Here is a 57671-nt window from a genome sequence, read left to right as displayed (position 1 = left end):
TTAGGAGGAAGATCCTTCTCAGCAGCAATTACTTTTGATTCAAAACTCTCATAGGTTGCAGATGTGAAGATATATTGCGGACCGTTGGTAGTTGCATTGAAACTGCTTTTATTGCGGACATCATCATATTTCTTCTGATCTAAACGATCCTTTTTAATATAAACATCGACATTATAAAGGTCCCCGTTTTTGTACGCGACCAGCTTTTCAACATCACCCGGTTTGAGCATCTCATTCTCAAACTTCTGGTAATTGATTATTTTGGCATTATTACCACTGAACATATACTGAACCACAAAAAGGCCCAGAATGATGACAGCGTAAAGCCACATGATATTGAACTTAGGTGCTTTGGGTACAATTTTTTTTCCGGGAATTTTTTTTATGGGAGATTTTTTATCTGTCTTACTATCTTTCATTTTTAGTATTTGTATATAACTATAACCGTAATTAAAATACTGAATATCAGGCGCTTTTAAATGATTTCATTTCTGCATCACCCCAAAGATCCTCTATTCCGTAAAATTCTCTTTTGTCTGTTTTAAATATATGAACTACTACATCGATATAATCAAGGATTATCCAGTCAGACTGTTGTAAACCTTCCTTTCTCCATGGTTCGAGTTTCAATCCTTTAAATACCTCGTCCTCAACACTTTGGGCAATTGCCTTTACCTGGGTTGTTGATTCAGCATGACAAACAACAAAATAATCGGCAACTGAACTATGGATATTTCTCAGATCCAGACGGACTATTTCATTTCCCTTTTTCTCCTGTATTCCAAAAACAACGAGTTCTGAGATAGAAGTGGATTCTTGTGCAGTTTTATTTTTTACCATTAAAAAAAATTAGTTTTGTTGAATCATCATAACGCAGTGTAATTGCAAAATAATACTTTTTCAGGACTATTTATCGGTCGAAATCTAATTACTTTAAAAGAGGTAGACTCAACAAATACCTTTCTTAAGAATGCTTTGTCAAAATCTACGCCATTATTTGATGGCACTGTTATAATGGCAGACAGTCAGCTTGCGGGACGAGGCCAGTCGGGTAATTCATGGCTAAGTGAAGCAGGGAAAAATCTGACTTTCAGCATTCTTCTTAATCCTAATTTCCTGGCAATTGACAGGCAATTTGACTTAAATATGGCCATCAGCCTTGCTATGAACGATTTTTTAAATAAGTACTCTGCAGGAGGGGCATTCATAAAATGGCCGAATGACTGTTATATTGGTAATAAAAAAATTGGTGGAATATTGATTGAAAATATTGTTCATGGCAATACCATCAAACATGCCATAATTGGAATCGGACTCAATGTAAATCAGGAGAATTTTCCTGCTGGTTTGAAGAATGTAACCTCTTTGAAGCAAGCTTTACATCAGGATTACAACTTAGTGCATTTATTGGGCGAAATTTGCAGCATAGTAGAAGCCAGGTATTTACAGTTAAAAGCAGGAAATGCAGATAAGCTTAGGGATGAGTACCTTAGCCAATTATATTTAAAGGATGAGTGGGCTCTTTTTAGATTTGACAAGCAAATTCAGAGCGGAAAAATTCGTGGCATTACTGCTATCGGACAACTTATTCTTGAAACAACAGAGGGATTGCGATATTATAATAACAAGGAAATAGAATTTATAAATTAAGAGGATATGAAAAAACTATTGGGGTTAATTTTTCTGTTTTTTGCTTTTGCATCTCATGCACAGTTCCCTGATCCTAATGCGAAGATTTATGATCCGGTAAAATGGAGCTTCTCTTCCGAAAAATTAAATGATAATGAATACAATCTGATTATTACTGCCAAAATTGAGAAGGGCTGGCATGTATACTCCCAGTTTATCGGAGAAGGTGGTCCGATTCCAACATCTTTCAAATTCCAGCCATCTCCCGATTATAAGCTGGTAGGTAAGGTTACTGAAAGTCCGAAAGCAGAAACTGCTTTTGATAAAACCTTTGATATGCAAATTGCATGGCATAAAGATCAGGTTGTTTTTAAGCAAAAGGTTTTATTGAATGTGCCAGAAACCAAGATCTCGGGCATGCTTGAATTTATGGTTTGTGATGATCAACGTTGTCTGCCATCTGAGGAGGTTGAATTCACAATCGCAATCCAGGCCGGTTCTGAACAAGCCGATTTGACAGCACCGGCAGCAAAATCAGATAGCACTGCTTCAATAATTTCTTCTGACACCCCATCGACAACTCTGCCACCCGTAAGTGTGCCAACAATACAAGCTCCAGCCGACTCAGTAAATAGTTCGTTATGGGCAATTTTTATAGCCGGCTTTATCGGTGGGCTTGCTGCATTTTTTATGCCATGCATCTATCCGATGATTCCGCTGACTGTATCTTTTTTTACTAAAAAATCAGGCTCAAGGGCTAAAGGAATTCAAAGTGCAATAATTTACGGCCTATCCATTATTGTTATTTATGTAGCGCTTGGTTTGCTCATTACATTGATTTTTGGGGCTTCTGCCTTGAATGAAGCAGCAAGCAGTGCCACTTTTAACTTATTATTCTTTGTTGTTCTCGTCATTTTTGGAATCTCTTTTCTGGGGGCTTTTGAAATTACCCTTCCTTCTTCCCTGGTGAATAAGATGGATGAAAAATCGAACCAAAATGGATTTGTTGGTCTTTTCTTTATGGCTTTTACACTGGCACTGGTTTCTTTTTCATGCACGGGGCCAATCATTGGAACTTTACTGGTTGATGCAGTTTCCAAGGGCTCTTATCTGGGACCGGCGATTGGTATGCTTGGATTTTCATCGGCTTTAGCAATACCATTTACACTTTTTGCAATATTTCCATCCTGGCTTAAAGAAATGCCAAAATCTGGCGGCTGGCTCAATACAGTTAAGGTTTCACTGGGTTTTCTTGAGATAGCACTTGCATTTAAGTTTCTGTCCAATGTAGATCTGGCCTATCACTGGGGTATTTTAAACCGGGATGTTTTTCTGATCATCTGGATCGTTGTTTTTGGATTATGGGCATTGTATCTTCTAGGCAAGATCCGCTTGTCGCATGATAATGAGATTAATTTCCTTTCACTGCCAAGATTGTTTTTCTCTATGCTGATTCTTGGATTTACACTGTACATGGTTCCGGGATTATGGGGGGCACCTCTCAAGGCGATCAGTGCCTGGCTTCCACCACAGGTGACCCAGGAATTTGATCTGTACTCAAACAGGACCAGCAGTCAGGCAGTAGCAGCCGGAACATCGGAAAAAAAATATTCCGGGCTGTTTCATGCCCCTCATGGTCTGGATGCATTTTATGATTATGAAGAGGGACTTGCCTATGCAAAAACTGTGAATAAACCTATCCTGATAGATTTTACCGGATGGAGTTGTACTAACTGTCGTAAAATGGAGGCCAGTGTATGGCCGGACAAGGAAGTACTCCGCCGGCTCAGAGAGGACTATGTTTTAATATCTTTATATGTTGATGATAAAACAGAACTTTCGGAAGCTGAAAAGTATGTTTCGGGCTTCAGTGGTAAAAAAGTAAATACGATCGGACAAAAGTGGAGCGATTTTCAGGCATCCAGGTTTGGAACTAATTCTCAGCCATATTATGTTATTGCAGATCATGAAGGCAAGGTACTGGTTCCGCCACAGGCGTATAATCTGGACATCAGTAATTACGTTAATTTCCTGGACAAGGGTAAAATCGCTTTCGGGCAAAAATGATTGAAATGAATAAAGCGAACATAAAAAATATTGGAGTTTTTACATCCGGAGGTGATTCGCCCGGGATGAATGCCGCAATTCGTGCTGTAGTGCGTACCGGTTTATATTATAACCTTAAAGTAACTGGAATTTACCGGGGTTATGACGGCATGATCAGCGGTGACTTTCATCTGATGGAGCGTAAATCGGTTGCGAATATTATACAGCGTGGCGGGACAATACTGAAAACTGCCAGAAGTGAAGAATTTCGGACTGCAGAAGGCAGAAAGAAAGCTTATGAGCAATTAAAGAAGCATAACGTTGATGCTATTGTAGCGATTGGAGGTGATGGTACCTTTACCGGTGCCAATATATTTTATGATGAATATAAAGTACCAGTAATCGGGCTTCCCGGAACCATCGATAATGACCTGATCGGAACAGATTTTACCATCGGTTATGATACTGCAATAAATACGGTTATTGATGCAGTTGATAAGATCCGTGATACTGCGGAGTCGCACGATCGTTTGTTTATTGTGGAGGTTATGGGCCGTGACTCCGGTTTGATCGCTCTGAGAAGTGGAATTGGAACAGGTGCAGAAGCTATTCTGATTCCCGAGACAAAAACAGATATCAAAGCATTACTTTGTCGTCTTGAAACAAGCCGGAAAGATAAGTCCTCCAAGATCATTATTGTGGCAGAGGGCGATGATGCCGGAGGTGCATTTGAAATCGCTAAATCAGTAAAAGAAAAGTTTCCTGGTATAGATACCAGAGTCTCTATTCTTGGACATATTCAGCGGGGTGGTCCGCCATCCTGTATGGACCGGGTATTAGCAAGCAGGCTGGGTGTGGCGGCTGTTGAATCTTTGATGGAAGGCAGGAACAGGGAAATGATCGGAATTGTAAATGGTAAAATACATTTTACACCATTTGGCAATGCTATAAAGCATAACCCGGAAGTGAATCCTGAACTTTTAAAAATCGTTGAAATCCTCTCACTTTAAAAATAAGCTGGTTTGATATGAAAAATTCAGGTTTTATCTTCGGTGCATTGATCGTTTTGCTGGCAGGCTGTGGCGAACCGGTAAAAAAGAACAATAGCAATAAGAATTTAGCAGCAGACATTTCCCTAAAACTTGAAAAAATAGCAGAAGGATTACACTCTCCTGTTGCCGCGGCTTTTAGTCCGGAAGGTTTAATGCTGGTATGCGAGCAAACCGGACAGATCAGGGTGCTTGAGAATAATAAACTGATTGATAAACCCTTCTTGAATCTGGAGAGCAAGCTTGTCAAAATAAGTGGCGCCTATGATGAACGGGGTTTACTCGGAATAGCCCTTCATCCTGATTATGCGAGCAATAAAAAATTCTATGTGTATTACAGTGCACCTTCTACTGAAAAAGGGCTTGATCATCAGTCTGTAATTGCTGAATACAAAGTTTCAACAAATCCAATGCTTGCCGATGCGGCTAGCGAAAGAATCTTATTGACAATTCAGCAGCCCGAAAGCAATCACAATGGCGGTGATTTGAAGTTTGGTCCTGATGGTTATTTATACATTGCTGTTGGGGATGGTGGTGGTGCCGGCGACCGGCATGGTGAAAAAGGCAATGGCCAAAATCTGAATACTCTTTTGGGTAAAATTCTAAGAATTGATGTGAATACCGATCAAAGGTATGGCATTCCAAGTGACAATCCTTTTGTAGGCAAGGAGGCAAAACCGGAGATCTGGGCCTATGGTTTACGTAATCCATGGCGGTTTTCTTTCGACAAAAATTCAGGGCAGCTTTTTGTTGCAGATGTAGGTCAGAACAAGTTCGAGGAGGTAAATATTATCGAAAAAGGTGGAAACTATGGCTGGAAGATCATGGAAGCGAGCCATTGTTTTGATCCTGAAGAGAACTGTAAGACTGAAGGATTGATCTTACCGATAGCAGAGTATGAACATGAAGAAGGGATTAGTATAACCGGTGGATTTGTGTATCATGGTAAAGAACTGGCCGGACTCACCGATAAGTACATTTTTGCCGACTGGACAGGTCCGGTGTTTTATCTTGAAAAGAAAGGCGAATCCTGGATACGTGGAACGGTCAGTCTTGCAGCGAAACCATCAGGAGATTTGAAAATACTTAGTTTTGCCCAGGATAATAATGCAGAACTTTATGTTCTAACAAACCAGGAGGTTGGTCCGAAGGATACTAAAGGAGCCGTTTATAAACTGATAAATCCCTGATGGAAAATATAAGGAATCATTTTATTGAAGCAAGGGAAGTTCTGGAAAGCTTTATTTCAGACCCCCGGAATTTTCAAAATATTGAAGGGGCTGGAAAAATTATTGCAGATGCCATTAAAAGTGGTGGCAAAGTAATTTCATGCGGAAATGGGGGATCGATGAGTGATGCGATGCATTTTGCGGAGGAGCTTTCAGGAAGGTATCGCAACGACCGGCCTGCTTATGCTGCTATTGCTATTTCTGATCCAGGGCATTTGTCATGTGTGGCCAATGACTATGGTTATGCTTTTGTTTTTTCGAGGATGGTAGAATCCATTGGTGCTGAAGGAGATGTGCTATTCGCTATTAGCACCAGCGGAAATTCTGAAAATATTTTGAACGCGATCGAAGCTGCACGAAAGAAAGGGATGAAGGTTATTGGTTTGTCAGGTAAGGATGGTGGTAAAATGTCGGGTTTGTGTGATGTCGAAATCCGTGCTCCCCGTTCAGAATACGCCGACAGGGCACAGGAAATCCATATTAAGGTGATACATTCACTGATTGATTATGTAGAAGTAACCCTGTCAGCTTTTTAAAAGCTGACAGGGTTAAAATTTAAATTTTATCCTCTACTACTACGGCGGTTCCTGAAGAACTAACCATCAGCATACTTCCATTACTTCCCAGGGTTTCATAGTCAAGGTCAACACCCAAAACTGCGTTGGCGCCTAAACGGGCTGCCTGTTCCTGCATTTCGCGTAAGGCGATGTCCTTTGCCTCACGCAGTCCTTCTTCATATGATCCGGATCTTCCGCCTACGATATCCCTGATTCCGGCAAAGAAATCTTTGACAATGTTTGCACCGATAATGGCTTCGCCAGTTACTATACCAATGTATTTTACAACACGTTTTCCTTCGAGTTCATTTGTGGTTACTACTATCATGATTTTTTTTCTTTTAAGATGAATTTATGGGTCAAATGTTACAAAAATACCGTTTTTGAAAAACTATTCTTCAATTAACCGGCGAGCTAACACTTGATTATTGGTAATTAAAATGATTGAATAAAAAAGACTGAGTATTGGTAAAGTCGTTTCCCCGAATAGCCTGGTGCTCTAGCTCCGTATCCTGTTTTGGTCAAAACAAATTAGATGAGGAAAATGCTCTATAAATAGGGCTGAAGCCCGAAAACGTACAAACTCATTAACTCCAGCTAAAGCTGGAGCCTATTGAGCGACCGCACTAGTGTCATAATTGAATAAAAATTCCAAGTCCTGGTATAGCCGTATCGCTGAATAGCCCGGTGCTTTAGCGCCGAAATGCCGATGCAAAGCACCTCTACCATTTTCTAATCCGAATTTTTAATATTTCAAATCATTAAAATTGCCCTACAACAATTTCTCAGCTACTTCTTTCCAGTTATTAACCCTTTCATAATCGGTTAACAATAGATTATGCGGTGAGGAAAACAATAATTTTCTGCCATTAAAATCTTTAAAATTCTTGATGCGGTCGTCGATGAGGATGTCAACATTAACGATTTTGTATCCGCAGAAAATAATATTTTGCCATCCGATAAAGGGAAAATGCTCTGCCAGCCATTCATATTTATCCTGCAGGGAATTAGGGAATTCCATCGCAGCCGAAACAATGAAAACGTCATATTTTTCCTGAAGCTGTTTCATTACCTCAACACTATCGGGTAACACGGCAAGATCACGAAAAAAGCCCCTTTCATTAATGTATTCGTACAATTTCATTTTGGCATGTTCGGGAACATGATGATAAACTTCGTTTCCTGGGAGTATTTGAAGATCGAGAGGTACACCGTAATCACGGTTGTAAAGACTTATAAATTTGGATAGCGGATCGGCTATAACTTCGTCCATATCCACTGCAATTCGGGGTTTTCTTTCAGACATGCTTCAAAAATAGGGATTTCCATTTTTTAAATGTTATTTTTTTAATATCTTTGCAACCCCGCAGAATAGACTCCGGGAATATGTTGAATACATAAATATTGAAAAATGGCAACTAAAATCAGATTGCAAAGATTCGGTAAAAAGGGAAAACCTTTTTATCACGTAGTGGTAGCAGACGCCCGTGCTCCAAGAGATGGTAAATTCATCGAAAGATTAGGTTCCTACAATCCAAACACAAATCCTGCTACTATCGACATCAATTTCGATAAGGCATTGGATTGGGTAAACAAAGGAGCTCAGCCTACAGATACTTGTCGTGCTATCCTTTCTTACAAAGGAGTAATGTACAAGAAACACCTTGAAGGTGGTGTTAAAAAAGGCGCATTAACTGCAGAGCAGGCAGAAACAAAATTTGCTGAGTGGTTACAAAGCAAAGAAGGTAAGATCGAGGGTAAGAAAGAAAGCCTGACAAAATCGAAAGATGAAGTTAAAAAAGCAGCATTAGCAGCTGAGGCTAAGAAGAAGGAAGATATTGCCGCTGCAATTGCTGCAAAAAATACACCTGCTCCTGAAGTAGTTGAAGAAGAAGTTTCTGAAGAAACTGCAGAAGTTGAAGCATCAGCAGAAGAAGTTGCTGAGGCTCCGGTTGCAGAAGTAGTTGAAGAGGCACCAGTTGCTGAAGAGGCACCTGCTGCAGAAGAAGTTGCTGAAACTCCTGCTCCTGAAGCAGCAGAAGAAGCTCCAGAATCTGAAGAAAAAGCATAAGCTTTTTAGGCTTTAATTTTAATTTAACGTCATTGCAAATGTTTAAACGGCATAAACTCATTTATGAGCAAACCGGAAACATATTCGCAATGACGTTTTTGTTTTCACAGGAATGAAGATCGAAGACTGTTTTTATATCGGCTATATCACTAAAACCAAAGGTTTGAAGGGTGAAATGCAGATCTATTTTGAGTATGATGATCCAACAGAACTGCCGCTTGACTCTGTTTTTGCTGAGATTAACGGTAAACTGGTTCCCTTTTTCATCTCTTCCTTCAAGCTACAGAATAACCAGACCGGAAATTTTTATTTCGATGATATCGATACAATCGAAAAGGCAGAGGCCCTTGTTCGTAAAAAACTGTATCTGCCCAATAAATTAAAACCTGTAAGAGATGAAGATGAATTTCTGATTACTGATCTTAAGGGATTTATTGTGCATGATGAAACCGCCGGAGAATTGGGTGAGATCATCGAAATTCATGAGTATCCGCAGCAATTTGTGGCCGTTGTTCCCTATAAATTTAAAGAGATCATGTTCCCGCTGAATGATGATCTGATTGTGGAGATCGATGAGGAAAATGGCATTCTAAAAGTAGACCTTCCAGAAGGCTTGATTGATCTGTATCTGGGAGAATAAAAGGATACTTGGGGCATGTTAGCTCTAAATAATTACATCATGAAGGATTTTAATGAATGCTGAGCATAAGTTCCCCAGTTTTTCATAACCTTCATCAGAGTGTCCAGCAAACCTTTATTGTTTGTGGCCTTTCCTTTTTTGGGTGCTGTCAAAGTTCCCGGAGGCAGGGACTTATCTGTTACCAGTTTAGCAAACCAGCTCATATTCTCATGAGGCAGGGCAACTCCCAGGATCATTCCAGGTAAGCCTGTAAAAGATTCAGGACCTCCTGATACAGGAATTTCATCGGTATAAAATGCAACCACATAGATTGAATCCATAATAATTGCGTTCGCTCTTCGGCATGAATAGCCGGCAATGTCACGTGTTTCTGAGGTAATCTTCCAGTTGATCTTGCGGGTACTGTCTCTGACCAGAAAGGTCTCTTCAAAAACTGTCTTCTGAACTATACTGGTGTTTGTTGAAAGATCTGTATAAATAATATTATTCTGGGTTGTTGCAGGGATATCGCTGAACCAGCCGCGGTCTGATTCATCGGCAGGAGCCGGGCTGAATAAGGTTTTATCTTTGCTGAATGTTAACGTACTTTTTAACACCCTGAACTGGGGTTTTGACTTTTTGTATAGATCAAATGCAGGGATATAATAGGCTTCATTATCCTTATTAATATACTTTTTGATCTGGGCGTGCATATTTACACTTTTTTCAAATTCAATAATTCCTTCTGTTGCAAAGCGGGCATGCTGGGCAAAAGTGGGCTTAATTGATAAAATGAGTAACCCTAATGTCGAAAGTAGTGTAATTCTTTTCATAAGCTTACTTTTTTGGCTGGCCTCCACCCATATGATTCAGGTCGTATGAAAGAGAAAGCATAAAATATCTTTTAATCGCTGTAAAGCTATTCTGGCTAATCATATTACTTGTTGCCATTCTGTTAAATCCGGTATTTTGATTCAAAAGATCATTGCCCGTAAGCGATAGTTTCAGGCTCTCTTCTTTCATGAAGCTTTTGGTAAGGGTGGTATTCCAGATCAGGCGATTAAAGTCTTCAGCAAAAGCCTGAGTCTTTTCCTGGTACTTATAATTTGCGCTCGACTGAATCTTTACCTTATTAGGCAGATAAAGTGAGAATTCGAGCCAGGAATTTGCCCCCCAGCCATTATTATTGATCTGCTTTTGTAAGGAGGACTCATTGGTTATATATTCCGGGCCAATTGCCCAGTAAAGCTCAATTTTCTTCTGTTTATATCTTGAAACAGATATCCGGCTGCTGTAGCTGTTTGATCGTGTTTCATTCAGCACATTATTAATCATGTTGAAATAGGTATTGGCATTGGTACTCAAATTAAGTCCAATTCTAAGTTCTGTCCCGGGGATTTTCTGACCATAATCACCATATAAAGAGAAATTAGCTGGATTTTTATCTGTCAGGTTAATCGATTGGAAGGTGCTCTTTCCGGCAGCATCAGTAACGGTATTGTTGACAATGGCATTATGTGTGGTAGAGTAATTTCCTCTGAAATAGATTGATTTATCACTGAGGACTTTGTAAGAATAATAGGATAGGTTCAAACTGCTTCGGAAAGAGGGCTTCAGATCAGGATTGCCTAAAATGATATTTAATGGATCATTATTGACTTTGATTGGTTGAATCTGGTTTAAATTTGGCTGGGTTGTGTTTCCATCGTATCTGATCTCAAAAGATTTCTGTTTTGAAAAATTATGTCTGAAAGATGCCTGAGGCAGCCAGTTAAGAAAATCTCTTTTATAAATATTACCGGTATATCTGTCGGTTTGTTTAAAATCAACCGCATTTAAACGTGTTCCGAAATTAATTACATTTTTATCTTTCCTGTAGTTGAAAATTGCACCCCCCTGATTAGAGGTCTGATCGAGTTCGAAATCATTACTGAATTCATTATCCAAAATATCATATTTCCCGGTTACTGATTTATTAAAGGATTCCCGTTCTGCGATACTGTTACCCAGGTTTAAACCATAATTGAGAATGACTGAAAAGGTCTTGGAGAGAGGCTCAGTATAAGCCAGGTTCGAATTAAAGCCTGAATTTCTGGTCCGGTTGGTCTTATACTGGTCGATTATCCGGGTGCTGTCAAGTATTCCAAGGGTATTATAAAAACTGTTCTCAGAATTCAGAAAGCCGGATGCATCATCTTCATCAAATTTTTGTCCAAGAGTCAGGGAAATGGTCCGTCCCTTCTTTTTAAGTTTTTTGGTCCATAAAGCACTTGCATTAAAAATCTTTTGATCACCATTATTGCTAAGACTTCGTTTGCTACCATTAAGTGAAACACCATTATCTCTTAAACTCGAAGAAAAGTAATTGCTATTGCTTTCACTGTTTTTCAATGTGCCGTCTACTATAATTTTCAGATCTGAGGTGGTATCCAGCTTAACCAGGAAAGTTCCATCGAGTTTTTGCCTGAACATAAAATTATCAATGGTCTGATCAGTATTGGTGTTGATAATGCCGGTAGGTAAGTTGTTCTGATTTAATGAGTTTTTATCTCCGGTTACACCTATTGAGCCTGCTTTATAGTTCATGTTTATAGAATATTTATCCTCTTTCCATTTGGCATCATAATGCATGCCTCCGCTTCTGGTAAGAGGGATTCCTTCTCCATTATATCGGCCATTAAATGATTCAAGTCCCGAGTCATCCCCGCTGGTAAACATAATTCCGCCATCAGTTACCTGAACATTCGATGAAGCGCTGTATTTGGAATTATCCTCCCAGCCTAAACCAGTTTTAGCTGTATTCGAGATGGTGCCAAAGGCAGAAAACTTCTTTTTGCCTTTAAAGTAGTTGAACATCCCCTGCCCCTGGTAAAAATCATCATTTCCTGCTCCGGCATCAACTTTGCCGAAATAGCCTTGCTTTTTATCTTCTTTTAATTTGATATTGATTGTTTTAGTCCGTTCTCCGTCATCAATACCGGTAAAGGCAGCCTGATCACTTTTCTTGTCATAGAGCTGCACTTTATCCACCATATCACCCCGTATATTCTTGGTAACCAGAGTTGGGTCATCTCCAAAGAATTCTTCACCGTCTACCAGAACTTTGTTTACCGCCTGTCCATGAGCGGTTATTTTCCCGTCTTTATCCACCTGTATGCCGGGCAGTTGTTTGAGCAGATCTTCAACTTTTGAATTAGCCTCTATATTAAAGGCAGCGGCATTAAATTCTGTTGTATCCCCTTTTATGGTCATTTGTGCTGCTGTGCCTTTTACGATTACCTCTTCCAGGAGCCTTGCTTTGAGTATCATTTTTAATTTTCCGAAATCTTTTAAAGGCTTGTCTGAACTCAGCGAAAATGTTTCCACATAATCGGCAAAATCAGGATAGGTCAGCAGTAAGATGAAGTTTCCTTCCCTCAGATTATTCAATGAAAAAGCTCCGCTTGCATCAGCTCTGGTAAATCTAACCAGGGTCGAATCTTTAGAATTCAGCACTGTGATGCTTGCATTTTGCAGGCCAGTACCTGATGCAGTATCCAGAGCGCTACCTTTTATTGAATAATTATTTTGAGCGAAAAGAGGCTTCCAACTTAGGAGGAGTATGAGTGAGACAAGAACTACTAGCTTCATATTGCAGCTGAATTATTTTTAAAAGTTTACAATTAAGGACTCATGAAGCTCTTCAGGAGTACTCATTTGCTTATCATCCCCTTGTATTCGTTTCGCAATTTAACTGCTTGATAAGCAAATAACTATACCCGAAAATGGATATTTATTATTATAAATGTTCATTGTAAAATGTTAAATCTTGTTAATATTATACAAACAGGATTTTTCGATAGATGAACAGGGTTTTGAGCAATGTAAATTTTTTCTTATTCGTTTCTCAGAACAAGTTCCTTCTGATGTATTTTTTAAAAGATGCGAATAAAGTTATTTTTGTTTATTAAATTTATTAAGTGAGTTACTTTTGGATTCATTGTGACAGGTTTTGTATTGTCGTTTGTTATCGTAAATAGTTAACAAACAGTTATTTGACATGAATAATAATATTGAGGCACTATATAAAACCGCCAATAAACCTGTAAGGAATATTATTGGATTAATGTCGGGGACTTCTTTTGACGGCTTGGATATTGCTTTGTGTGAATTCCGCGGAAGTGGCCTGGAAACCAGCGTAAAGGTCCGGAAATTTACTACTAAAGAATATAAATCCGACTTTAAAGAGGATCTTAAAGCTGTATTCGCTAAGAAAATAGCAAACCTCGAACAGATCACTTTACTGAATGATTTTATTGGCAGTTACTATGCTGAACTGGTTCTGGAATGTTTGAAGGAATGGGGTATTTCCACTTCAGAGATCGATCTGGTCGCCAGCCACGGACAAACCATTTATCATGCTCCCAAGCATCAGCATGGCATCGCCAGATATTCAAATGCTACCCTTCAGATCGGGGATGGTGATCACCTTGCTGTGAAAACCGGAATAATTACAATAAGTGATTTCAGACAGAAACATGTTGCGGTCGGTGCCGAAGGCGCTCCATTGGCAGTTTATGGTGATTATCTTCTGTTCTCCAGCCGTGATGAAAACCGGATCATGTTAAACATTGGTGGCATCGCAAATTTTACTTTTCTTCCCTCAGGATATTCAACCAGTTTTTTTTCATCAGATGTTGGTCCGGGGAACACCCTGATGGACCAGTTTATCCAGTTGAAATATCCAGGCAAATATTATGATAAAAATGCAGAAATAGCTTTAGCAGGTAAGGTTAATGAGCAGTTGCTGGAAGCGCTGCTTGATCATCCATTTTATAAAGCGGGATACCCTAAAACTACGGGGCCGGAGCTTTTTAGTTTAGCTTATCTGAACAATGCCCTTAAGAAATGCGGCATAGAAAACAGTTCCAATGAGGACACAATGGCTACGCTGGCGGCCTTCTCAGCCAGAGGGATTATTCTGGCAATTTCTGAATGTGTTACAGGAAATGGCCCCTTTGAGATCTATTTAAGCGGAGGCGGGATGTATAATCCTCTTCTCCTTAAGTATGTGGAAGAACATTTTGGTCGAAAGCTGAAACTTACCTCAGATTTGGGTATTGATCCCGACGCAAAAGAAGCAGTACTGTTCGCCGTCCTGGCTAATGAAGCTGTGGCCGGAGGAAAAACCTCTTATGGTGATCATCCCGGAGTGCCATCCATCTCGATGGGGAAGATTAGTTTTCCTGAATAACGAAAGAGAATTTTTAATAACCAATTAAATTAACAACCAATATGAAAAAAGTGTTACAAACGTTTGTGAACTGCCGGTATCTTTTTGCTGTGCTGGCTATGATGTGTTACGGCCAGCTGGCCATGGCACAAAATCCGAGGTTTACCCTCAGGGGTGTCATCACTGATGCCCGAAATAAGGAGCCTCTTCCGGGAGCAGTAGTCAAATTAACGGGAACTAACCAGGGAACCTCTACCGATATTAACGGAGCCTATACCCTGATCCTGAATGTGAACGAAGGTAGTTACCCTATACTTATCAGTTATACGGGTTATAAGCCGATTACAAGAACAGTCCTTTTAAATCAGAGCAGCATCACATTAAATGTTGAGCTTTCTGAAGATGCGCTTAACCTGGATGAAGTAGTTGTTACAGGTACTTCGGTTGCAACAAGCAAAAAGCAGTTAGGGAATGCCATTTCTACTGTTTCTGCAAAGGAGCTTGAAGGTGGAGCAGCTACTTCGATTGATCAGGCTTTAGCCGGAAAAGTATCGGGTGCTCAGATCTCTCAAAATTCAGGTAATCCTGCGGGCGGTATCAGTGTACGCCTCCGCGGTAACAGTACGATATCCGGATCGAGTGATCCGCTGTATATTGTGGATGGTGTTATTGTGAATAATAGTTCATCAGAGCTTCTTGACCTTGGAGGGTACACTCAAAATCGGCTTGTAGATATTAATCCTGCAGATATCGATCGTATCGAGATCATCAAGGGAGCTGCAGGAGCTGCAATTTACGGATCACGGGCAAGTAATGGAGTTGTACAGATCTTTACCAAAAAAGGTAAATCAGGAAAGCCGGTGATCAATTTTACTACCCAGTTTCGTGTTAATGAGTTGAGGAAAAAACTTGAAACGAATGAATATCCATTCCGTTTTACAAACACAACCGCATCAGATTTAAGTCAGGTGCCTGTAACCCGTTATGATCTTCAGGATCTTGTTTTCAAGACAGCCTATGGTTCTGAGAGCAATATTTCCGTTTCGGGTGGTACCGATAAAACGCAATACTATGTTAGCGGCGGGTTTTTAGGTAATCAGGGGATCATCAAGAATACTGATTTCAAAAGGGCTACGACCCGCTTAAGACTGGATCAGCGGTTTAATGATAAGATCAAGTTGAGTATGGGTGCCGGTTATTCCTTCAGCGGAAGCGCCGAAATTCCGAACGGAGGTATCAGCTCAGCTTACGGTGCTTTAACAGGATTTATTTTCGCAAATAACTTCGTAAACCCATATCCTGACGCGGCAAGTGGTGTTTATCCTTCTCTTGCTCCAACCGGCTTGTTAAGAACCAATCCGCTGGAAGCAGTTAACCGTTTTGATTTCAATCAGCAAACAAGTCGTTTTATTGGTGATATTCAGTTAAATATTGAACCAATCAGCAACCTGTCGATCAATTATACTTTAGGTTTTGATAATTCTACCCAGCTTGCAACAGCTTATATTCCAATAGGTAACACTACACCTACGAACAATTCTGGTTTTGCCAGAAAGGGTGACAGGCTAAACCTGCTGCTTAATAATGATTTGAACGTGGCTTATCGTGCTAAGCTTGGATCTCAGATTGAATCAACCACATCCGTTGGGGCAACTGCTCAGACAGAACGTGTTAACTCAAACATAATCACCGGTACCCAGCTTAGCCCTGTCAGCCAGGCGGCGTCAAGCGGTGCATCAATCACTACGAGTGATATAAAATCCACAATCAATATTTTAGGATTTTATGCTCAGCAAACTTTTGGGTTCAGAAATAAGATCTATGTTACAGGAGCGATCAGGAATGACGTTTCTTCATCATTCGGTGAAGCTAACAGGTGGCAGCTTTATCCTAAAGTAAGCGGCACCTATATTTTATCTGAAGAAGGCTTCTGGAAAAATTCTTCCCTGGCTTCTGCGATCCCAAGCTTAAAATTAAGGGCTTCCTATGGACAGTCCGGTAACTTAACAGCAATTGGAGCTTACGATCGTTTCAGTAATTACGGATCAGTTTCCCTAGGCGGTCTTCCCGGTGTTGTTGCCCCGACGCAATATGGAAACCCGGATATTAAGCCGGAACGTCAGACTGAAAAAGAGATCGGTTTAGATGCAAGTTTCCTTAAAAACCGCTTAGGACTTGAAATTTCCTTCTATGATAAAGCAGTAAAAGACTTGCTTCTGCCTGTAACTTTAAGGCCATCTTCAGGTTATTCCACCCAGTTTCAGAACATCGGAAACATGACAAATAAAGGATTTGAGATTTTACTGAGGGGAGTTCCAGTTCAAAGCAGTAATTTCAAATGGAACTCAACGCTCATATTCTCCAAAGTCAAGAACAGAGTTACTGATATTCCGGGTGGTGTAGTAACCTTTCCAGGTGGATTTGGACAGGTTGCCGCAGTAAACGGGTATGCACTGGGTGCATTTTATGCTACTGCTTTTGCCCGTGATGCTTCAGGAAATCTAATTCTTACAGCTGCAGGTTTCCCGCAGACAGAAAAAGTAGGCCGTACTGCTGCCGGACAGCCTACAGGATCAAATAAACCGCAGGTTATCGGAGATCCAAATCCGGAATGGACCGGATCATTTACCAATGAGTTCTCAATTGGCAATAACTTTTCATTAAGGATGCAATGGGATGCTTCCTATGGTAATGATGTGTTCAACTTCACAAGGCGTGTAGGTGACAGGGATATTTATGGGGGCCTTAAAGGGTATGAAAAAGAATTAAGAGGGGAAGTTCCAAAAGGAACATCTGCAGCTGTGTTTAGTATTATGGAAAACTGGATTGAGGACGGATCTTATCTCAAACTCCGTGAGCTGGCAGCTACCTATAATCTGAAATTGAAATTTCTTAATAACAATCCTTTACGTGTAACTGTCTCAGGCAGAAACCTGGCATCAATTGATAAATATAAAGGCTGGGATCCCGAAACCAACGCAGCTGGGCAGAGTACTGCAGTGCGTGGCTTCGACTTTGTTGAGGTGCCAATCCCCAGAACTATTGCTTTGGGTTTAAACTACACTTTTTAATTATTCAAAATTATCATTATGAAACCTGCATCCGCTTACCGTTTAACGCCTGCTAAAGGCAGGCAAACTGAAAACAAAGCTTATGCAAGCTTCATTTCCATTAAAAAAACAAACAACAGAGAAATGAAAACAAATATCATATATAAATGTCTCCTGCCTGTCTTTCTGCTGCTCGTTTCATCCTGTGAACTGGATCAGACAAACCCCAACTCAGCGACTGATGAACAGGTACTGAATACCAGAGAAGGAATCATTGCTTTAAGTATTGGATTAAGGCAAAATTATTCCACAAATGGATTAAGCAGCGTTATGCTTGCGCCCACAGTCACAGCCCGTGAAATGAAAGGCATTGCTACTTTCACAAATACACTGGAGCTGGAAGCAGGCGGTACTACGTTACCAACGGCAAATGGTATCATATTAGGTTACTGGTCTGCCATGCAGCGCCAGATGAGTATGTGTGAAAGTATTATCAGTAAGGCTCCCAATGTTGGCGGAATTGAACCTGGTTTGCTTAGCGGCATCATGGCTCAGGCTTACCTGTTCAAAGCAATGGCTTTAACTTCTCTTGCTACAACTTTTGAGCAGGCTAACCTGAATAGCAGTACAACAGAACCTGTTCAGTTTGTTCCGAGAGCTCAGGTATTTGCGGAGGCTTTAAGACTTCTTGACCTGGGTGTAGCAAGCATTACTACTACTGCGCCATCTGCATCATTCACAAGTTTAGTCAGCGGAACAGATTTCGACCTGAAGAATACACTTTACGCTTACCAGGCCCGGATAAATCTGATGGCCGGGAATAATGCCAAAGCGCTTGCCAGTGCTAATCTTGTGGATCTTAGCAAGAAGTCAAGCTATACCTACACGACTTTGAGCCCTAATCCATTGTACACAATTTATAATGTGACCAAATCTTATCGCCCAAGAGAAAACTTCGGACTTCCGGCTGGTTTATTTGAAGCTGCCGACAAACGTTTGGCCTTTTATTTTACAACACCAAGAGATGTTATTAATACAGATCCGGTAGTAACCCTGACAGGTTTTGCTACAGCACAAACCACTTCGATCCCTGTTTATCTTACTGATGAGATCAAATTGATCAAGGCAGAGGCGATTTTAAGAACGGATGGTTCACTTGCTACGGCATTAGCCTTGATTAACGAGGTAAGGACACAGGTTTCGGGTGACCCATTTGGTGTAAATGCAGGTCTTCCTGCTTACTCCGGAGCAGTTACAAAGGATGCCCTTCTGCTGGAAGTTTACAAACAACGCTGTGCGGAGCTTTATCTGAGCGGTTTGAAATGGGATGATACCAGACGCTTCGTACGTCCGGTGCCGCCTGCTGATAATTCAGAGCGGAACAGAATTTTTTATCCTTACCCTGATCAGGAAAGGATCAATAACAAGAATACACCGGCCGATCCGGCAATATAATTTGGAAAAAGAGGGGGGCATTTGTTCCCCTTTTTTAATTTTAAATAATGATAAAAATAATAAGCCTGCTTTTCATATTTATTCAGAGCGCTGCTTTTTCGCAGGATATGAAGGTACCGGACCGCTTTACTGATATCAGGGAGGCGGAACAGCATGCAGTTGTTCTGCGGAATAGCTCAGGAATAATTCCGTTGAAGCGCCTGGAAGGCCTTAAAATTGCAAGCCTGCATTTTGGCAATCAACATGCGGCAGTTTTTGACAGCATTGCCAATAAATACTGGACTGTTGAGGGTTTTGAAGCAGATACCATCCGCGAAGGTGAAGGTTTTAACCGCTTACATGACCGGCTAAAACTTCATAATCTCATCATTTTTGACCTTTCGGCAGAAACTAACTTTAGTAAGGAGCTTCTGGCATTTATTTCTGATGTGGAGAGCCAGACAAAAAGTATCATCATTTTAAGCGGAAGTGGGAAGAACCTGGATTTTCTGGCTAAGTTCAGATCAGCCATTATCTGGAACAAGCATGAAAGTGCTACCGTGGCTTCACTATCAGCCCAGCTGCTGTTCGGAGGCGCGTCTGCAACAAAGAAGCTGGATGAGGGCTATGGTCATCATTTTAAGAAGGGCTTTGGCTACACCACACAAAAAATCCGCCTGGGATATTCAGTACCCGAAGCAGTGTCATTGAACAGCAATTTTGTAAGCGGGATTGATTCGATTGTATATGCCGGTATCTCGGCCCATTCAGCCCCTGCAGTAGTCATACTGGTAGCGAAAGACGGGAAAGTGATCTTTAATAAAGCCTATGGCTCGCATACTTACAAGGGTGCTGCCTCAACCAAAGCAGATGATATCTTTGATATGGCTTCGGTTACCAAGGTGAGTGCCACAACACCTGCTATTATGCGTCTGTACGATAAAAAGATGATCAGCCTGGAAGATCCGATCAGCAGATATGTTGCTTTAACACGTACGATTCCGGATAAGAGCGATATCAAAATTAAGGAAGCCCTTCTTCATGAAGCAGGATACACTCCCTATATTAAGTTCTTCGAGTTATTAAAGCCGGGTGAAATGAGCAGGGATTCATCATCTTCCCATCCCACCAAAGTAGCCGATAATTATTTCCTGAGAGCCAATTATTTCAATGAAGTGATGTGGCCGGTTACCTTAAGATCATCTGGGGGAACCCGGGGTAAATTTGTTTACAGCGATGTGAGCATGTATATGCTGAAAGAGGTTGCTGAACAGCTTACTCATACCAGACTCAACGATTATGTATCGAATGAGTTCTACTCTCCACTGGGTATGCGATCAACAGGTTACCTTCCGAGAAACCGTTTCGACAGGTCGAGGATAGTGCCTACCACAGAAAATGATAACTGGTTCAGGGATATGCTGGTACAGGGTTATGTCAATGATCCCGGCGCGGCTATGGCAGGTGGAGTGGAGGGCCATGCCGGATTGTTTTCAAACGCCAATGACCTGGCCATTTACTTCCAGATGCTGCTGAATAAAGGCATGTATGGGGGGCAGAAATACTTTGAAGCCGGTACAGTCGATCTTTTTACCTCCCGGCAGTCAAAGGTCAGCGAGCGGGGATATGGTTTTGCGCGGGTAACAGAAAAGGAGCTGAATGCCAATAAAGGCTATCCTTCTGATAAGGCATTCGGACACAGTGGTTATACGGGAACCTATGTCTGGGCCGATCCGGTTTATAATCTGGTGTATATCTGTCTGACAAACCGGGTTTATCCTGATGACGGGAAGACTTTCGGGGTTTCGAAAGTGAATATCAGGGCGCAGGTGCTGGACAGGGTGTATCAGGAGATTCTGAAGAGCAGAGGGAATGCAACTAAGTAAAATATCTGCCTGGATTTCATGCTCTTGTTGGTGAGGATACCAGCAAAGTGAGTTAATGAGGTGTTTAACAGCTATATTAACCTGAGTTCGATATAGAATCTTGCGGGACTAATTAGATTGAATGGTTTTCTTTTGCTTTAGAAAGCAAGGTCTGTGATTCTTCGGTTGTGCAAGTCCCGTGTCTCCACTTGCTAGCGCACGCGTGTGATTCATTATTTAATTCCTGGAACGCGCGGCACGCACGCACCAGCAGACGGTCCTGATGCTGGGCTGTCGGTTCCGATGAAAAACGGTCCCGGGTAAAATAAACCTTGCCGGAGGAGGTATCTTCCGGCTATTCGTAATTGGATCTGGAACGTGATTTCTTGCAGGAAATACTCCGAAGGAAAGGACTGAACCAGCCTGTAACACACAGGTATTGATTTCTAAAATCAAATCATTGTAATTCCAGAGCATTATCTGACCAATGATAACTGTATTTTTTATCCCTCCTTATATCGAACCTGATATCTGAACGTGGCTTTGAGAAACAACCGCGTGAAGATCTGAACAAAAAATACCGCGAACACCAGCGCATGATCAGGCAACTAAAAGTCGAAGGGCCTTGCTTTTTAAGCAGTGCTGAAAGAAGTAAATGGGGTTCTTTTGAACAGAATCTGTGTTCATTGAATGAAGAATTGAACAGCGTAAAAAAGAACTCGTAATTTACTATCTCTGCCTTCGCCATTATTTGTCTGAACAAGCCAGAAATCACATCAGGGCAAACGGGATGAGCGCACAAGTTTTGCATTAATGTAATCTTGCAAAGCAGTTTTATACATCTGGCCCAGAGGAACTGAAATATTATCATGAAGCAGGATGTTAATCCCATTGACTGTTTTAATCTTTTCTGAATTCACTATAAAGGATTTATGGACCCGAAAAAACTTTTCGGGAGGGAGCGCTGCCTCCAGCTCCTTCATGGTTAAGTAAGTAACCAGTTTTTCTTTTTCAGTATATATGATCACGTAATTTTTGATGGATTCAACGTAAACAATATCCGTAAAATTAAGACGCGTGACCTTGCCTTTGATGTTCGCCTTTATGAAGATATGGTCGTTTGCCGGATTCTGGATATGCGCTCTTAGGTGCCCGCTTACTTTTTTTACTGAGTTTAAGAAGCGCTCGAAGGAAATAGGTTTTAACAGATAATCGACTGCATTTTTTTCAAATGCAGCCAATGCATGATTCGGAAAAGCTGTAGTAAAAATTACAGCAGTACGATCGCTGATCAATCCGGCGAGATCCAGTCCCGAGAGCTGGGGCATATCCACATCCAGAAATGTAATATCCGGATGAACAGAGGTATTGATCAGGTCAAGAGCCTCCAGTGGGTTAGTTGAAGAGCCTAATAATTCTAGTCCTGGAGCCTTATCTATATGCGATATCAAAGTTTCAATGGCGTGGGGCTCATCGTCAACAACATAGCAAGTAAACATAGTTTATTCATTTAGGGTTAATGTAAGTTTTAAAGCGTAGCTATTTTCTTTATCCTGTATATTAAAGGAGTAAATGCCGGGGTAATAGTTATCCAGTCGCTCCCTGAGGTTCCGGATACCGGTTCCATGACCATGTCCGCGTTGGTTAGTCCGCTTTTTGTTTTTCAGCTCTAGCTCCAGGCTGCCATCATGAATACTAATGCTGATAAGGGCAGGATTGTCAGGATCCTGCAAATCACCATATTGGAATACATTTTCGACTAGTGTAATCAGAGCGAGAGGAATAATTCTTAGGTTTTCAGGACTACCTTTTACAATAAAATCGACACAGAGTTTATTATTAAAGCGGGCCTGATTTAAGCGAAGATAATTGTGAATATGTTCAATTTCTTTTTCCAAAGGTACTTTATCGTCCTCATCAATACTTGTAAGTGCATAGCGCATCATATCAGAAAGGTTCATCACTGTTTCAGCTAGTTTTTCGGAGACCTTTACTGAGGTATTGTATATAAAATTTAGGGTATTGAATAGAAGATGGGGGTTAACCTGTGCCTGCAGGTAGGCATTGCGGGATTGGAGCAGATTCTTCTGCAAGTTTACTTTTTCGTTTTGTTCAATAAGTCTCTGGTTTTCAAGTTCACTGATTCTGCGATTTCGTTTATTGGTTTGCATTGCAAACCAATAGGCAGTGCTAAAACCCAAAATATAGAAGGTCCGCATCGCATTACTGAAAATAGATTTCTTAAATTCATCAACAGATTTTGGCATGAACTCATCACCCAGAACAAGGTAATTGACAGGGTATTTAATCATGACGAAGAGCGCTATCTCAGCCATTACAAGAAGGATAGTTATAAAAGCAGCTCTTTTAAATTTACGTGTAGAGTAATTAAAGAGAATATGGGCATTAAAATAAAATAGGATGATGTTTAAGGTATAATTCAGGGCATAGTTATTGAGATTGGCAACCCCTGTCATTAAGTATATATAGGTTATCTCATAGGTAATAAAAATTGACCATCCCAAAATGTGTTTTGAAGTATTATTCCAAAACCTCTTAGAATTCAGAACTAAATTTTCGTCCATTTAACTGCAATATACTAGTTCATCTACAGTAAATCTAGCCTGGTGTAATAAATTTTAACTTTCGAAAAGGTCTTTCTAACTTCTAAGACACTAAATAGTAAGTCATGAAAAAAAGAAAAAAATCGACAAAACTGATCAAATCGAAAAAGGTCTTTATATTCAAGAAGAATGAATCGACTAGTCCATGAAGCAGTGGAACTGTAGATACAACAACCATTACTACGACAACCGGCTTTTGAGATTTAGCATGGCAGGGTTCAGCCAGGCTCTGCCATGTTGAGGTTTAATTTCTTGTAACTGAGCTATATCTTTTTTTATTTATATATCAAACATTTCAATTTGAAAATGTTTTTAAATATTCGAAGCTTCCATTTCCTTCCATGCAGTAGTCTAACTGTGGCTTAGGCCAAATTTACGTTTGAATTTTTTGTTAATATTATTAATTAGAATTATTCTAAATAATGCTTTGATATTCATTTTCTGTTTTTATATTTGTCCCAATCTAGAACAAGTCTAAATAAAAACAAAAAATGAAATCTATAAAAATACCTGCCTTATCACTCCTGTTGGTACTTATAAATTTATTTAACCCTGGGATGAGTCTTGCACAAAGTAATCAATCAACTTTAAGAGGAAGGATTGTAACAGTCGATGGATCAGCAGCCGGATACGTAAATGTGGGATTAAAGGATATGAATAAGAGTACCATTACAGCCGAAGATGGTTCCTTCCTGATCCGGAACATTCAGCCTGGTAAGTATATCATCAAAGTCTCTTTTGTAGGCTTAAAGACCCAGGAGAAAGCAATAAGCCTTAGTGCCGGAGAAAATGCAGAGATCAATTTTACTCTGAGCGAGAACGCAGAGCGCTTAGCGGAAGTGGTTATCACTGCAGGCAGAAGCAATATGCAGGTACCGTCAATCGGTAAAGCTGGAATTAACCCGATGGATCTTCCCCAAAGCAGCAGTATAGTAAGCAGCCAGGTGATCAATGATCAGCAGGCTTCCAGGCTGAGCGATGTGATGAAGAATGTAAGTGGAGTAGCCATGGGTTCAAGCAGGGGTTCCACTTCTGAAAATTTCTTTGCCCGTGGCTATAGCCTGGGAAGTAATAATTATTTTAAAAATGGTTCAAGATATAATTCCGGGTCAATACCCGAGGTTAGTACCCTCGAGCAGGTTGAAGTCTTGAAAGGTAGTGCTGCAATGCTTTATGGGAATGTTAGTGGGGGAGCCATTGTGAACCTGGTTACCAAACGCCCTAAGTTTGAGTATGGTGGTGAGGTATCTATGCGTAGAGGAAGTTATAATTCATATAAACCGATCGGTGATATCTATGGTCCGATCTCCAAAAATCTGGCATTCAGAATGATTGGAACCTTTGAGAATAATGAAAGTTTCAGAAACAATGTAAAATCGGATAAATATTATTTCAACCCCTCATTATTATTTAAGGCAGGCAAGAAAACCGATATCCTTCTTCAGGGAGATTATTTGAAGTATAACCTTACTCCGGACTTTGGGGTTGGTTCATTAAATGGGCAGATCCCGACCAGTATTTCCAGATCAAGTTATTTTAATACCCCATGGGCTTTTAATAAGGCAGATCAGACCAATGTTTCGGCCACAATCGACCATAAACTTAATGATAACTGGAAGCTGAATGTGATTGGATCTTATCAATTATTTAACAGAGACTATTATTCAACAGAACGTATTCAGGCTGATGCGGTGGGCGACTGGAGTCGCGTATTAAACCGTTTGCAAACTGCTGAAGATTATTATTCTGCCCAGGCAAATCTAAGCGGTAAACTCAAAACAGGCAAAATCAGTCATCAGGTGCTTGTTGGGACTGATGTAGATAGTTACTTAAATACTAGTCACACATTTAATCTTAAGACAGCTTATGATAAGATCAATCTTCTGGATCCCAATAAATACAATGCCAGGACGGATATGCCTTTTGCTAAAGACTCACTGAGAACAGAAGCTCCAACATATCGTCTGGGTTATTATGCTCAGGACCTGATCAGTTTGTCGGAAAAGGTTAAGGTGATGGCAGGACTGAGATGGTCTTATCAAAAAACTCAGGTCTCTGATATTTTTAATTTGATTAGCGGAGCACAGACTAAGGGTACAGCTGCTGCTAAAGCGGATCATGCTTTTTCTCCAAAGTTTGGAATCGTTTATCAGCCTCTGAAGCAAATGGCAGTTTTCGCGAGCTATTCGAATAACTTCACGGTCAATTCGGGGATTGATGTCTTTGATCAGGCATTGAGCCCTTCAATTGTCGATCAGTTTGAACTCGGTTTGAAAAATGATTTCTTAAATGGCAGGTTATCTGCAAATTTTTCACTCTACAAGATCATCAATAATAATCTTGCACAGCAGGCACAGTACCTGCGTGATGGAATAACCGTTAATACCAATACCAATATCAAGGAGTTAACGGGGCAGACCACGAGTGATGGTGCGGAACTTGATATAAGTGGTACAATAGTTCCAGGATTGTATTTCATAAGTGGTTACAGCTTTAATTTCATGAGATATACTAAAACATCAGGATTAAAGGGCAGCTATATTGAAGGAGAGCGATTGGTAAGTAATCCGGCACATACTGCCAATGGTAGTTTGTTCTACACCTTAAGCTCTGGCAAACTTAAGGGTGTTAAATTGGGTGCATCAGCCTATTATATCGGTGAACGGAATGCGGGCTGGAATAATACCTATGGACAGACTCAGGTAGGCACCCGGCTTATTCCGATGTCAGGTTTTACAACCGTTGACCTTTCACTGGGTTATTCAATTAAGAAATTATCGCTTCTTGCTAAATTATCAAATGTCGGCAATGAGTTGAACTATTATGTGCATGAGAATTACAGTGTGAATCCGATCCCGCCACGCCAGTTCTTAACTACGCTTTCTTATAAATTTTAACTCCTTTCGGGGATAGGATATACCCAAAAAATCAATGAAACGACAAAAAACTGAAGCCAATTGGCCTAAACTGCGCAAATTTCTGAATGATATCCACCTTTGGATCGGATTACCGAGCGGTATCATTGTATTGCTGATATGTCTGAGTGGTACCATCTATGTATTTAATACAGAGATCAGAGAATTATCCAGTCCCGAACTTTATAAGGTCAGCCATGCTGCAGATGCCCAAAGGCTTTCACCAGAAGAACTGATCGTGGCTATAGGCCGTGAAACCGGTGGTAAGGTAATTAGTATTAAGATTCCAGCCGATCCTGAAAGAAGTTATGTGCTGACTGTCAGGAAAGCGGAAGAATCTAAGCCGGGAGAGAAAAAGGGTGAAAATGGAAATGAAGCAGTTAAGAGATCTGTCCCCGAAAGAGCTAAGGGAAAAGCCGGAGCAGGAGCTTCTGAAAAACCGGGACCTCCTCCCCGGGGAGTCCAGTATATGGTTGACCCCTATTCAGGAAAGATACTGGGAAGCAGCGCTGATAAAAACGCTGTTTCTGAGTTTATGCAAATGATGTTCAGTTTACATCGCTGGTTGTTACTCGACAGGATAGAAGAACCGCTTCTCGGAGAATTACCGAACCGGAAGCTGGGTAGCTATATTAGCGGAACCGCAACAATATTATTTACACTGGGGGTCATTACAGGTATCATCATTTGGTTCCCTCAAAAACTTAGAAACTGGAAACAGGGTCTGAAAATAAAATGGAATGCAAACTGGAAACGGGTGAATCATGATATTCATAACAGCCTTGGTTTTTACAGCTGTATATTTTTGTTTCTGATGGGTATTACCGGTCCGCAATGGTCTTTCGAATGGTATAGAACTGGTTTGAGGAAGTCGCTGGGAACCTACCAGTCTGAAGATGCTCCGAAACCCAAAAGTCCGAAATCAGATATTACAGCCAGGAATGGAGCAAAATCAGTATTGCTTAAAGATTATATTAAATCAGCTAATAATGTTCTTGATTATCAGGGTGATCTGACTATCAGCATTCCAGCTGACTCAGCAGATGCAGTACTTGTTAATAAAACCAAAACAGGATTTTTTGCTCCTGTAGCAGCAGATAAGATCTATCTTGACCAATACACCTCAACACCAGTCAGATCAGAGATCTTTTCAGAAAAACCATTTAATGAACGGGTTTCAAGTTCCATAAAGGCTTTGCATGTTGGTGATGTCTATGGTAAGTTCTCCAAGATTATTTATTTTCTGGCCTGTTTAATTGCAACAAGTTTACCGGTAACGGGTACACTGATCTGGATCAATAAGATGAAAAAGGGATAATTGATCAAATTAAAATCCTGGCCGGGTTCATTTTTGGAATGATACGGCCAGGAATACTATTAAATCCCTGTTTTTTTCTTCTATACCCCGCTTCTCACATCTCCTGCCTCATATCTCATATCTCCTTCCTATCTTTGCAGGATGCGTTTCGATATCATTACCGTATTACCCGACCTGCTTGTAAGTCCTTTTGCCCATTCTATTTTACAAAGGGCTCAAAAAAAGGGACTTGCCGAGATTCACGTGCATAATCTTCGTGATTATTCAAACAACAAGCAAAAGTCGGTTGACGATTACCAGTACGGTGGTGGCAGTGGAATGGTGATGAGTATTGAGCCCTTTGCAAACTGCATTGAAAAGCTGAGATCAGAACGTGATTATGATGAGATCATTTTTATGACACCCGATGGTGAGACGCTCAATCAGAGTATGGCCAATGAACTTTCTGATAAAAAAAATGTAATTATTCTGGCTGGACATTACAAAGGCATAGACCAGAGGATAAGAGATATTTTTGTGACCAGGGAAATTTCAATCGGGGATTATGTTCTTTCGGGAGGTGAATTACCTGCTGCAGTTTTAGTGGACAGCATTGTAAGGTTATTGCCAGGCGTTTTGAACGATGAAACATCGGCTTTATCTGATTCCTTTCAGGGAGAGTTGCTTGACGCACCGGTCTATACCCGTCCGGCCGACTGGCAGGGGCATAAGGTGCCTGATATTCTATTAAGCGGACATGAGGCGGCCATTAATGAATGGAGGCATGAGCAGGCTCTGGAGCGCACTAAAAAGCGCCGTCCTGATTTGCTGGAATAAAATGTGCTTTTATACTCTTTGAAAGGTGTCGTCGGATAAATAAAAATGGAAAAATATCAGAACAAACTTTTTTAAGTAAAAAATTTTTCCTAATATTGCAGTCCGATTTTTACGGGCTAAAAATCGACTTTAAGAGCTTAAAATCATGGATTTAGTAAAATTTGTTGAAGAGCAGGCAGCAGTTAAAAAGCAAGTTCCTGCATTCAAAGCTGGTGATACAGTTAGTGTTCACTATAAAATTCGCGAAGGAAATAAAGAACGTATCCAGATCTATCAGGGTGTTGTTATCCAGCGTAATAGTGTGGGTGTGAACGAGACTTTTACTGTGCGTAAAATGTCAAACGGAGTGGGTGTAGAGCGTATCTTCCCTGTTAATTCCCCTAACATCGATAAAATTGACGTAAACAGTCATGGAAAAGTTCGCAGAGCGAAATTGTTCTATCTGCGTGAACTTACCGGTAAGGCTGCTCGTATCAAGTCTAAAAGAGTGTAATTTTTTTATAGGTTTATTGCCTCCCGGATCATCTCCGGGAGGCTTTTTTGTTTGTAAGCTTTTTTGAATGCTATAAAAAGGGCGAATATTAATTATATCCCGCTTTATTCTATTATTTTTAAATGGAATGAGATATCAATTAACTCATTCTCTCATTTGCTAATTTATATATCATGAATACCGAGTTTCTTGAACAAATATTTTTTGGAAACAGCCTCAGAAACTATCTGTATTTTTCTGCTATCCTGCTTTTTGGATTATTATTTAAACGGGTTTTCTCAAGATTATTGAACAGAATGATGTTCATGTTATTCAAGAGGATTGAGCCTGATACAGAGCCTAAGGTATTTATTGGAATGCTTTTAAAGCCTGTTGAGTTCCTCATTATACTTGTTATTATATATCTATCTGTCAATCAGTTAGATTACCCATTAAATGAGGTAATATTCAGCAGGACAAATCTCATTAATAATGTCCCCAATCTTTATGAGTTAAAAGTCGTACAGGTAGTTGATAAGCTGTTCTTATTACTTTTTATTATCTCAGCTTTCTGGATCCTGTTAAGAATTATTGATTTTGTTGCTCATGTTTTTAAGTATAAGGCTTCATTAACTTTATCTAAATCGGATGATCAGATGGTCCCTTTTATTAAGGAACTTTCGAAAATTGTAACAGTCATTTTTGCTTTTTTTGTAGTGCTGGGCTCTGTGTTTAACCTGAATGTGGCAACAATCATAGCCGGTCTCGGTATTGGAGGTATTGCGGTGGCTCTGGCCGCACAGGATAGTCTTCAGAATCTTCTTGGATCATTTACCATCTTTGCCGACAAGCCTTTTCTTGTTGGCGACCTGGTCAGGATCGATAAGTTTGAAGGAACAGTTGAGAAGGTTGGATTCAGAAGTACAGTGATTCGAACTCTGGATAAAACTCTGGTCATTATTCCGAATAAGAAAATGGTCGATAGTCCACTCGAAAATTTAAGTCTTCGGAATCTTCGGCGAATGAAATTCAATATCGGACTCAGATACGATACCTCTGCTGAAGTGATGAGAAAGATTTCGGAAGAGGTGCAAAAAGTTGTAAATGATCATCCTGCAACCAGTGATGATACCCTAGTTACCTTCGATTCTTTTGGCGATTCTTCTTTGAACATACAGGTACTCTATTTTATTCAAATAGTTGATTACAACGAATATATGCGCATTCGTCAGGATTTAAACTATAAGATCATGGCAATTGTGGCGGAGAATGGAGCTGATTTTGCATTTCCCTCACAAACTGTTTTTCACGAATATGTTGGCGAAAAACCTGCTGGTGGAGCCGGAATAGTTTAATATATCCTTTGTGATCTGGTTATGTGTATATCCGGCTTTAATAGCAGTTTCTAATGTTCTTAAACCCGATTGTAGCGTATACCGGCCTGTGGTTAAGGCCTGCGGAGTATGAGCGGAAAGCGGGGCTTTCTTTCAAATATGCAGAACTTATCTTTTCTACTAATACAGAACTTAATTACTCCACAGAAATGCATCTAAACTCATTTTATTTTATAAAATTAATGAAATAAAAAAACCGGCCTGAATAAGACCGGTTTCCTGTTTTTTTAATAAAACTAGTTCTTTTTCTCAGGTGCTTTGGTATCTTTTTCTGATGTTTTAGATTTGCAACAGCTCATTTTACAATCCTTACCACACATTCTGCTTTCTTTTTTATCTGCCGTTTTTTTGTCTTGTTTTGGCTGGTCCTGAGCACTTAGAGATAATGTTCCTGCAAGGAATGCGATTGCTAAAAATCCTGACAACTTTTTCATGTTTATATTGGTTAATTTATTTCTTTAAATGAGCCAGAACGGTGATTCCGCCTTTTACTACTTCTCCCAATCCGACTTTTATTTCTGTTCCCAAAGGTAAGAAAACGTCAACTCTTGAACCAAATTTTATAAAGCCGAACTCCTCTCCCTGTTCTGCCTGCTGACCTTCTTTTGAATAGCATACAATTCTTCTTGCCAGTGCTCCTGCTATTTGACGGAACAAAACGGATACTCCCTGACTATTTTCAATAACTACCGTTGTACGTTCATTTTCTGTAGATGATTTAGGATGCCATGCTACCAGAAATTTTCCGGGATGATACTTGAAATATTTTACGATTCCGGAAATTGGATTTCTGTTAACATGAACATTTATTGGCGACATAAATACAGATACCTGAATTCTTCTGTCTTTTAAATATTCAGTTTCTTCTGTTTCCTCAATGACGACCACCTTGCCATCGGCTGGACAAATTACATGGTTATCATTCTTTAAAACCTCAATATAAGGGTTTCTAAAGAATTGAAGAATAATAATAAACAAGGCAAAAGAAAGGATGTAAATTATCCAGCGGAACCATAAGGTTTCGGGAAGGAGAAAATTAATAACAGCATTTAAGACGAATATAAATAGAATACAAAGTGCTATGGATGTATAGCCTTCTTTGTGAATAGTCATTTTTTTATAGCTCATTTCGTTGCGAAATTACGATTTTAGATTTAAAGGGGCTAAGTGACTTATTTAATTTTCGTAGTTGATACTGCTCTGTAAATATCATTGAGGTTTCTTCCCAGGCCATTGTAATCAAGCCCGAATCCAACCACAAAGTCATCGGGTATTTCAAAACCTACATAACAAATTTCATCAAACTTTGTTTTCAATGATTTAGGCTTCATTAGCAGGGTACATACATTGATGGAAGCTGGTTTCTCTTTGTAGATCATGTCCAGCAAATATCGAAGGGTTTTTCCGCTATCAACGATATCTTCCACCAGTATTACATCTCTGTCTTTCAATGACATTTGCAGGCCAAGTTCTTCTTTAATTTTACCGCTGCTTTTGTCACCCTTATAGGATGATACTTTTACAAATGTAACCTCAGAGGCAATGTTGATCTCTTTCATCAGATCAGCGAGGAAGATGAAGCTCCCATTTAATACGCCAACAAATACCGGTGTCCGGTTTTCGAAATCTACATTTAACTGGATACCCAATAAACGGATTCGCTTTTCGATCTGATCCAATTCCAGCATCAGTTCAAAGTTCTTCTCATCAATTTCTATCCTCATGGTATAAATTTAGATATAAGGGTTCTATTATTGATTTTTATTTTTTGAATCCCGCTCACTTTTTCGCTGCTCCCTTCTTTCTTTCCGGCTTGGAGTATTTATTACACTTGTGTCTTTGGGTGTTATTTTTAACTTATCAAGTTCTTTAACATGAACCGTATCCGGCCTTCTCCTGCCAAAAATCTCCTGCAGAAATGTATCCTTATCCTCTGACACATCGTCAATCAGAAGACTGTCGACAATTAGAGAGTCATTAAGGGGTATTCCTGATCTCAGACTTTCCTTCAGCCTGACATTCCAGAAGCCATAACCGGTGCTGTCCGCTGCAGTCAGGCCACGTCTGGCCATTATTCCTCCAATAAAATTGAAATAAGATGAAAGTCCTGACCTCAAGCTGCCGTCTCCTTCAAACCTGTAAAGTCCTGATTTTGGTCTTGGAACAATGCTTGCCAGGAAAATTCCCTCACCAAGGCTGAGTTCTGAAGGGTGTTTATCAAAATAGTACCTGGATGCTTCCCCAATCCCATATACATTCCTTCCCCACTCGATCAGATTAAGATAGGTTTCAAACATTCGCTGCTTAGAAGTAAGCCCCCCACTTTCCATAATCCAGACGATCAGGATCTCCTCAATCTTTCTGGCCAGGGTTTTTTGCCGGTTCAGGTAAACATTCTTTGCAAGCTGCATAGAGATTGTACTTCCTCCTCTTTTGAAAGCTTTTGCTTTAAAATTAGTTATTATGGAACTTCGTATGGATGCTTCCACAAAGCCATTATGACTAAAAAATGAGGGGTCTTCTGCTGTGAGTAGGGCATTCTTTAAATTGGGACTGATCTGATCAATCGGTACAAAATTCGGGTTCTCCGGTCCGATAATTATATCCCGCATTGGTTTCCCGTACTCATATGGGGTATAAACGAAGGTACTGTTGATCTTTTGGAGATTGGTTTTACCCCATTTTAGAACCTTGAATCCCTCATTTCTCAATCTTGAATTAAAAATTACACTATCCGGGTTATCGGAATCAAGGTGAAAATCGAGGTCGTATTGCAGTTTCCCGCTAACCTGAATTCCTTCAAGTGATTCGAAGAGACCTTTAGGAAAGGAATTCATTAACTCCTGAGCATCAAGCTCTTCGGTATGAAGTTTCAGCTCATAAATTTTTGATGGGCTGAGCGTATATTTTATGAAGGGATGTATCTGAATATTTTTGAGATGGATCGTAGAAGTGCTGTCAATTGCAACAAAGTTCTTCCCAAACACCATGTCTGCATCAAGAGAGGCATCAGGAACAATAATGTCATTCCCCGCAATCCTTGAATGATTGACCAGTAGGTTTTTAACCCTCCAGGATCCGTTCACCTCCAGCTGACTTCCGCTTCGGTTAACTCCTCTCATCTCAGTCATTGCAGTATCGAAGTTCAGTTTGAGACCGAATCTTTTCTCGAGATAAGGTAGTTCTACTTTTTTATTATCAGCGAAAAGCCTCAGATCAAGTTGTTTATCTCCTGGTTCTACGGTTCCTTCGACATGCCAGACCGACTCATTTCCATTGATCAATATAGTTGAATTTACATCACCATCATCAATAGTTGCACTTCGGGTGAATAAACTGACCGCACCCGAATCATCCTTGAATTTGATCTCAAAACGCCTGATATCCATGTCATCAGGGATTTTATACAATAGTTGGTTGATCAGGCTGTTCGCAAGTCTGCCCAAATCCATTTCAGTTTTCTCTTCCGGTTCATCTGTTTTCTTTTTCCGGAAAAGAAAATCATAATTACTCAGCGAATCTCTTTTTACCAGATTGATCATTCCCCTGTCGAGTTTGATTTCCGAAAGTTTGATATCTCCAAAGATTAAAGGAATTAACTTAACACCTACCCGGAAGTTTAGAATCCGGGCAAGGCTATCCCGGCCACGGGGAACCACAGTAATATTCTTAAAACTCACGCTGCTTAAACCAACGAAACCAGCACTTTCTATTTTAAGTTCCAGATCGTACTCTTTATCAGCCTTTCGGATTGCCTTTTTGATTGCAGTGCTGAGTAATGCTTCTCGTTTTGTGTAAGCAATGGCACCTCCGATCAATACCAGTATCAGAAGGCTGATTGATACATAACGGATAATATTATACTGTTTTTTGGATATTTTCATGGGTTGAATTCTCCACTAAATTGAAAGATAAGGTATTTAAATTTGAAACACCGGGATTACAGGTCAGTTCACTGTAAAAACCGCAAACCTATAGCAATAAGCCTTCCACTTTTAGTAGATTTGCGATAAACTTAGTAAAAATATTTTCTCCTTTATATTCAAAAATGATCACACAGGAACAGGTATATAATGCATTGCGTCATGTTGAGGATCCGGATCTTAAAAAAGATCTGGTTAGTCTGAATATGATTGAAGATCTAAAAATAGACGGAAATAAGCTCAGCTTTTCGGTAGTTCTGACCACCCCGGCTTGTCCGATGAAAGCCATGCTTGAAAATGCCTGTAAGAATGCAATCCGGCATTTTGTGAGTAAGGATGTTGAATTGTCTATTAATATGACCTCCAGGGTAACCAGCCGGCCTGACAGAACCCTGGCAGGTATTAAAAATATCATTGTTGTTGCATCGGGTAAGGGGGGTGTAGGAAAATCAACAGTAGCGGTCAATCTGGCTCTGGGTTTAGCAAAGAAAGGCGCCAGTGTCGGACTTATTGATGCAGATATTTATGGGCCCTCTGTTCCGATCATGTTTGGCGTAGAAGACGCCCGTCCAAAAGCATCCCAAAATGCAGCAGGGCAAACAAGGATTGAACCCATTGAAAAATATGGAATAAAATTATTGTCGATAGGATTCTTTACTGATCCTAATCAGCCTGTGCCCTGGCGCGGACCGATGGTATCAACGGCTGTAAAGCAATTGTTTAATGATGCCGACTGGGGTGAACTGGATTATCTGGTTGTTGATCTTCCACCGGGTACCGGTGATATTCATATTACCGTTTCTCAGGGGTTCCCGATCACAGGAGCGGTGATTGTAACTACCCCTCAGAATGTGGCACTTGCTGATGCGCGTAAGGGTGTTGGAATGTTCCTGATGGATTCTATTAAGATTCCATTGATCGGTGTGGTTGAAAATATGTCTTATTTCACGCCCGCAGAATTACCGGAGAACAAGTACTATATATTTGGAAAAAATGGTGGAAAGGCGCTTGCAGAACAGTTTAATGCACCTTTTTTGGGAGAAATACCTTTGGTAAAGAGTATCAGTGATGCGGGAGATGTTGGAAAACCGGTTATTCTCGAAGATGATAATATTCTGGGTCCCGTATTTATGCAGATCGCAGAAAGGGTAGCTCAGCAGGTAGCTATTCTGAATGCTGCCAAATAGTATTTTTTATTTTTTTTGTATCTTTATATAAATACTATATCATGGATTTGTTGAAAAGAGTTGAAATTGCATTAGACACTATCCGACCGTATCTTGAAACAGATGGCGGGAACGTATCAATTGAGGAAATAACTCCTGAAAATATTGTGCGCTTGCGTCTTTTAGGTTCATGCGGCTCTTGCCCGATGAGTATTATGACACTTAAGGCGGGAATTGAGCAGGCAATTAAACGGGCAGTTCCTGAAATTACAGGTGTTGAAGCAGTGAACCTGACAGACATTGATGATCCTGCTGCTGTTTTACCCGAAAGGCTACAATGATAAGAGGTTCCTTTCTGTAAAGATTATATGATTTAACATAATTTAACACCACTGAGGTGCGATTTTATTAACTTTGAACGATGCGTTACTGCTTATTCCTCATATGCTTACTTTGCAGTCTCTCCGGATTTACTCAGGTCAGAGAGAGGAAAATCGTGCAATTTTCAGGGATAATTGTAAACCGCGATAGTAATACGGTAGTGCCTTATGTGACCATTACTAACCTTAGCGGTCGCGATCAGTTTTACTCTGCAAACTATAAAGGATATTTTTCATTTGTCGCGCACGAAGGTGATACACTTGCTTTTACGGCGGTAGGTTACAGACGTGAAGCTCTGATTATACCAAATGGTCTGGCGGATAGTAAGTATACCGTACTGATGAAAATGCAACAGGAATCAATTAATCTTCCTGGTGTAAGGGTTTATCCCTGGGCAAGTACAGATGAATTCAAAAAGGAATTCATGACCATGAAGTTTGCCGATGATGATCTTGAAATAGCTAAAAAGAATCTTAGCCGTGAGAGTTTGGCTTCTATGATGGCTACACTTCCCCGTGATGGAGCAGAAATGCAGAGTTTCAATTTTCAGAATAACCATAACCGACTCGTTAATAAAAATATCAACCAGCGCTTAGCCAATCCATTGCTGAACCCTTTTGCATGGGGTGCTCTAATTCAGCAGATTATGCAGGGAGATAGGAGTAGAGAGCAATAAGTTAGTTGAGAATGGAGAATTGAGAATGAAGGAAATTTAATTTCAATTGTGACACTTTGATTTCTGAATATTCCTTAATCCTACAATCCTATTATCCTTTAATCCTATCATCCTAATCTCCTATCTCCTCCCCTTCTTTAGCGCAGGAAACTTCATTTTATATTCCACCTTTACAATTCCCTTTGATATTGAATTGAGTTTGTTGGTAAGCATGGCTTTACGAAGCGGGCTTAATTTATCGACAAAGAGTTTGCCTTCAATGTGATCGTATTCATGCTGGATGATACGGGCAGCCAATCCTTTGTATGTTTCTTCATAGTGTTTCCAGTTTTCATCATAATATGAAATGGTCAGGCTTTCATGCCGGTCGATATCTTCACGGATATCAGGGATACTAAGACAACCTTCATTAAACGACCATTTATTACCACTTTCTTCAATAATCTGAGCATTGATAAAAGTTTTCTTAAAATCTTTTAAAGCCGGTTCATCTTCAGCAAAGGAGGTGGCATCAACCACAAAAAGACGAATTGATAAGCCAATCTGCGGGGCTGCAAGTCCTACCCCATGAGCGCCGTACATGGTCTCGAACATATTCTCAATAAGATTATTCAATTCAGGATAATCTTTTGTGATTTCTGTTCCTTTCTTACGTAAAACGGAATCTCCGTAGGCGATGATGGGCAATTTCATTTTGCAAAAATAGCCTTCTTTCCCCTATATAACAAATTTCTGTGCTTAGGGCAGGTTTAACAGCGGTTTTATGATTGAAAGGATTTCTTAATCCATGTGAAACACCAGCTCCAAAGGCTTGCTTACCGGTGAATTATCCTCATTTGTATCCATGATATCGGCCATATAGGCCCACCATTTCTTAACGATTTCGGTTTTACTAAGATCCTGTGAGTTATTATTACCGGATAGGGTTTGAACTGCAAACAGTATATTGGTTTCTTCATCCAGAAAGATGGAGTAATTGCTGATTCCAGCATTTGTTAAAAGAGCGCTTAGCTCAGGCCAGATCAGGTCGTGACGGCGTTTATACTCTTCTTTAAAACCCGGTTTCAGCTTCATTTTAAAAGAAACAATATTGTTCATGCTGATTTATTTTGCTGAATAAAATTTTAATTCGATCAGGTCATTGGGAACAGTCTTATTACCGAAACTATGATGAATCGCCAGTGCGGCACCCATTGCGGTCGACTGTGCCATTGAAGCAGCAAAGACTTCCATCCCGGGAAAAACAATGGATAATAGATTCATGTAGATCGAGTTTTTACTGAATCCCCCATCCACAAAAATCCGCTTTACAACTGAACCTTTTATGACCAGCCCGCTGGATATTTTTTGCTGTTTGATGATATGAATCATCAGCCTGTGATAAGTTTCTGTATCAGATGCATAGGATGGGAGGTCATTTCCTGAGTAAACTTCTTCCTGGTCTAAAAGATTTAAAAAAGCAGAATCAAAATTCATCTGTTCATATCTTGATTTTGGCTTTGAAAAGTACTGGGAAATTCTGTTCAGCTCCTGTTCATGCTCATTTCCCGCAAAAAGACGGGATGCCTTGACAGGTTTACCCTGATAATGCAGGTAACAGAGACAATCTGATTCAAGTTCAAAAGTACTTAAAGGACTCGAATTAAAAGGGTTTAAACTGATGCACCAGGTACCTGTTGAGATCAGCAGGAATGGTTCTTTAAAATTGACCAGATATGGAATTAATGCTGCTGAACTGTCATGCAAGCCGATACCCACATCAAAACTATGCCCTTCAAAATTTGTTTTTATTACCGAATCTGAAGGTAAAATTGGCGCGAGTTTATCAATTAAGCCCTCATTTTCAAGCCAGCGATGGTAATTGTTTTTGCGGAAATCCCAGAGATTGGTGTGGCAGCCGATGCTGGTAATGTCTGAGCAGCTTTTTCCACTGATCAGGAAACTCAGATATTGGGGTAAATGTAAAGCGTATCTGATCTGTTTCAGCAAGTCATTGCGCTCGTATTTGATCCGATAGAGCTGCATACCCGAATTCAGGCTTCCAAGTACCGGTGATGCTGTTTCTTTTGCAAATTCAGTCTTGCCTCCATAGGCCAAATAAAACTGTTCCAGCAGCTCTTCAGGATAAGGTTTCAGGTAATTGTATAATGGGCTGAGTGGCTTTCCGGATTCATCAATATAAACGAAACTGGCTCCATAAGCAGTGAAATTGAGTCCTTTGAGTTCAAATTCCGGTTTAGAAAGAACCGTACGGAGTGATTCGAACACAAAATTGTTCAGTTTCTCCAGATCATCACATGGAAATCCATCTTCATCTTTGCTTTCGGCAAACTGATCAGCATGTTCAAAAACGATCTTAAGCTGCTCATCAAAGAGGAGCAGTTTTTTGTTAGTTTTTCCGATATCAAATACTGCAATTACCGGTAGCTGCATGTGCTCATTTTTTTTCCTGATTCAATTAAGATTATAAACCTGTCGCAGCAGTCTCCATGCCTCTTTCCCTGATCAGTTCTGCACGAACATTCAGTTCGCGGAATAAGCCGATCGGGTTTAATGCTCCTCCAGACCGCAGGCGTGCTTCAGCCACCAATGGCCTTACATCTGTACGGAAACTATCCTGTAAAATTTCCTGAGCCCGGGCTACATCGTTTTTCAACTGTGCTTCCATGAGCGCTTTCCGATCTACCAGCAATGCCTGAGTATAGGCGATCATGATTGCTTCAACAGATTGTAAAAGATCTTCAAGAGGATCTTTTACATTATGCGAAGCATCAATCATCCATCCAAGATCGGTGGCATGATTCATTTTACGATCATCCATACCCTCAATCAGCTCATTGAAAATCAGGAATAGCTGGTAAGGTTTGATACTGCCGGCAGTTAAGTCGTCATCCCCATATTTTGAATCGTTAAAGTGAAAACCTCCCAGTTTTCCTTCCATCAATAGCAGCGAAACGATCTGCTCAATATTCGCATTGGGTAAGTGATGACCCAAATCAACCAATGTGTAAGCTTTTGGTCCTAATTTGCTGGTATATAAAAGGGATTGCCCCCAGTCGCCAACGGTAGTCGAATAGAAATTAGGCTCAAAAGCCTTGTATTCCACGAACATTTTCCAGTCTGCCGGAAGTGCAGCATAAATTTCTTTCAAACTCTCCAGTGTATTTTGAAAAGCGGTTCTGAAATTTAGCTGCCCGGGGAAGCAGGAACCATCAGCCAGCCATACGGTTAATGATTTTGAGCCCAGCTCAATGCCATGTTTAATTACCTCAATATTATGGTCAATTGCCTGCTTTCGCACGGCCGGATCTACATGTTGCAGAGAACCATATTTATAACTTTTCTCTTGTCCCTTTTGGTCCTGGAAGGTATTGGAATTCATTGCATCAAATCGCAACTCATGTTCCTTTGCAAGATTCCGGATTGCCTGATAATCTTTAGGAATATCCCAGGGAATATGCAGTGAAATCGCATTTCCCGATCGGTTCAGTTTATGCATCAAACCCACATCTTCAATCTTTTCTTCCAGATTTCTGGGTTCACCACCTCCGGCAAATCTACCGAAACGAGTACCGCCATTTCCCAAAGCCCAGCTTGGAATGGCAATCTGAAAGTCGATTAGTTTTGATATAATATTATCACTATCAATAATTTGTGCTTTTAAAAACTCAAATTTTGATTTGTGAATTTCGGCTGATTTTTGATTGTGCTGAGCAATTATATGGTCGTCAAGCTTCATAATTTCTAGTTATTAATGCTTATCTCACAAAAGCCATTGCAACACCACCATCCACATTCAGGACATTTCCTGTTGATTTGCTGAGCAAGCCTCCCACAAATGCATAGCAGGCATTGGCAATATCTTCGGGTAAAATGGTTTCATTCAAAAGGGTACGTTTTGCATAAAATGCAGGGAGTTCAGCCACTGTGATTCCGTATGCTTTAGCCCTTCCTTCGGCCCATGCCCCTTCCCAGATTTTACTGTCGGCAATCACCGCATCCGGGTTAACCACATTGACCCGAATCTTATCCGGACCGAGTTCTGCAGCATTCAAACGACTCAGGTGCAATTGAGCGGCTTTTGCAGAACCATAGCCGGCATTATTCGGACCTGAAACCAATGCATTTTTACTCACGATATTGAGAATATCGCCGCCCATATTCTGCTTTCTCATAGTATTTACGGCTTCCTGAGTGATTTTAAACTGACCCTTTACTAGTACATCATAAAGCAGATCCCAGTCCTTGTCAGTGTGTTCTTCAATCGGTTTTGAAATAGACAGACCGGCGCAATTTACAACGATATCTATTCCTCCAAAGCTCAGAGCGGCCTGTGCAAATGCATTTTTTATATCACTATCTTCAGTAACATTGAGTTGAACAGTAGTATAGCTGTCGCGACCAAATTCTTTCAGAAACTGAGCTCCCGCACTTTCCAGACGTCCCTGATCCAGGTCATTCAGAACGACCACCGCGCCCTCTTCAACAAATTTTCTTGAGATTGCTTTCCCAATACCACCTGCACTGCCTGTTACCAAGGCAATTTTACCACTTAATGATTTTGGCTTTGGCATCCTTTGAAGTTTTGCTTCTTCAAGTAACCAGTATTCGATATTGAATGCCTCCTGTCTTGGGAGTGAAGTGTATTCAGAAATTGCCTCTGCACCGCGCATCACATTGATCGCATTGGTATAAAATTCTGCAGCTACACGGGCAGTTTGTTTGTCTTTGGAGAAAGAGAATAGTCCGACTCCCGGGTATAGAATAATAACCGGATTTGAGTCCCGGATGGCCGGCGAGTTTGGATGCTTACAGGTATTGTAGTATTCTGCATACATTTTTCGGTAAGCTTCAAAAAGTGGCTGAAGCTTTGTGATGAGTTCTTTCGGATTACTAAGGTCTGCATCAGGCTTAAGATCGAGTATCAGCGGACTGATCTTCGTTCTTAAAAAGTGATCGGGGCAGCTGGTTCCCATTGGGGCCAGGCGATCCAGATCATTGGAATTTATAAACTCTAAGACCCTTGGATCATCTGTAAAGTGACCTACCATGGAGCGTTCTGAAGAACAAAGTCCGCGTAAAACAGGAGCAATTTTCGCTGCCTGTTCCTTTCTTTGTTGCCCGGCAAGGCCATCAATTTTCTTCCCGCCGAATACACTTCCATTCTTTCTCACACTTTCCTCAATGAACTCTGCACATTTTTCAACCACTTCAAGGGTGTTCATATAAGATTCGTATGCAGTATCTCCCCAGGTAAACAAGCCATGAGAACCTAACATAATTCCCTTAATTCCCGGGTTATTATCCAGGCAAGCTTTTAGTTCTAAACCAAGTTCAAATCCTGGCTTTCTCCAGTCAACCCAGCCAATTTTATTGTCAAAAAGCTCTGCAGTGATCTTCTTTCCATCTTTTGCTGCAGCAATTGCGATAGCCGCATCAGGATGGAGGTGATCAATATGTTTGAAAGGAAGAAAGCCATGCAGGGGTGTATCAATGGATGGAGCCTTTGAATTCAGATCATAAATGCAATGGTTGAAAAGTTCAACCATCTCATCTTCATGTTCCAGTCCACGGTAGATATTTTTCAGGTTACGCAGACGATCATTGTAAAGTGCTGCAAGTCCACTTTTCTTTAAAGTTCCGATATCTCCGCCTGATCCCTTGATCCACATTATCTCAGTTTCTATACCTGTCAGCGGATCTTTAGCCATCACTTTGCAGGAGGTATTTCCACCGCCATAATTGGTTAACCGCAGGTCTGCACCCAAAATATTGGATCTGTAAATAAGTAATCCTACTTCATCTCCTGCAAGTTTAGCCGCTTCAGCATCATCCCAGAGGTAACTGACGTGTTTAAAATTTGATTGTGCCATAATGAATTGGTTTTGTTTATATGGAATTTCCATATCCTACCAGTAATACTGAAAGAATGATCGTGATAATTCCGATAATAAAGGTTGAAAATGTTTTTTTGCTGACTGCGGTCCATTCTTTTAGTAATAACCCCCACATATTTGCAATCAGGATAATGAAGGCCATGTGCAGGATCCAGGAGCTTGCTCCGTTCCCCAGCTTACTTTCGCCCATGCCGTAGAAAAAGAATTGTAAAAACCAGGTGGTACCTGCAACTGCCGAAAAGATATAATTTTTAAGCAGCGGTGTCTTTTTATTGGCATAGTCTCCAAATGTTTTATTTCGGGTATTCAGGATCATACACCAGATGAGGTTGGTTGCTAAACCACCCCATAAAAGTACGACATAGGTAACATTATTCTGAAAGAGGAATTCTGTAGTTTCGGTTGGATTGGCACTTTTCCAAAGGGTATTTGCAGCATCCGCCATTGGTTTTCCGGCTTCAATGCCGAAATTGAAACAGGCACTTAAAACTCCCGAAATAATTGCGACAATCAGTCCTTTTACCAAATTGAACTCCTGAATACTTTCCTTTTTGGTCTCTTCACTTAATTCACGTTCTTTAAGCATTCCGGCACGGCCACACAGGAAAATTCCAAAAAGACAGACCAAAACACCAAGCAGTACAATGCGGCCACCTTCATCATTAAGCATTTGGGTAAAACTGACTTTTCCGGCTTGCGGATACAAATCATAAAATACCGGTGGCAGTAATGAGCCCAGAGCGGAACAGAATCCCAGAACAACAGAGTTTCCGAGGGACATCCCAAGGTAACGAACGCCAAGCCCGTAGGTTAAACCACCAATTCCCCATAACAAACCCATGATGAAAGTAACTTTTAAAATTGAGCTTTCGGTATTGCTGATGATCTCAGCAAATGCAGGAATGGTGAGGTAAGCTGCGAGCGGGGGTACAATAAGCCATGAAAAAAGCCCGCCAATTATCCAGTAGCTTTCCCAGGACCATCCTTTAACTTTCTTAAACGGAAGGTAAAAACTGCCGGATGCGGCTCCGCCAATTAAATGAAAAATGACACCTAAAATTGCTTGCATGAATCGGATTTAAGGGATTCTGATTTTATCTAAAAATATTGATCATTTGGTACTCAGCTGTCATGCACTGTCATGCAAGCCAGGATAGCGATAATAAGATAAGACAATTATTCTGAAAGGCTAAAATATTCTAAAGTGATGGCCTTAAGGTAAGATGGAAGGGAACCTCTGCATGAGCATGAGAATTGCTCAGAATTAATTGGGCTGCAAGTTCGCCCATTTTTGAAAAATCGGTTGAGATCGTAGTAATTCCGTTAAGAATGACTTTCTTAAGCGGGGTTTCATTGTAGGATATTACTCCAACCTGCTTCCCAACCTTAAGCTTTAAGGAAATGATCCGTTCGATTAACGTGACCAGATCTGCTTCCATCAGATTAATGAACACTTCGCCTTCCTGAATTGGTTCGGTGCTGATATCATTTACAATTTTATGGGAAAAGGCATATTGCTGGCAGAAGCGATTGAATCCTTTGATTATCTCATTTGGGAAATAGCTTTTATCAGGGAAAATGATCTTTAGTGTATGGTATTTGCTTAACTGATCCCTTGCTTGTTCCAGCGCATTGTAAATATCCTTTTCAAAGTTTTCATAAACTGCTGCATATTCACCCTCAACACCGGGTAACAATTTATCCAGGAGAACCAGTTTATCTTTAGGGATTTCATTAATCAATCGGTAAGATTCTTCCCCTCCTTCGATAAAATGCGGAATGATTACATAATGAGAATAGTCTTCCTTTTTATTGTCAAGCAGTTTTTTGAACAGGGCAAAGTCATTGTTATAGATATAGAAGTCAATGGCAACCTGCTCTCCAAGCGCAGCTACAAATGCATCGTAAACAATTTTCTTATGAGAACTTAACTTATTGAATAATAGAAAGATACGAAGCCTTTGCCTGAAATCAACATTGCTGATATAATATCCTTTTCCGGGAACAGAATTAACTATACCCAGACTTTTGAGGTGCTTATACCCTTTTTCTGCGGTATCTCTTGAAATTTCGAGAATGCAGCTTAATTCATTGATCGATGGGAGCAGGTCATCTTTTTTAATTTTGCCGGCGATGATAGCATCTTTAATCGAATTTGTTAACTGAAGATATTTCGGTGTCGCAGAATACCCATCAATGTGAATGTGATTAAACAATCTGGTCCGCTTCATTTCTTAAAAAATTGATTTTTCTCCGTTTATGGAATTTTTCGGAGGAAAATTAGCAATTTTTATTGGAGGGTGTTCGAATAGAAATTATTCTTTCGGATTGAAGATCATAGAGCTCAGTTCTTTTGGATCGAACATCTCATTGGCAATTTCAAGTAATTGAGAATCGCTGACAGCATTTATTTTCGCAAATATTTCTTCCAGTGAATCTACCCTGCTATAATCCAGCAGACTTTTACTCATTGAAATCAGCAGTCCCATTCTGTTTTCTTCACCGAGTGCAATTTGTCCGATAAATTTATCTTTTGCCTGTCTCAGTTGTACAGGACCCAGTTTTTGCTCTCTGAGCTTTTTCAGTTCTTTTTCTACGAGTTTAAGGGCCCTCTCAGTTTTTTCGGTATCGGTACCAAAATAGATTGAAAAGATACCGGTGTCACTCATCGGGGTATAGTTTGATTCAATGGTGTAGGCGATGCCATATTTTTCGCGGATTTCGAGGTTTAGCCTTGAACTCATACCGGTGCCCCCCAGCAGGTTATTGAGCAGGAGAAATGCTGTCTTATGCTTATGGTGCATGGAATAGGACCGGTTACCAATCACACAGTGTGTCTGGTTGATGGGTTTACTGAAAACCAGTTTTTTTGCATAGTAGGCCCCGGTTTTTTCCCTTGTTCGTTGAGGTAAATTTGCCGGGATTTCGCCAAAAAGCTTTTCGCTGAGCCGGATGATCGTTTTAAGATCATAATCCCCATAGATTCCGATGACGATCTCATCGGTGCGGTAGTTTGCCTTGTGAAAATCGACAATATCCTTTTTTGTAAAACTTTGTACGGTTAATGGAGTACCCAGAATATTACGACCCAGGGGGTGTCCTTCAAAAAGCAGATCTTCAAAATCATCATTAATAGCCTCATCGGGCTGATCCTGATAAGAAGATATTTCATCCAGAATGACTTCCTTTTCCTTTTTCATTTCCTCTTCGGGAAATACGGAATGAAATACGATATCCTCAAAAAGGTCGAGCGATCGTTCCAGGTGAGGTTTCAAAAAAGAAGCGTGGATACAGGTATATTCTTTGGTGGTATAAGCATTCAGATCACCTCCAACTAACTCGAGGCGGTTAAGGATCTGGTTAGTATTTCTTTTTTCAGTCTGTTTAAATAGCAGATGTTCAATGAAATGGGCGAGACCATCTTTGGAAGGATTTTCATCGCGGGAACCCGCATTGATAATAATACAGGCATGTGAAATATTGGAAGGGCTTGGCTTATGCAGAATGCGTATTCCATTTTGCAATTGGTGTACCTGGTAATCCATTCAGCAAAGGTAGAAAATCGATTTGTCAATAATACGATTTGTCAATTTGTCAATTGAATTAGCAAATGGGAGGACTTACGAATTTACATAGCCATCCTGCAAGATAAATTCGTCAGTCGCGTTTACAAAAGTTTGAATTAGCAAATTTGATAATGAGATAATTAGCAAATGGAATTTTAGGTGAAGAACAAAACTCCTAATTCTCTAAAAGTATTATTTTCCAAACCTTGTAAAATATCAATCCTAGTTACTTATTTATTCTAATTTTCAATTAAACGTGATTGAAAACTTACAACCTATAACTTATTACTTACAACTTAAGCTTTCCCTTATAAGTCTTCTTAAACAATTCAAACCGTGGAATAGAGACCGCCCGCACGTATCCCTGATTCGGGTTGTGCTCTATATAATCCTGATGGTAGCCCTCAGCCCGGTAAAATTCGCTTAGTGGTTTTAGCTCAGTTACAATTGATTTTTTGAATCTGCCAGAATTGGTGGCATCTTTTACGGCCTGCTGTGCTGCTGTTTTCTCTGTTGCACCGGTATAAAACAAAATTGAACGGTAGGAGGAACCTCTGTCGGGTCCCTGCTGATTTGGAGTGGTTGGGTCGTGTGAAGCAAAGAATACCTTACAAAGTTCTGTGTAGGAGATCAACTTGGGATTATAATATACCAAAACGGTTTCTGCATGGCCGGTAGTTTCGGTATTTACGAGATCGTAGGTTGGGTTTGGCACATTTCCACCCGCATACCCTGAAACAGCTGAATCTACTCCCACTACAGCCTCAAAGATGTGTTCAGAGCACCAGAAACAGCCTTCAGCAAACGCAGCGATGGCTTTACCCTGAGGTGCTGTGAGTTTCACTTTTCTGACATCCGTTTTTTTCTGGGAAATTGCATCACAGGAAAATAAAACCAGAATAAGTGACAAAGCGGGTATAATACTCAGATAGCGTTTCATTTTATTGATTTTAATAAAGATACGTAACAATGGCTCTTATAGATTTACAATCCATATACAAAAAGGATGCTAATTACAATGTTTTAATCTTCTTCCTGAGTAAATCGTATGTTTTGTTGCAATGATCTTTTATGATGCAGGTTTATCTCTCGTTTAAACCGGTCAAAATCAAAATCCTTTGCGGTACCGCAATCGAGCATATTAAAATACATTGATGGCTTAATGCTTTCAAAATAATCGCCAATGTTGCTGCTCCATAAGAGTTGACAATTGCCTTTTATCTGTGGTACTATTTCTGAGATGCCGTCTTGAAATTGTATAGTTCTGATATGGCAGCTTTCAAGGTTCCCCTGTGGAAAAAACAGTAATAAATTTCCTGGCTCATTCAATATTTCAGCAGCATAGGCCATACTTTCTTTCACAGAATATTTACCGGGATCAATTGAAAAGGAACCAAGATGCCTTAGCCACCACTTCATTTCCATTTGCTTTTTTAAGGACATAATGTAAAGCCGTTTCATTTTGCCCTGTTTAATAAGCACCTGATAGGCCAGATAAAAACCTAAAAAGCCGTCGCCGAAACTGAAGTGATTGATTGATAAAATATAAGAATGATCTGATTTAATTTCAACGGGCCTGATAATCAGTTTATTAAAGTAAAATGTCCTGAAAAATTTCGATAGGAGGTACCCACCCACTTTTAACCAGAATAGCGACAAGGGCTTTGATTTAATGATCATGACAGCAAATCTCCTAAAACTTTCGCAAAACCTTTATTGATCATTTCATGCCCTTCATTTAAATTCAATATTTCTGCGTTTTTAATCAGTGGTAAAAATGATTTACCAATACTTAGTGGATATGATTTATCCCGCCGGCCGAAAATAAAGATACTCCTGATAGGATGATTATTTAACGCATAAATGAGTTTTGCTTCATCGGTTGTTAAATAACGTAAATAGGTCAGGCTGGCGTACAGGTTAAACCTCAATTCATGTGTTTCAATTTCTTTTAATAGAATTCCATGGCCTTCTTCATCTATAAAACGGGCCCTTCTGAACATATTTAAAAGCTTAACCATCGCATCTTTACTCAAAGATATTTTCTCGATGATTTTGTTTCCGAATTTACTTCTGCTAAAGAACCTGATAATGTTTCCGGGCTTTATAGATGAGGGTGCCGCTACGATATATTCATTGATCATTTCGGGAAGCTCTTCAGCAATTGTGGTTGCATAATGAGTACCCATAGAATAACCAATGACCGAAAAACGATTAATGTTTTGCGCCTTACAAAAGTCCAGAATAAGGCCGGCTAACTCTTTTTTTGTTAATCCTGTTTTTACAGTATCCAGACTTTGGTCCCTCAGCTTTGTGGCTTTATGAAAAAACAGGTCGAAGCCCCAAAAAGTATATTTATTTCCTAATTCCGGTTCTAATTCCCGGAACTGTTTACCATGCATACCAAATCCATGAAAACACAGCATATGCTCCTCACCTGTTCCATATTTATAATAATGGAGATCAACAAAATCGGATTTATAAAAATGCGAGGTCAAGGGATTAAACTATTGCATTAATTAATGCCAGAGCCCAGGTATATTCGGCATCGTGTGATATTGTAAGGCTCACTTCGTATTTTTTGAGATGATCCGGTAATACTACCGTCGGCATTCCTGCTTTTTTAGCCCTGCTAATTTCTATTTTTTTCCATCCCACAGATGATGAATCCAGTTGTTTGATGGCTTTATAAACAGCCTCCTTAGCAGCCCAGGTTGATGCATAGCGCTGCAAAGAATCGGAAAAGCTCTCGCAGTAAGCAATCTCAGCTGGAGTATAGACCTTGTTTTTGAAGAGATCACTGAGTGAAAGTTTAAAATTTTCTATATGTACCAAATCATTTCCGACAGCAAATGTGCGCTGTGCAGTTATTTGATTTACAGACATTTCCAACTCATTCTTCATCTATAACAGGTACTCCCATAATGTTAAATCCACCATCTACAAAATGAATATTTCCGCTTACTTTTTTTGAAAGATCAGAGAAATAGTAAAGGGCGGCATCTCCTACATCACCGGCATCAATATTTCCTAACGGAGCCATATATTTGCCCAATTTACGCATTTTGCGTACACCATTGATTCCGCCTGATGAAGTAGTCATAACCAGTCCGGCAGAAATGGCGTTAACCCGAACCTGCTTATTGCGGAAGTAGCTTGCCAGGTATACCATGATATTTTCAAGAGCCGCTTTATTGATTGCCATTCCCCCATATTGCGGAATAACTCTGTTAGCCGCATTATAGGTAAGAGTTAGGATGGATGCATTTTTGTGTAACATACTTTCGGCCACACGGGCTATTCTTAACAGAGAATAGGCGCTGATATTAAAAGAATCCATCAGATCTTCGAAAGGAATATCAATGTAAGCAGGGATGGGCTCTTTACTGCCAAGAAAGTTCGAACAAAGCACTTTGGTGTTAGCAAAGGCTACACCATGTAAAATGTAATCGATAGGGCCATGAGTATTGTATACCGCATTCAGAAAGCTGCTGATCTGAGCTTCATCCCTTACATCAACCTGCATTGCAAGTTTGGTATCAAGACCTAATTTTTCAAGCAGGTAAAGTACCTCATCGCGCGTATCTTCAACATAGCTTAAGGCAATTTTGCAGCCCGACTGATGTAGTTTTGCAGCAATATTATAGGCAATGGATTCTTCATTCCTGACACCGAAAATTACTGCAACCTTACCAGTATTATTTATCATATCTTGACAACTTTAAAGCACTGTTGGTACCACCAAATCCGTAATTAAGGCAAACAATGCTATTAATTGGTTTTGAAAAACTTTCCTGCGGAAGCAGGTGACGGTAAGCAGCCAGTGGCTTCACAGGTCCTTTCCAATCCGGGTTTTTCTGGAACGTTTCTAATTCAGGGTTGAGGTTGGGAGAATTTAAACAGGGCAAAACTTTTTGCTCTTTAAGCATCAGTAAAGCAGTTATGAATTCTACGGCACCTGCACCACCCAGCATGTGTCCAAATTGTGATTTTGGGGCAGATATATGGTATCCCTCTTCACCCAATGCATCAATTACACTTAATAGTTCAATAGCATCGCCTGATGGGGTAGATGTACCATGCACTTTCACAACATCGGGTTTTTCGTTTGAACCGGCCATTACACCTTTCCATAACCTTTGCTGTCCGGCAAATGATGGATAGAACATATCACCATCGCCGTCTGAATTGTTAAAATATTCGTCAATTACCCCTAATATATCAGCACCACGGGCTACCGCTTGCTCATATTCTTCAAGGGCTACTATACCTGCACCAAATGAGCATACAAACCCGTTTCTGGCCATGTCAAACGGGCGCGAGCTTTCTTCAGGGCTAAAACCCCGGCTTAAAACCATCATGCCATCAAAACCAATAAAGGTTTCAAGTGATGTGCTTTCTACCCCGCCTGTGATTGCACGATCCTGCAATCCATATTTGATTAGCCGATAAGCGTAGCCAATGTTACCGAGTCCGGTGGCGCAGGCAGAGCTGATGGTTTCACAGACACCTTTATTTTTTATAAGAACCGATACATTGGCAGCTTCGCGGTAGGTCATGGTTCGATCGACCGTATGACCACCTGAATGCCTGGTCTTTCTGCCAAAAACGTAAAAATTGTGCCATCCGTTTCTGAGAATAGTATTGGCTGAACCACCAGAACCTATCACAACGCCGGTTCGCTCTGACTGGACAAGGTCTGTTGACCAGCCAGCCATTTTTATCGCATTTTGCGCTGCAAGCATTGACCATATGCTTCCTACGTCTGAAGTAGCCAGGTTCGCATCCGGGATCCGGTTCAATTTATCAATATAAGTCTCCGGATAGATGCCTTCCATTGGATCCCAAATTACCTCCAGATCCATCTCTGGCTCAGTGATAAAACCCGCTACTGTAGACCTGACCTGCTTCTCATAAGCCATAGCATCATCGAATGTGCGGATCAGGCTTTTATTAGCAAATAGCTTGCTGCTAAACTCTGAAAGATCTTTGCAGGTAGGAAACGCTCCGCCCATACCAACAACAGCCACCTTTCTGCCAGGGATATTAACCACGTGCTTTTACTTTTAAAATCAGATCAACAACATCCTTGACAGTTGAGCCTAAATCATCAATATCATCGTCCTCAAATTCAATATCAAACTTTTGCTCAACTTTTGCGACGATAGCGATCATTTGAGATGATGGTACATTCATATCAGCTAAAAAATCTGTTTCTTCTGTTACACCTACTAATTTTTCTGGCTCTATCATTCTTACAGTTTTAAGTACCTCTATCAAACCGTCAATAATTTCTTGTCTTTCCATTTAAAATTTACTTTTTGTTTATTGCTCTAAAATATTCTATGTCTATTTCCCGCCCTGTTATATCATAGTAATCTGAAATAAGTTTAAAATCAGGTGAGAGATCATATTTAAGTAAGCGCTCTTCGTTAAAATCTTTAAAATAATCGTCAAGGTCTAATCCCTGGGGGCATCTGTAAATCCTCCCATCGCAAACCATTTGCTTAAATTTATAAAATGTTATTTTCCCCAGAATAACATAAGTATCGCCCTTTTCAAGTGCGGCCATAAAGTTCACATTGCCTACGCTTATAAAGCTTGGGACAGATTTTTCTTTCAAATCCTCGGGGGCACAACTATGTTTCTGACAGATCAAAAACATGGATAAAGATGCAGCGGTAGCCTGAACAAAGGACTCAATCTGATCTACTCCTCTGAAAATGCCAAAATGGTCCTCTACATCATAATCTGTGGGAGTATAACTTGCTACAACGCCTGTTTTGGCTGAGTGCCAGTGATATTTATCAACAAGCAGCTTTTTAGGACCATAGGCAATAAGTATTTCTCTCGGATGTATTGAACACAGGCTTTCTACATGTTTGCCCTTATCATAATATCCCACCATTTATATTTATGTTAGTTCCGTTAATATATGATGCTTTATCCGACAAAAGGAAAGCAACCACATCTGCAACCTCGTTCACATTACCGAAACGGTTTGCAGGAATGGCTTTTAAATATTCCTGTCTGAATTTTTCAGGTACCGAATCTGTCATCTCTGTTTCAATAAAACCCGGGGCTATGCTTAATATCCTGATGGAATGTTCTTCGCTCAAAGCCGAAACTTCGCGGGCGAGTGATTTGGACAGGGCTGCCAAACCGGCCTTGGTTGCCGAATAAACTGCCTGAAAGGCATTACCAGTTTCACCAACACATGAACTTACATTGATAATTACCCCCCGTTTATTTAAAAGGAATTGTTTCATAACAGCCTTGCAGATCATAATTGGCGCTTTAAGATTTACCTGCAGCAACTTGTCTATTTCATTCTCCGGCTGATAAATGAGGGATTTATCAAATGTAATGCCCGCATTATTGATTACCCCATACAGAGTTTCTCCGTGTTCTTTTTTTAAACGTTTACAAAATTCACTGAGTTCATTTGGATCGCTGAGGTCAGCACAAAGGAGGTAGTGTTTAGGGTCGGGATTGGTAAAGCTTTCCTTGCGCGTGGCATGTAAGATCAATGTATATTCTTTTGATAACGCGTTTGATATTGCCAGGCCCAAACCCCTGCTTGCTCCGGTTATCAGTATCTTTTTTTCCGGCATTTTAAGCTAAAGTTTTAATAATAATCTCTTCTTTATGAATTGAAATAGATTCTGAAACCTGTAAAAGTATAAAATCAAATATAATTTTTAAATTAAAGATACTCTGCCGGATATAAAAATTAAATTATGCTCTTATTCACTAAGCCTTCTTAAGCCTTCTTTTGCATGAGTGTCAATACCAATTTGATATTCATGATTTTTCATCCCCAGGGCCATATTGTAAAACTCGGCTGCTTTTTTATCGTCTTTTATGTATTCGTAGATATTACCAGATTTTAAGGCTGAATAAGCTGCAAAATAATAAGATTGATTTTTGCCCAGATTAATTGTACGTTGATAATATAGCAAGGCATCATCAAAATCATTCATCATATCATAGGTTCTCGCAAAACGGTAGTAGAATTCCAGTTTATCTCTCTGGCTTTTTAAATCATTAACCTGAATTGATTTTAATTGAGCCAGTGCATTATTATAACTGCCGCCATCAAAATAGAGTCTTGCTTTCAATAAAGTTAGATTAGGTTTAACATCATTTGCTTCTTTCAAGGCCTGCTTATCCTTTTCATTAATTACCGAACCTTTGGTTCTCACCAATGTTAAATAATGATTGTATTGAGAAATATTATTTCTTATAAGATAATAAAATGCAAGCCTTAAGTAAGTATCCTTTATATAATTGGTACTAAGGGTTTCATTTGCAAACTTGCTGAGGTATAGGTTTGCATCTGAATCCATCCGGCAAAGTTTAGCATTCCCCATTAGATAATTCATAAGTGGCAGTTCTGCGTACTGACTGCCTTTGGGTGCTGCTTCAATAAATTTAATTGCGGCATCGGCATGTCCGGTTCTAAAAGCAGTGTAACCCTGTAAATAAGCTTTGAGGAGGCTTTTATCATTCATGCTATTCAAGAGTGGTGTCACATAGCTGTAACTATTCCTGCCCTGAATCACATCTACATTTGTAAAACAGAGCAAAAACACAATTTCATCATTATAATAGCTAAATTTACTATTCGCAATCTGCAGTCTGAATCTTTCCAGTTGCCTATTTCCTTTCGTAATATTTCCCTCAATACCCAATACACTTGCTATCCCTTTCATATTTGCTGGGATGGCTCCAAAGATCACTTCTATCAATCCCAGGCTTTTTTGATTGGGCAAGAAGTCCTTAAACTTTTCATTATTTTCAGTTAACAGGTCTTTCGCCTTTTTGAAATCATAAGTAGAAGACATGTATTCCCCGAATTTAGCCTTAATCATTGCAGATTGAAGATAAATCTCAGCCTGGGCAAAAAGATAATAGGGTGAATTTTTATCATTTTTTTTGATTGCATCTATCCTGCCCGACTTCCGGTTCTTAAACTTTTCGAATTCAATTTTGTTTTCTGAAGTAAGCAGGAATAAATAATCAATGTAATTTTCAAGCAAGACCGGAATGCCATTTTGAGGATTATTAATTTTCTCTTCACGGATGTATTTTCTTGCATCATTAAACCGCAAATCAAATATGGCCTGATATGCTGCTATTGAATTTGGGTTGAATACGAAGCTTGCATTTACTGCCTGATGGATACCAAAGAAAAGAAGCAGGGTTATAAAATATTTATATTGCATTCCGGGATAATTCGCTTTAATAATATGAGTATTGATTAGTCTTGAAGTGGCTATGAGCCTTTGACGACCCTGCAAATTTAGATTTATTTTCCCAATAGAGTTTATTGTTAAATGATGGGAGTTTATCCAGCCTGATGTCAGCAGATTATCTCTTATATTTTTACTAATGGGTATTCAGATTTTTTTCTTGCAAATCCCGATCCAAAAATTTTTCAAACACAATTGGTATAGGCTTCTGTGTGGTCTTTCTTAAGGTGCGAGCCAGAGCTAAAGGCTCATTCGGGATACTGGTTTATTTACAAAGATTCACCGGAATAGGTATCCAAAGCCAAAAGCTCTTTTTTATAAGCTGATGGCAGGATCGCATTCTTTAGCATTGATTTTAAGCGAATTATCCGGCTGAGCTTGTACAAATTCAGCATGGGAGTTGAAAGGGGGTTTTTCCCGAGGCCAAGCAGTTCATTTACTTTATCAGGAACAAGCAGGATTTGAGCTTGTTTTAAGACCAGGTATCTGAACCATCCGAGGTGTTTTTTATATTGTTTGTAGAGATCTTTGGTGAAATTCCCATTCAGAAGGTTTTCTTCTATTGACGAATTTCTCATTTGCAGCCATTGCTGATAGTTCAGGGGCAGATCTTTAACACCCATACGCGTTCCCATCCAGTAAAAAACAGAATAAACTTCCTCCTTTTCGCTGGCACTTAATTTTTGCTCCAATAGCTCAAAAGACCGTATTGAATAATCAATCAGCATAAATAAAACATCCCGGTAGGCCCAATCCGGGATGTTTTGGCCACGGGAATGTTCTACACCTTTGTGAATGGCTGAAATTTTGTCAATGGCCTGCATAGCTTCATCATATTCAGAAAAAACGATCTGTCGGGCATAAGCGACAGTGGAGAATAATCTCTTAAGCGGATCAGAAGGAAGCCGACCGGTGAAATAAAGCCAGTCGACCGCCTTATTCAAGGCAAACTCTGCAGAGGCGCCGGCAAAGATCAGGAGGATGGTGTCTCCATTCCCCCAGATCCTGCGGACTATCGAATCTTTGCTCACAAAATACTTCATCCTCTTTGATCTTTAAAATTCCACCCCACTGGTTTCATTTTTTCAAGCCAGAGAATGGCCAGACTACCCGTTGTATAGGCTGCAATATCCATCCAGGCAAAGGATGTACCAATCAGCGTGCGGGCTAGCTCAGAATTTCCCAGTCCGATGATTTCAACGAAATTGAGATACTGCAGTACTTCTATCAGGTAAGAAAACATCAGGACTGCTATGACAGTTAGTTTTACATCCAGATTGGCAAAAGTCCTGATGAAACAATACATCAAAATAACAACCAAAAAATCTCCAAAATAAGGCCTGATAAAATCATCGTGAACGTACATCGCAATCAGCACTTCAGTCAAAAATAGTCCTGCTGTCAATCCAAAATATCCTTTGTGAAACCTGTACATAATTAATGCCTGACGTTTGGTTCTTCCTCTTTGTTCTGCTCCCAGCTAATTTTTTGCGACAAATACATTAAAGCTGCAATAATGACAAATAATCCAACACTACCAACGAGTAAGGCCATATCCTGAAGCTGAAGAATTACAAAAATAAAACCATAGAACATACTTAGTATACCGGAAAAAAGAAGTGCTGCCTTGCTATTTTTAAGCAGTGACCAGATGAATGTTCCGATCAGACTTATTGTCGCTAAGGAGGCGATGATATAAGCTGCATTGAAACCAACTTGTTCACTAAGTGCAAGTAATAGGGTATAATAAATGGTCATTGCGGCTCCGATCAGCACATATTGAAGGAAGTGAACATTCCTTTTGTTCAGCAGCTCTGTAAAGAAAAGGGATAAAAAGGAAAGTAAAATAACCAGGATCGCATACTTAGCAGCACGCGTGGTCTTTTGATACTGATCTACAGGCAAGAGGAAATCAACCCCAAAAGTGGCCTGAGTGTCCGGGTTATTATTTCCTTTTACTAGCGTATCTGCCTTATTTAAAATTGTGTTTTCTTCGATCCATTGCTGGGGATATGGCCTGTTGTAATAGGGCATTTTCCAGGTTGCCGAAAAGCCCTTTCCCGAAACCGAGCGTTCATCCGGCAGATACCTCCCGGTAAAACTTGGGTTATTCCATTCTCCTTCAATTTTTACCGTGGTGTTCTTACCCAGGTGAAGAAAACTGAGCTTTTCACTTCCCCGAAGGTCAAGATCAAAACTAAAGCTGAGTGCCGTGTCTTTATTGCTGCTTAGATTGGGAAGAATGATCAGGTTATTGCTGAATAATTTGAGTGAAGTAAGGTCGGGTTCTGCTTCATAATTTTCATTTCCAAGCCTGATGATTGGATTATTTTTAAGCCCCTTCAAATCAGTCAGGCCTATAGCTACTTTTGCCTTATCCCATTGGATCATTGCGGGGTCAATGTTTGATTTTGTCAGTTCCAGGGGACTGAACTTTCCATTAACCTGAATCTTGCTGTTATAAACCACCGCATCAAAGATGCCCCTATGAAGCATTTCAGGATTTGCTTTTGATGAGATATTCAGCGTTTCGGGAAGGATATAAATATTGGTCAGCGTTTCCCTGGTACTGCTTTTGCTGGTATTGGGATCTTCTGCGATGACTGTAGTTTTATAGGGCAGCACCAAAACCGGTCCCTGTACAAGCTGGCTGCCCGACCACTTATCGGAAATTTCCCTGATGACTTCCTCCTGTCTGTTCTGCCGCTCAGCAATCAGATCCTGTATAAGGGAAGAAGGGATTAATAATAAAATAGTTAGAAAGCCGATCAGGCCTAATTTGATTAATACTGATCCCCCGAACCAGTTGTTAAATCCCTTGTTTTCTGTTGTTAGTTCTATCTTCATTTTTAATTGTTTAAAAGTACTTTGAATTTCAAAGTAACTGGGTAAAAAAATATTATATCTTCTGCTGTTTGATTAAATTTTCAAGGGCTTCCAGATGTTTAATAAAGGCTTTTCGGCCTTTTTCGGATACAGCATATTGTGTATTTGGTTTCTTTCCAATGAAGGTCTTATTCACAATAATATATTCTTCTTTTTCAAGCGCTTTTATATGCGATGCAAGATTCCCGTCAGTTACATCTAATAAGTCTTTGAGGGAATTAAAATCATAATGCTCATTGGCAAGCAATACGCTCATGATCTGCAGGCGTATCCGGTTTTCAAAAGCTTTATCAAATTGTTCCAGGGATGTTTTCACCGGTTATATTTAAAATGCATAACAGTACCATAAATAATGTGCAGGAGGCCAAATCCAATTACCCAGAATAAGAGTCCGGATGCCGGAATTAGAGCCGCCATTAAACCCAGAATAATCTGGCAAATGCCCAGCCATTTCACATCCGAGAATGTGTACTGGCTTGCTGATATTAAAGACAATCCATAAAATATCAGGCAGGCAGATGCAATCAGGTCATATTCCAGCCGTAAAAATAGAATAATTATAAAGAGTCCGCCGGTAAATAATGGAATGAGCATGCTGCTGATCAAACGCCTGCTTACCGG

At 40.1% G+C, this 57671-nt stretch carries 53 protein-coding genes and 1 pseudogene (1 of these 54 running past the window's edge); 19 read left to right on the top strand and 35 right to left on the bottom strand.

From position 1 onward, the window contains the following. Together VGE44_RS01065 and rsfS are read right to left on the bottom strand one after the other, a co-directional pair. Positions 1-419 carry part of the coding region annotated (locus VGE44_RS01065) for an ATP-dependent metallopeptidase FtsH/Yme1/Tma family protein (protein ID WP_331075915.1) on the bottom strand (this coding region is incomplete at its 3' end). 835 nt of the annotated region lie to the left of the window's left edge, so 419 of the 1254 annotated nt are shown. Between the two features lie 46 nt (positions 420-465). Continuing rightward, positions 466-840 carry a ribosome silencing factor gene (gene rsfS / locus VGE44_RS01060; protein ID WP_331075914.1) on the bottom strand — a complete coding sequence of 125 codons (375 nt, stop codon included), beginning with the start codon at positions 838-840 and terminating at the stop codon, positions 466-468. A 42-nt stretch (positions 841-882) separates the two neighbouring features. Between rsfS and VGE44_RS01055 the strand changes: the two genes are divergently transcribed. The 5 genes from VGE44_RS01055 to lpcA are packed head-to-tail and all read left to right on the top strand — an operon-like array spanning position 883 to position 6489. Then, the gene (locus VGE44_RS01055; RefSeq protein WP_331075913.1) at positions 883-1650 is read left to right on the top strand and encodes a biotin--[acetyl-CoA-carboxylase] ligase; all 768 of its coding nucleotides are present in this window, start codon (positions 883-885) and stop codon (positions 1648-1650) included. Positions 1651-1656: 6 nt separating this feature from the next. Then, positions 1657-3696, top strand: coding sequence for a protein-disulfide reductase DsbD family protein (locus tag VGE44_RS01050; RefSeq protein ID WP_331075912.1), 2040 nt, complete (start codon positions 1657-1659; stop codon positions 3694-3696). A gap of 5 nt (positions 3697-3701) precedes the next feature. Beyond that, a complete protein-coding gene (pfkA, locus tag VGE44_RS01045; RefSeq protein WP_331075911.1) occupies positions 3702-4685 on the top strand; it encodes a 6-phosphofructokinase in 984 nt (327 codons plus the stop codon). Between the two features lie 17 nt (positions 4686-4702). Continuing rightward, complete coding sequence (locus VGE44_RS01040) at positions 4703-5914, top strand: PQQ-dependent sugar dehydrogenase (RefSeq protein ID WP_331075910.1); 1212 nt, start codon at positions 4703-4705, stop codon at positions 5912-5914. After that, positions 5914-6489, top strand: coding sequence for a D-sedoheptulose 7-phosphate isomerase (gene lpcA, locus VGE44_RS01035; protein ID WP_331075909.1), 576 nt, complete (start codon positions 5914-5916; stop codon positions 6487-6489). Before VGE44_RS01040 ends, lpcA begins: the two co-directional genes overlap by 1 nt. 19 nt (positions 6490-6508) lie before the next feature. Here the strand turns inward: lpcA and VGE44_RS01030 are convergent, their stop codons facing one another. Both VGE44_RS01030 and VGE44_RS01025 read right to left on the bottom strand, forming a co-directional pair. Next, entirely contained in the window at positions 6509-6838 is a 330-nt protein-coding gene (locus VGE44_RS01030) for a heavy metal-binding domain-containing protein (RefSeq protein WP_324484991.1), read from the bottom strand. 444 nt (positions 6839-7282) lie between these two features. Continuing rightward, on the bottom strand, positions 7283-7816 hold the full coding sequence (locus tag VGE44_RS01025; protein ID WP_331075908.1) for a 5' nucleotidase, NT5C type: 534 nt from the start codon (positions 7814-7816) through the stop codon (positions 7283-7285). A gap of 105 nt (positions 7817-7921) precedes the next feature. Here VGE44_RS01025 and VGE44_RS01020 point away from each other — a divergent pair, with 105 nt between their 5' ends. Next, entirely contained in the window at positions 7922-8581 is a 660-nt protein-coding gene (locus tag VGE44_RS01020) for a 30S ribosomal protein S16 (protein ID WP_331075907.1), read from the top strand. A 112-nt stretch (positions 8582-8693) separates the two neighbouring features. Beyond that, positions 8694-9221: a ribosome maturation factor RimM gene (gene rimM, locus VGE44_RS01015; protein ID WP_331075906.1), complete on the top strand. Its 528-nt coding sequence runs from the start codon at positions 8694-8696 to the stop codon at positions 9219-9221. A gap of 32 nt (positions 9222-9253) precedes the next feature. On the opposite strand, the gene VGE44_RS01010 is transcribed toward rimM, so the two are convergent. Together VGE44_RS01010 and VGE44_RS01005 are read right to left on the bottom strand one after the other, a co-directional pair. Further along, entirely contained in the window at positions 9254-10033 is a 780-nt protein-coding gene (locus VGE44_RS01010) for a GLPGLI family protein (protein WP_331075905.1), read from the bottom strand. Between the two features lie 4 nt (positions 10034-10037). Then, positions 10038-12830 carry a TonB-dependent receptor gene (locus tag VGE44_RS01005; protein WP_331075904.1) on the bottom strand — a complete coding sequence of 931 codons (2793 nt, stop codon included), beginning with the start codon at positions 12828-12830 and terminating at the stop codon, positions 10038-10040. Positions 12831-13239: 409 nt separating this feature from the next. On the opposite strand from VGE44_RS01005, the gene VGE44_RS01000 reads away from it, so the two are divergent. Genes VGE44_RS01000 through VGE44_RS00985 form a run of 4 tightly spaced genes read left to right on the top strand, consistent with a single transcriptional unit; the run spans position 13240 to position 20782 of the window. Further along, on the top strand, positions 13240-14433 hold the full coding sequence (locus tag VGE44_RS01000; protein WP_331075903.1) for an anhydro-N-acetylmuramic acid kinase: 1194 nt from the start codon (positions 13240-13242) through the stop codon (positions 14431-14433). Between the two features lie 41 nt (positions 14434-14474). Beyond that, positions 14475-17483: a SusC/RagA family TonB-linked outer membrane protein gene (locus VGE44_RS00995; RefSeq protein ID WP_331075902.1), complete on the top strand. Its 3009-nt coding sequence runs from the start codon at positions 14475-14477 to the stop codon at positions 17481-17483. A gap of 18 nt (positions 17484-17501) precedes the next feature. Continuing rightward, a complete protein-coding gene (locus tag VGE44_RS00990) occupies positions 17502-18917 on the top strand; it encodes a RagB/SusD family nutrient uptake outer membrane protein (RefSeq protein ID WP_331075901.1) in 1416 nt (471 codons plus the stop codon). Between the two features lie 47 nt (positions 18918-18964). Further along, positions 18965-20782, top strand: a complete 1818-nt coding sequence (locus VGE44_RS00985) for a serine hydrolase domain-containing protein (protein WP_331075900.1) — start codon at positions 18965-18967, stop codon at positions 20780-20782. Positions 20783-21537: 755 nt separating this feature from the next. Here the strand turns inward: VGE44_RS00985 and VGE44_RS00980 are convergent. Together VGE44_RS00980 and VGE44_RS00975 are read right to left on the bottom strand one after the other, a co-directional pair. Continuing rightward, the gene (locus tag VGE44_RS00980; RefSeq protein WP_331075899.1) at positions 21538-22260 is read right to left on the bottom strand and encodes a LytTR family DNA-binding domain-containing protein; all 723 of its coding nucleotides are present in this window, start codon (positions 22258-22260) and stop codon (positions 21538-21540) included. Positions 22261-22263: 3 nt separating this feature from the next. Beyond that, a complete protein-coding gene (locus VGE44_RS00975; RefSeq protein ID WP_331075898.1) occupies positions 22264-23346 on the bottom strand; it encodes a sensor histidine kinase in 1083 nt (360 codons plus the stop codon). 530 nt (positions 23347-23876) lie between these two features. On the opposite strand from VGE44_RS00975, the gene VGE44_RS00970 reads away from it, so the two are divergent. The 5 genes from VGE44_RS00970 (at position 23877) to VGE44_RS00950 (ending at position 30261) form a co-directional block, all read left to right on the top strand. After that, positions 23877-26282 carry a TonB-dependent receptor gene (locus tag VGE44_RS00970; RefSeq protein WP_331075897.1) on the top strand — a complete coding sequence of 802 codons (2406 nt, stop codon included), beginning with the start codon at positions 23877-23879 and terminating at the stop codon, positions 26280-26282. Positions 26283-26316: 34 nt separating this feature from the next. Beyond that, positions 26317-27618: a PepSY-associated TM helix domain-containing protein gene (locus VGE44_RS00965; RefSeq protein ID WP_331075896.1), complete on the top strand. Its 1302-nt coding sequence runs from the start codon at positions 26317-26319 to the stop codon at positions 27616-27618. 141 nt (positions 27619-27759) lie between these two features. Continuing rightward, complete coding sequence (trmD, locus tag VGE44_RS00960; RefSeq protein ID WP_331075895.1) at positions 27760-28434, top strand: tRNA (guanosine(37)-N1)-methyltransferase TrmD; 675 nt, start codon at positions 27760-27762, stop codon at positions 28432-28434. Positions 28435-28579: 145 nt separating this feature from the next. Further along, positions 28580-28927 carry a 50S ribosomal protein L19 gene (gene rplS / locus VGE44_RS00955; protein ID WP_349256851.1) on the top strand — a complete coding sequence of 116 codons (348 nt, stop codon included), beginning with the start codon at positions 28580-28582 and terminating at the stop codon, positions 28925-28927. A gap of 173 nt (positions 28928-29100) precedes the next feature. Continuing rightward, entirely contained in the window at positions 29101-30261 is a 1161-nt protein-coding gene (locus VGE44_RS00950; protein WP_331075894.1) for a mechanosensitive ion channel family protein, read from the top strand. A gap of 275 nt (positions 30262-30536) precedes the next feature. Here VGE44_RS00950 and VGE44_RS00945 read toward each other — a convergent pair whose 3' ends face one another. From VGE44_RS00945 to VGE44_RS00930, 4 genes are read right to left on the bottom strand one after another with little or no spacing between them, the layout of a single operon-like run. Beyond that, complete coding sequence (locus VGE44_RS00945) at positions 30537-30734, bottom strand: hypothetical protein (RefSeq protein ID WP_331075893.1); 198 nt, start codon at positions 30732-30734, stop codon at positions 30537-30539. A gap of 16 nt (positions 30735-30750) precedes the next feature. Then, positions 30751-31413, bottom strand: a complete 663-nt coding sequence (locus VGE44_RS00940) for a phosphatidylserine decarboxylase family protein (RefSeq protein WP_331075916.1) — start codon at positions 31411-31413, stop codon at positions 30751-30753. Between the two features lie 59 nt (positions 31414-31472). After that, positions 31473-32024: a hypoxanthine phosphoribosyltransferase gene (hpt, locus tag VGE44_RS00935; RefSeq protein WP_331075892.1), complete on the bottom strand. Its 552-nt coding sequence runs from the start codon at positions 32022-32024 to the stop codon at positions 31473-31475. 27 nt (positions 32025-32051) lie between these two features. After that, entirely contained in the window at positions 32052-34184 is a 2133-nt protein-coding gene (locus tag VGE44_RS00930) for a transglycosylase domain-containing protein (RefSeq protein WP_331075891.1), read from the bottom strand. A gap of 164 nt (positions 34185-34348) precedes the next feature. On the opposite strand from VGE44_RS00930, the gene VGE44_RS00925 reads away from it, so the two are divergent. The 3 genes from VGE44_RS00925 (at position 34349) to VGE44_RS00915 (ending at position 36446) form a co-directional block, all read left to right on the top strand. Further along, positions 34349-35410 carry an Mrp/NBP35 family ATP-binding protein gene (locus VGE44_RS00925; RefSeq protein ID WP_324485026.1) on the top strand — a complete coding sequence of 354 codons (1062 nt, stop codon included), beginning with the start codon at positions 34349-34351 and terminating at the stop codon, positions 35408-35410. A gap of 41 nt (positions 35411-35451) precedes the next feature. After that, a complete protein-coding gene (locus VGE44_RS00920) occupies positions 35452-35730 on the top strand; it encodes a NifU family protein (protein ID WP_324485028.1) in 279 nt (92 codons plus the stop codon). Positions 35731-35810: 80 nt separating this feature from the next. After that, positions 35811-36446, top strand: a complete 636-nt coding sequence (locus VGE44_RS00915) for a hypothetical protein (RefSeq protein ID WP_331075890.1) — start codon at positions 35811-35813, stop codon at positions 36444-36446. 120 nt (positions 36447-36566) lie between these two features. On the opposite strand, the gene def is transcribed toward VGE44_RS00915, so the two are convergent. The 23 genes and pseudogenes from def to VGE44_RS00800 form a co-directional block, all read right to left on the bottom strand. Next, on the bottom strand, positions 36567-37139 hold the full coding sequence (def, locus tag VGE44_RS00910; protein WP_331075889.1) for a peptide deformylase: 573 nt from the start codon (positions 37137-37139) through the stop codon (positions 36567-36569). Between the two features lie 87 nt (positions 37140-37226). Beyond that, positions 37227-37544, bottom strand: a complete 318-nt coding sequence (gene rhaM, locus VGE44_RS00905) for an L-rhamnose mutarotase (RefSeq protein WP_331075888.1) — start codon at positions 37542-37544, stop codon at positions 37227-37229. A gap of 6 nt (positions 37545-37550) precedes the next feature. Further along, entirely contained in the window at positions 37551-38879 is a 1329-nt protein-coding gene (locus VGE44_RS00900; RefSeq protein ID WP_331075887.1) for an FGGY-family carbohydrate kinase, read from the bottom strand. A gap of 31 nt (positions 38880-38910) precedes the next feature. Continuing rightward, positions 38911-40185 carry a sugar isomerase gene (locus VGE44_RS00895; protein WP_331075886.1) on the bottom strand — a complete coding sequence of 425 codons (1275 nt, stop codon included), beginning with the start codon at positions 40183-40185 and terminating at the stop codon, positions 38911-38913. Between the two features lie 19 nt (positions 40186-40204). Continuing rightward, on the bottom strand, positions 40205-42319 hold the full coding sequence (locus VGE44_RS00890; RefSeq protein WP_331075885.1) for a bifunctional aldolase/short-chain dehydrogenase: 2115 nt from the start codon (positions 42317-42319) through the stop codon (positions 40205-40207). Between the two features lie 16 nt (positions 42320-42335). After that, the gene (gene rhaT, locus VGE44_RS00885) at positions 42336-43412 is read right to left on the bottom strand and encodes an L-rhamnose/proton symporter RhaT (RefSeq protein WP_331075884.1); all 1077 of its coding nucleotides are present in this window, start codon (positions 43410-43412) and stop codon (positions 42336-42338) included. Positions 43413-43542: 130 nt separating this feature from the next. After that, a complete protein-coding gene (locus VGE44_RS00880; protein WP_331075883.1) occupies positions 43543-44574 on the bottom strand; it encodes a GntR family transcriptional regulator in 1032 nt (343 codons plus the stop codon). Positions 44575-44658: 84 nt separating this feature from the next. Beyond that, complete coding sequence (locus VGE44_RS00875) at positions 44659-45888, bottom strand: pitrilysin family protein (protein WP_331075882.1); 1230 nt, start codon at positions 45886-45888, stop codon at positions 44659-44661. Positions 45889-46198: 310 nt separating this feature from the next. After that, positions 46199-46849, bottom strand: a complete 651-nt coding sequence (msrA, locus tag VGE44_RS00870; protein WP_331075881.1) for a peptide-methionine (S)-S-oxide reductase MsrA — start codon at positions 46847-46849, stop codon at positions 46199-46201. An 83-nt stretch (positions 46850-46932) separates the two neighbouring features. After that, on the bottom strand, positions 46933-47589 hold the full coding sequence (locus VGE44_RS00865) for a 1-acyl-sn-glycerol-3-phosphate acyltransferase (RefSeq protein WP_331075880.1): 657 nt from the start codon (positions 47587-47589) through the stop codon (positions 46933-46935). After that, on the bottom strand, positions 47586-48407 hold the full coding sequence (locus VGE44_RS00860; RefSeq protein WP_331075879.1) for an alpha/beta hydrolase: 822 nt from the start codon (positions 48405-48407) through the stop codon (positions 47586-47588). The genes VGE44_RS00865 and VGE44_RS00860 overlap by 4 nt, the downstream gene beginning before the upstream one ends. Before the next feature lie 4 nt (positions 48408-48411). After that, complete coding sequence (locus VGE44_RS00855) at positions 48412-48795, bottom strand: holo-ACP synthase (RefSeq protein WP_331075878.1); 384 nt, start codon at positions 48793-48795, stop codon at positions 48412-48414. Between the two features lie 7 nt (positions 48796-48802). After that, on the bottom strand, positions 48803-49618 hold the full coding sequence (locus VGE44_RS00850; protein ID WP_331075877.1) for an enoyl-ACP reductase FabI: 816 nt from the start codon (positions 49616-49618) through the stop codon (positions 48803-48805). After that, entirely contained in the window at positions 49608-50963 is a 1356-nt protein-coding gene (locus VGE44_RS00845) for a beta-ketoacyl-[acyl-carrier-protein] synthase family protein (RefSeq protein ID WP_331075876.1), read from the bottom strand. The genes VGE44_RS00850 and VGE44_RS00845 overlap by 11 nt, the downstream gene beginning before the upstream one ends. Beyond that, a complete protein-coding gene (locus tag VGE44_RS00840; protein WP_305364942.1) occupies positions 50956-51216 on the bottom strand; it encodes a phosphopantetheine-binding protein in 261 nt (86 codons plus the stop codon). Before VGE44_RS00840 ends, VGE44_RS00845 begins: the two co-directional genes overlap by 8 nt. A 7-nt stretch (positions 51217-51223) precedes the next feature. Further along, complete coding sequence (locus VGE44_RS00835; RefSeq protein ID WP_331075875.1) at positions 51224-51817, bottom strand: hypothetical protein; 594 nt, start codon at positions 51815-51817, stop codon at positions 51224-51226. Further along, positions 51801-52523, bottom strand: coding sequence for an SDR family oxidoreductase (locus tag VGE44_RS00830; protein WP_331075874.1), 723 nt, complete (start codon positions 52521-52523; stop codon positions 51801-51803). The genes VGE44_RS00835 and VGE44_RS00830 overlap by 17 nt, the downstream gene beginning before the upstream one ends. A gap of 132 nt (positions 52524-52655) precedes the next feature. Beyond that, positions 52656-54212 carry a tetratricopeptide repeat protein gene (locus VGE44_RS00825; RefSeq protein WP_331075873.1) on the bottom strand — a complete coding sequence of 519 codons (1557 nt, stop codon included), beginning with the start codon at positions 54210-54212 and terminating at the stop codon, positions 52656-52658. A 221-nt stretch (positions 54213-54433) separates the two neighbouring features. Beyond that, a complete protein-coding gene (locus tag VGE44_RS00820) occupies positions 54434-55207 on the bottom strand; it encodes an oxygenase MpaB family protein (protein WP_331075872.1) in 774 nt (257 codons plus the stop codon). Next, positions 55204-55599 carry a DUF2809 domain-containing protein gene (locus tag VGE44_RS00815; protein WP_331075871.1) on the bottom strand — a complete coding sequence of 132 codons (396 nt, stop codon included), beginning with the start codon at positions 55597-55599 and terminating at the stop codon, positions 55204-55206. Before VGE44_RS00815 ends, VGE44_RS00820 begins: the two co-directional genes overlap by 4 nt. Positions 55600-55601: 2 nt before the next feature. Beyond that, complete coding sequence (gene creD, locus VGE44_RS00810; protein ID WP_331075870.1) at positions 55602-57011, bottom strand: cell envelope integrity protein CreD; 1410 nt, start codon at positions 57009-57011, stop codon at positions 55602-55604. Positions 57012-57063: 52 nt separating this feature from the next. After that, the gene (locus VGE44_RS00805) at positions 57064-57366 is read right to left on the bottom strand and encodes a transcriptional regulator (RefSeq protein WP_331075869.1); all 303 of its coding nucleotides are present in this window, start codon (positions 57364-57366) and stop codon (positions 57064-57066) included. Next, positions 57363-57671: pseudogene (locus tag VGE44_RS00800) on the bottom strand (hypothetical protein); the annotation flags it as partial. The pseudogene VGE44_RS00800 and the gene VGE44_RS00805, both read right to left, overlap by 4 nt.

Origin of the sequence: Daejeonella sp. (assembly GCF_036405355.1) — a bacterium.
In the GTDB taxonomy this organism is placed as follows: domain Bacteria; phylum Bacteroidota; class Bacteroidia; order Sphingobacteriales; family Sphingobacteriaceae; genus Daejeonella.
The sequence above is the reverse complement of the archived record's forward strand: the minus strand, read 5'-3'. Positions and strand labels throughout refer to the sequence as shown.

Bases quoted from the DNA above. Each gene is read 5' to 3' on its own strand.
- VGE44_RS00820 (WP_331075872.1), bottom strand. From the start codon at position 55,207: ATGAAGTATTTTGTGAGCAAAGATTCGATAGTCCGCAGGATCTGGGGG.
- VGE44_RS01000 (WP_331075903.1), top strand. From the start codon at position 13,240: ATGAATAATAATATTGAGGCACTATATAAAACCGCCAATAAACCTGTA.
- VGE44_RS00975 (WP_331075898.1), bottom strand. From the start codon at position 23,346: ATGGACGAAAATTTAGTTCTGAATTCTAAGAGGTTTTGGAATAATACT.
- VGE44_RS00840 (WP_305364942.1), bottom strand. From the start codon at position 51,216: ATGGAAAGACAAGAAATTATTGACGGTTTGATAGAGGTACTTAAAACT.
- VGE44_RS00995 (WP_331075902.1), top strand. From the start codon at position 14,475: ATGAAAAAAGTGTTACAAACGTTTGTGAACTGCCGGTATCTTTTTGCT.
- VGE44_RS00930 (WP_331075891.1), bottom strand. From the start codon at position 34,184: ATGAAAATATCCAAAAAACAGTATAATATTATCCGTTATGTATCAATC.
- VGE44_RS01050 (WP_331075912.1), top strand. From the start codon at position 1,657: ATGAAAAAACTATTGGGGTTAATTTTTCTGTTTTTTGCTTTTGCATCT.
- VGE44_RS00830 (WP_331075874.1), bottom strand. From the start codon at position 52,523: ATGCCGGAAAAAAAGATACTGATAACCGGAGCAAGCAGGGGTTTGGGC.
- VGE44_RS00945 (WP_331075893.1), bottom strand. From the start codon at position 30,734: ATGAAAAAGTTGTCAGGATTTTTAGCAATCGCATTCCTTGCAGGAACA.
- VGE44_RS01020 (WP_331075907.1), top strand. From the start codon at position 7,922: ATGGCAACTAAAATCAGATTGCAAAGATTCGGTAAAAAGGGAAAACCT.
- VGE44_RS00965 (WP_331075896.1), top strand. From the start codon at position 26,317: ATGAAACGACAAAAAACTGAAGCCAATTGGCCTAAACTGCGCAAATTT.
- VGE44_RS00990 (WP_331075901.1), top strand. From the start codon at position 17,502: ATGAAACCTGCATCCGCTTACCGTTTAACGCCTGCTAAAGGCAGGCAA.
- VGE44_RS00880 (WP_331075883.1), bottom strand. From the start codon at position 44,574: ATGAAGCGGACCAGATTGTTTAATCACATTCACATTGATGGGTATTCT.
- rimM (WP_331075906.1), top strand. From the start codon at position 8,694: ATGAAGATCGAAGACTGTTTTTATATCGGCTATATCACTAAAACCAAA.
- VGE44_RS00835 (WP_331075875.1), bottom strand. From the start codon at position 51,817: ATGGTGGGATATTATGATAAGGGCAAACATGTAGAAAGCCTGTGTTCA.
- hpt (WP_331075892.1), bottom strand. From the start codon at position 32,024: ATGAGGATAGAAATTGATGAGAAGAACTTTGAACTGATGCTGGAATTG.
- rhaT (WP_331075884.1), bottom strand. From the start codon at position 43,412: ATGCAAGCAATTTTAGGTGTCATTTTTCATTTAATTGGCGGAGCCGCA.
- VGE44_RS00815 (WP_331075871.1), bottom strand. From the start codon at position 55,599: ATGTACAGGTTTCACAAAGGATATTTTGGATTGACAGCAGGACTATTT.
- creD (WP_331075870.1), bottom strand. From the start codon at position 57,011: ATGAAGATAGAACTAACAACAGAAAACAAGGGATTTAACAACTGGTTC.
- VGE44_RS00850 (WP_331075877.1), bottom strand. From the start codon at position 49,618: ATGATAAATAATACTGGTAAGGTTGCAGTAATTTTCGGTGTCAGGAAT.
- VGE44_RS00940 (WP_331075916.1), bottom strand. From the start codon at position 31,413: ATGACTATTCACAAAGAAGGCTATACATCCATAGCACTTTGTATTCTA.
- VGE44_RS01025 (WP_331075908.1), bottom strand. From the start codon at position 7,816: ATGTCTGAAAGAAAACCCCGAATTGCAGTGGATATGGACGAAGTTATA.
- rsfS (WP_331075914.1), bottom strand. From the start codon at position 840: ATGGTAAAAAATAAAACTGCACAAGAATCCACTTCTATCTCAGAACTC.
- VGE44_RS01010 (WP_331075905.1), bottom strand. From the start codon at position 10,033: ATGAAAAGAATTACACTACTTTCGACATTAGGGTTACTCATTTTATCA.
- VGE44_RS00895 (WP_331075886.1), bottom strand. From the start codon at position 40,185: ATGAAGCTTGACGACCATATAATTGCTCAGCACAATCAAAAATCAGCC.
- VGE44_RS01005 (WP_331075904.1), bottom strand. From the start codon at position 12,830: ATGAAGCTAGTAGTTCTTGTCTCACTCATACTCCTCCTAAGTTGGAAG.
- lpcA (WP_331075909.1), top strand. From the start codon at position 5,914: ATGGAAAATATAAGGAATCATTTTATTGAAGCAAGGGAAGTTCTGGAA.
- VGE44_RS00890 (WP_331075885.1), bottom strand. From the start codon at position 42,319: ATGGCACAATCAAATTTTAAACACGTCAGTTACCTCTGGGATGATGCT.
- pfkA (WP_331075911.1), top strand. From the start codon at position 3,702: ATGAATAAAGCGAACATAAAAAATATTGGAGTTTTTACATCCGGAGGT.
- VGE44_RS00855 (WP_331075878.1), bottom strand. From the start codon at position 48,795: ATGTCTGTAAATCAAATAACTGCACAGCGCACATTTGCTGTCGGAAAT.
- VGE44_RS00875 (WP_331075882.1), bottom strand. From the start codon at position 45,888: ATGGATTACCAGGTACACCAATTGCAAAATGGAATACGCATTCTGCAT.
- VGE44_RS00865 (WP_331075880.1), bottom strand. From the start codon at position 47,589: ATGATCATTAAATCAAAGCCCTTGTCGCTATTCTGGTTAAAAGTGGGT.
- VGE44_RS00985 (WP_331075900.1), top strand. From the start codon at position 18,965: ATGATAAAAATAATAAGCCTGCTTTTCATATTTATTCAGAGCGCTGCT.
- rhaM (WP_331075888.1), bottom strand. From the start codon at position 37,544: ATGAACAATATTGTTTCTTTTAAAATGAAGCTGAAACCGGGTTTTAAA.
- msrA (WP_331075881.1), bottom strand. From the start codon at position 46,849: ATGAAACGCTATCTGAGTATTATACCCGCTTTGTCACTTATTCTGGTT.
- VGE44_RS00915 (WP_331075890.1), top strand. From the start codon at position 35,811: ATGCGTTACTGCTTATTCCTCATATGCTTACTTTGCAGTCTCTCCGGA.
- VGE44_RS00925 (WP_324485026.1), top strand. From the start codon at position 34,349: ATGATCACACAGGAACAGGTATATAATGCATTGCGTCATGTTGAGGAT.
- VGE44_RS01040 (WP_331075910.1), top strand. From the start codon at position 4,703: ATGAAAAATTCAGGTTTTATCTTCGGTGCATTGATCGTTTTGCTGGCA.
- VGE44_RS01030 (WP_324484991.1), bottom strand. From the start codon at position 6,838: ATGATAGTAGTAACCACAAATGAACTCGAAGGAAAACGTGTTGTAAAA.
- VGE44_RS00950 (WP_331075894.1), top strand. From the start codon at position 29,101: ATGAATACCGAGTTTCTTGAACAAATATTTTTTGGAAACAGCCTCAGA.
- rplS (WP_349256851.1), top strand. From the start codon at position 28,580: ATGGATTTAGTAAAATTTGTTGAAGAGCAGGCAGCAGTTAAAAAGCAA.
- VGE44_RS00920 (WP_324485028.1), top strand. From the start codon at position 35,452: ATGGATTTGTTGAAAAGAGTTGAAATTGCATTAGACACTATCCGACCG.
- def (WP_331075889.1), bottom strand. From the start codon at position 37,139: ATGAAATTGCCCATCATCGCCTACGGAGATTCCGTTTTACGTAAGAAA.
- trmD (WP_331075895.1), top strand. From the start codon at position 27,760: ATGCGTTTCGATATCATTACCGTATTACCCGACCTGCTTGTAAGTCCT.
- VGE44_RS00970 (WP_331075897.1), top strand. From the start codon at position 23,877: ATGAAATCTATAAAAATACCTGCCTTATCACTCCTGTTGGTACTTATA.
- VGE44_RS00980 (WP_331075899.1), bottom strand. From the start codon at position 22,260: ATGTTTACTTGCTATGTTGTTGACGATGAGCCCCACGCCATTGAAACT.
- VGE44_RS00900 (WP_331075887.1), bottom strand. From the start codon at position 38,879: ATGCAGCTACCGGTAATTGCAGTATTTGATATCGGAAAAACTAACAAA.